The organism is Massilia sp. 05N420, assembly GCF_056397205.1.
The window spans coordinates 1-54,798 of sequence record NZ_JBFTMX010000027.1; the positions used below are offsets into that span (position 1 = coordinate 1).

At 66.7% G+C, this 54,798-nt stretch carries 53 protein-coding genes (1 of these 53 only partly in view); 36 read left to right on the top strand and 17 right to left on the bottom strand.

Annotation, left to right across the window (positions count from 1 at the left end; all coding sequences use genetic code 11):
* The first annotated feature begins 19 nt into the window (after positions 1–19).
* Positions 20–322: a 2Fe-2S iron-sulfur cluster-binding protein gene (locus AC1DIX_RS17705; RefSeq protein ID WP_477326222.1), complete on the top strand. Its 303-nt coding sequence runs from the start codon at positions 20–22 to the stop codon at positions 320–322.
* On the opposite strand, the gene AC1DIX_RS17710 is transcribed toward AC1DIX_RS17705, so the two are convergent.
* Positions 319–1,209: an alpha/beta hydrolase family protein gene (locus AC1DIX_RS17710; RefSeq protein WP_477326128.1), complete on the bottom strand. Its 891-nt coding sequence runs from the start codon at positions 1,207–1,209 to the stop codon at positions 319–321. The two genes, AC1DIX_RS17705 and AC1DIX_RS17710, sit on opposite strands and share 4 nt — an antisense overlap.
* Positions 1,210–1,350: 141 nt before the next feature.
* Here AC1DIX_RS17710 and AC1DIX_RS17715 point away from each other — a divergent pair, with 141 nt between their 5' ends.
* Together AC1DIX_RS17715 and AC1DIX_RS17720 are read left to right on the top strand one after the other, a co-directional pair.
* Positions 1,351–1,533 (top strand): hypothetical protein, encoded by a 183-nt coding sequence (locus AC1DIX_RS17715; protein ID WP_442123205.1) that lies wholly within the window; start codon positions 1,351–1,353, stop codon positions 1,531–1,533.
* The gene (locus AC1DIX_RS17720) at positions 1,530–1,769 is read left to right on the top strand and encodes a hypothetical protein (protein ID WP_477326130.1); all 240 of its coding nucleotides are present in this window, start codon (positions 1,530–1,532) and stop codon (positions 1,767–1,769) included. The genes AC1DIX_RS17715 and AC1DIX_RS17720 overlap by 4 nt, the downstream gene beginning before the upstream one ends.
* Here the strand turns inward: AC1DIX_RS17720 and AC1DIX_RS17725 are convergent.
* Positions 1,742–1,963, bottom strand: a complete 222-nt coding sequence (locus AC1DIX_RS17725) for a hypothetical protein (protein ID WP_477326132.1) — start codon at positions 1,961–1,963, stop codon at positions 1,742–1,744. The genes AC1DIX_RS17720 and AC1DIX_RS17725 overlap by 28 nt on opposite strands.
* A 195-nt stretch (positions 1,964–2,158) precedes the next feature.
* Between AC1DIX_RS17725 and AC1DIX_RS17730 the strand changes: the two genes are divergently transcribed.
* Complete coding sequence (locus AC1DIX_RS17730; RefSeq protein ID WP_442123202.1) at positions 2,159–2,296, top strand: hypothetical protein; 138 nt, start codon at positions 2,159–2,161, stop codon at positions 2,294–2,296.
* Positions 2,297–2,366: 70 nt separating this feature from the next.
* Positions 2,367–2,738 (top strand): hypothetical protein, encoded by a 372-nt coding sequence (locus tag AC1DIX_RS17735; protein WP_442123201.1) that lies wholly within the window; start codon positions 2,367–2,369, stop codon positions 2,736–2,738.
* Positions 2,739–2,761: 23 nt separating this feature from the next.
* On the opposite strand, the gene AC1DIX_RS17740 is transcribed toward AC1DIX_RS17735, so the two are convergent.
* The 3 genes from AC1DIX_RS17740 to AC1DIX_RS17750 all read right to left on the bottom strand — a co-directional run bounded on the left by AC1DIX_RS17740 (position 2,762) and on the right by AC1DIX_RS17750 (position 6,831).
* On the bottom strand, positions 2,762–2,977 hold the full coding sequence (locus AC1DIX_RS17740; protein ID WP_442123200.1) for a hypothetical protein: 216 nt from the start codon (positions 2,975–2,977) through the stop codon (positions 2,762–2,764).
* A 160-nt stretch (positions 2,978–3,137) separates the two neighbouring features.
* A complete protein-coding gene (locus AC1DIX_RS17745; RefSeq protein WP_477326134.1) occupies positions 3,138–5,981 on the bottom strand; it encodes a bifunctional diguanylate cyclase/phosphodiesterase in 2,844 nt (947 codons plus the stop codon).
* Between the two features lie 121 nt (positions 5,982–6,102).
* Complete coding sequence (locus AC1DIX_RS17750) at positions 6,103–6,831, bottom strand: spermine/spermidine synthase domain-containing protein (RefSeq protein WP_477326136.1); 729 nt, start codon at positions 6,829–6,831, stop codon at positions 6,103–6,105.
* 99 nt (positions 6,832–6,930) lie between these two features.
* Between AC1DIX_RS17750 and AC1DIX_RS17755 the strand changes: the two genes are divergently transcribed.
* The 7 genes from AC1DIX_RS17755 to AC1DIX_RS17785 all read left to right on the top strand — a co-directional run bounded on the left by AC1DIX_RS17755 (position 6,931) and on the right by AC1DIX_RS17785 (position 15,613).
* On the top strand, positions 6,931–7,206 hold the full coding sequence (locus AC1DIX_RS17755) for a hypothetical protein (protein ID WP_477326138.1): 276 nt from the start codon (positions 6,931–6,933) through the stop codon (positions 7,204–7,206).
* A gap of 7 nt (positions 7,207–7,213) precedes the next feature.
* Positions 7,214–8,386 carry a GGDEF domain-containing protein gene (locus AC1DIX_RS17760; protein ID WP_477326140.1) on the top strand — a complete coding sequence of 391 codons (1,173 nt, stop codon included), beginning with the start codon at positions 7,214–7,216 and terminating at the stop codon, positions 8,384–8,386.
* A 78-nt stretch (positions 8,387–8,464) separates the two neighbouring features.
* A complete protein-coding gene (locus AC1DIX_RS17765) occupies positions 8,465–9,424 on the top strand; it encodes a Ppx/GppA phosphatase family protein (protein WP_477326142.1) in 960 nt (319 codons plus the stop codon).
* Between the two features lie 19 nt (positions 9,425–9,443).
* A complete protein-coding gene (locus tag AC1DIX_RS17770; protein WP_477326144.1) occupies positions 9,444–10,229 on the top strand; it encodes a substrate-binding periplasmic protein in 786 nt (261 codons plus the stop codon).
* Positions 10,230–10,236: 7 nt separating this feature from the next.
* Positions 10,237–13,821, top strand: coding sequence for a hybrid sensor histidine kinase/response regulator (locus AC1DIX_RS17775; RefSeq protein WP_477326146.1), 3,585 nt, complete (start codon positions 10,237–10,239; stop codon positions 13,819–13,821).
* Positions 13,818–14,948, top strand: a complete 1,131-nt coding sequence (locus AC1DIX_RS17780; protein WP_477326148.1) for a response regulator — start codon at positions 13,818–13,820, stop codon at positions 14,946–14,948. Before AC1DIX_RS17775 ends, AC1DIX_RS17780 begins: the two co-directional genes overlap by 4 nt.
* Before the next feature lie 86 nt (positions 14,949–15,034).
* Positions 15,035–15,613 carry a hypothetical protein gene (locus AC1DIX_RS17785; RefSeq protein ID WP_477326150.1) on the top strand — a complete coding sequence of 193 codons (579 nt, stop codon included), beginning with the start codon at positions 15,035–15,037 and terminating at the stop codon, positions 15,611–15,613.
* 65 nt (positions 15,614–15,678) lie between these two features.
* Here the strand turns inward: AC1DIX_RS17785 and AC1DIX_RS17790 are convergent, their stop codons facing one another.
* The gene (locus AC1DIX_RS17790) at positions 15,679–16,002 is read right to left on the bottom strand and encodes a hypothetical protein (protein WP_477326151.1); all 324 of its coding nucleotides are present in this window, start codon (positions 16,000–16,002) and stop codon (positions 15,679–15,681) included.
* A gap of 275 nt (positions 16,003–16,277) precedes the next feature.
* Entirely contained in the window at positions 16,278–16,925 is a 648-nt protein-coding gene (locus AC1DIX_RS17795; RefSeq protein WP_477326152.1) for an ABC transporter ATP-binding protein, read from the bottom strand.
* A 79-nt stretch (positions 16,926–17,004) separates the two neighbouring features.
* On the opposite strand from AC1DIX_RS17795, the gene egtD reads away from it, so the two are divergent.
* The 3 genes from egtD to AC1DIX_RS17810 are packed head-to-tail and all read left to right on the top strand — an operon-like array spanning position 17,005 to position 20,216.
* Complete coding sequence (gene egtD / locus AC1DIX_RS17800; protein ID WP_477250655.1) at positions 17,005–18,024, top strand: L-histidine N(alpha)-methyltransferase; 1,020 nt, start codon at positions 17,005–17,007, stop codon at positions 18,022–18,024.
* Positions 18,025–18,045: 21 nt separating this feature from the next.
* On the top strand, positions 18,046–19,281 hold the full coding sequence (gene egtB / locus AC1DIX_RS17805) for an ergothioneine biosynthesis protein EgtB (protein WP_477326154.1): 1,236 nt from the start codon (positions 18,046–18,048) through the stop codon (positions 19,279–19,281).
* Positions 19,278–20,216, top strand: a complete 939-nt coding sequence (locus AC1DIX_RS17810; protein ID WP_477326156.1) for a YihY/virulence factor BrkB family protein — start codon at positions 19,278–19,280, stop codon at positions 20,214–20,216. Before egtB ends, AC1DIX_RS17810 begins: the two co-directional genes overlap by 4 nt.
* Positions 20,217–20,310: 94 nt before the next feature.
* Here the strand turns inward: AC1DIX_RS17810 and AC1DIX_RS17815 are convergent, their stop codons facing one another.
* Entirely contained in the window at positions 20,311–21,945 is a 1,635-nt protein-coding gene (locus AC1DIX_RS17815) for a DUF4214 domain-containing protein (protein ID WP_477326158.1), read from the bottom strand.
* Between the two features lie 180 nt (positions 21,946–22,125).
* On the opposite strand from AC1DIX_RS17815, the gene AC1DIX_RS17820 reads away from it, so the two are divergent.
* The gene (locus AC1DIX_RS17820; RefSeq protein ID WP_477326160.1) at positions 22,126–22,950 is read left to right on the top strand and encodes a YdcF family protein; all 825 of its coding nucleotides are present in this window, start codon (positions 22,126–22,128) and stop codon (positions 22,948–22,950) included.
* Here AC1DIX_RS17820 and AC1DIX_RS17825 read toward each other — a convergent pair.
* Complete coding sequence (locus AC1DIX_RS17825) at positions 22,934–23,800, bottom strand: cupin-like domain-containing protein (RefSeq protein ID WP_477250658.1); 867 nt, start codon at positions 23,798–23,800, stop codon at positions 22,934–22,936. The two genes, AC1DIX_RS17820 and AC1DIX_RS17825, sit on opposite strands and share 17 nt — an antisense overlap.
* A complete protein-coding gene (gene leuA / locus AC1DIX_RS17830; RefSeq protein WP_477326162.1) occupies positions 23,800–25,488 on the bottom strand; it encodes a 2-isopropylmalate synthase in 1,689 nt (562 codons plus the stop codon). Before leuA ends, AC1DIX_RS17825 begins: the two co-directional genes overlap by 1 nt.
* 506 nt (positions 25,489–25,994) lie before the next feature.
* On the opposite strand from leuA, the gene AC1DIX_RS17835 reads away from it, so the two are divergent.
* Complete coding sequence (locus AC1DIX_RS17835) at positions 25,995–26,207, top strand: hypothetical protein (RefSeq protein WP_477326164.1); 213 nt, start codon at positions 25,995–25,997, stop codon at positions 26,205–26,207.
* A 127-nt stretch (positions 26,208–26,334) separates the two neighbouring features.
* Here AC1DIX_RS17835 and selD read toward each other — a convergent pair whose 3' ends face one another.
* Positions 26,335–27,387: a selenide, water dikinase SelD gene (gene selD, locus AC1DIX_RS17840; protein ID WP_477326166.1), complete on the bottom strand. Its 1,053-nt coding sequence runs from the start codon at positions 27,385–27,387 to the stop codon at positions 26,335–26,337.
* A 10-nt stretch (positions 27,388–27,397) separates the two neighbouring features.
* Complete coding sequence (gene senB / locus AC1DIX_RS17845) at positions 27,398–28,366, bottom strand: selenoneine biosynthesis selenosugar synthase SenB (RefSeq protein ID WP_477326168.1); 969 nt, start codon at positions 28,364–28,366, stop codon at positions 27,398–27,400.
* Positions 28,367–28,407: 41 nt separating this feature from the next.
* Here senB and senA point away from each other — a divergent pair, with 41 nt between their 5' ends.
* A complete protein-coding gene (gene senA, locus AC1DIX_RS17850; RefSeq protein ID WP_477326170.1) occupies positions 28,408–29,610 on the top strand; it encodes a selenoneine synthase SenA in 1,203 nt (400 codons plus the stop codon).
* An 85-nt stretch (positions 29,611–29,695) separates the two neighbouring features.
* Here senA and AC1DIX_RS17855 read toward each other — a convergent pair whose 3' ends face one another.
* Together AC1DIX_RS17855 and AC1DIX_RS17860 are read right to left on the bottom strand one after the other, a co-directional pair.
* Positions 29,696–31,228 (bottom strand): DEAD/DEAH box helicase, encoded by a 1,533-nt coding sequence (locus AC1DIX_RS17855; protein ID WP_442123178.1) that lies wholly within the window; start codon positions 31,226–31,228, stop codon positions 29,696–29,698.
* 409 nt (positions 31,229–31,637) lie between these two features.
* Complete coding sequence (locus AC1DIX_RS17860) at positions 31,638–33,008, bottom strand: transglycosylase SLT domain-containing protein (RefSeq protein ID WP_477326172.1); 1,371 nt, start codon at positions 33,006–33,008, stop codon at positions 31,638–31,640.
* A 437-nt stretch (positions 33,009–33,445) separates the two neighbouring features.
* Between AC1DIX_RS17860 and AC1DIX_RS17865 the strand changes: the two genes are divergently transcribed.
* Both AC1DIX_RS17865 and AC1DIX_RS17870 read left to right on the top strand, forming a co-directional pair.
* Complete coding sequence (locus AC1DIX_RS17865; RefSeq protein ID WP_477326174.1) at positions 33,446–34,015, top strand: DUF1415 domain-containing protein; 570 nt, start codon at positions 33,446–33,448, stop codon at positions 34,013–34,015.
* The gene (locus tag AC1DIX_RS17870; protein ID WP_477326176.1) at positions 33,996–34,211 is read left to right on the top strand and encodes a DUF1289 domain-containing protein; all 216 of its coding nucleotides are present in this window, start codon (positions 33,996–33,998) and stop codon (positions 34,209–34,211) included. Before AC1DIX_RS17865 ends, AC1DIX_RS17870 begins: the two co-directional genes overlap by 20 nt.
* Positions 34,212–34,244: 33 nt before the next feature.
* Here AC1DIX_RS17870 and AC1DIX_RS17875 read toward each other — a convergent pair whose 3' ends face one another.
* The gene (locus AC1DIX_RS17875; RefSeq protein ID WP_442123174.1) at positions 34,245–34,754 is read right to left on the bottom strand and encodes a DUF1993 domain-containing protein; all 510 of its coding nucleotides are present in this window, start codon (positions 34,752–34,754) and stop codon (positions 34,245–34,247) included.
* A gap of 220 nt (positions 34,755–34,974) precedes the next feature.
* Here AC1DIX_RS17875 and AC1DIX_RS17880 point away from each other — a divergent pair, with 220 nt between their 5' ends.
* Positions 34,975–38,160, top strand: a complete 3,186-nt coding sequence (locus AC1DIX_RS17880; protein WP_477326178.1) for a sensor domain-containing protein — start codon at positions 34,975–34,977, stop codon at positions 38,158–38,160.
* Entirely contained in the window at positions 38,123–40,444 is a 2,322-nt protein-coding gene (locus AC1DIX_RS17885) for a xanthine dehydrogenase family protein molybdopterin-binding subunit (RefSeq protein ID WP_477326180.1), read from the top strand. The genes AC1DIX_RS17880 and AC1DIX_RS17885 overlap by 38 nt, the downstream gene beginning before the upstream one ends.
* On the opposite strand, the gene AC1DIX_RS17890 is transcribed toward AC1DIX_RS17885, so the two are convergent.
* Positions 40,445–40,870 carry a thioredoxin family protein gene (locus AC1DIX_RS17890; RefSeq protein ID WP_477326182.1) on the bottom strand — a complete coding sequence of 142 codons (426 nt, stop codon included), beginning with the start codon at positions 40,868–40,870 and terminating at the stop codon, positions 40,445–40,447. It lies immediately after the preceding gene.
* A 52-nt stretch (positions 40,871–40,922) separates the two neighbouring features.
* On the opposite strand from AC1DIX_RS17890, the gene tsaB reads away from it, so the two are divergent.
* The 4 genes from tsaB to AC1DIX_RS17910 are packed head-to-tail and all read left to right on the top strand — an operon-like array spanning position 40,923 to position 44,056.
* Positions 40,923–41,645, top strand: a complete 723-nt coding sequence (gene tsaB / locus AC1DIX_RS17895; RefSeq protein WP_477326184.1) for a tRNA (adenosine(37)-N6)-threonylcarbamoyltransferase complex dimerization subunit type 1 TsaB — start codon at positions 40,923–40,925, stop codon at positions 41,643–41,645.
* Positions 41,645–42,115, top strand: coding sequence for a ribosomal protein S18-alanine N-acetyltransferase (rimI, locus tag AC1DIX_RS17900; protein ID WP_477326186.1), 471 nt, complete (start codon positions 41,645–41,647; stop codon positions 42,113–42,115). Before tsaB ends, rimI begins: the two co-directional genes overlap by 1 nt.
* On the top strand, positions 42,112–43,092 hold the full coding sequence (locus tag AC1DIX_RS17905) for a uracil-DNA glycosylase (protein ID WP_477326188.1): 981 nt from the start codon (positions 42,112–42,114) through the stop codon (positions 43,090–43,092). Before rimI ends, AC1DIX_RS17905 begins: the two co-directional genes overlap by 4 nt.
* Positions 43,076–44,056 (top strand): DUF1853 family protein, encoded by a 981-nt coding sequence (locus AC1DIX_RS17910; protein WP_477326190.1) that lies wholly within the window; start codon positions 43,076–43,078, stop codon positions 44,054–44,056. The genes AC1DIX_RS17905 and AC1DIX_RS17910 overlap by 17 nt, the downstream gene beginning before the upstream one ends.
* A gap of 267 nt (positions 44,057–44,323) precedes the next feature.
* Here the strand turns inward: AC1DIX_RS17910 and lplT are convergent, their stop codons facing one another.
* On the bottom strand, positions 44,324–45,586 hold the full coding sequence (gene lplT, locus AC1DIX_RS17915) for a lysophospholipid transporter LplT (protein WP_477326224.1): 1,263 nt from the start codon (positions 45,584–45,586) through the stop codon (positions 44,324–44,326).
* A gap of 162 nt (positions 45,587–45,748) precedes the next feature.
* Here lplT and alr point away from each other — a divergent pair, with 162 nt between their 5' ends.
* From alr to phoR, 10 genes are all read left to right on the top strand, one after another.
* A complete protein-coding gene (alr, locus tag AC1DIX_RS17920) occupies positions 45,749–46,852 on the top strand; it encodes an alanine racemase (RefSeq protein ID WP_442123165.1) in 1,104 nt (367 codons plus the stop codon).
* 27 nt (positions 46,853–46,879) lie between these two features.
* Positions 46,880–48,259, top strand: a complete 1,380-nt coding sequence (radA, locus tag AC1DIX_RS17925) for a DNA repair protein RadA (RefSeq protein WP_442123164.1) — start codon at positions 46,880–46,882, stop codon at positions 48,257–48,259.
* A 49-nt stretch (positions 48,260–48,308) separates the two neighbouring features.
* The gene (locus tag AC1DIX_RS17930) at positions 48,309–48,626 is read left to right on the top strand and encodes a PilZ domain-containing protein (RefSeq protein ID WP_477326192.1); all 318 of its coding nucleotides are present in this window, start codon (positions 48,309–48,311) and stop codon (positions 48,624–48,626) included.
* A gap of 478 nt (positions 48,627–49,104) precedes the next feature.
* Positions 49,105–50,148 (top strand): phosphate ABC transporter substrate-binding protein PstS, encoded by a 1,044-nt coding sequence (gene pstS, locus AC1DIX_RS17935; protein ID WP_442123162.1) that lies wholly within the window; start codon positions 49,105–49,107, stop codon positions 50,146–50,148.
* A gap of 68 nt (positions 50,149–50,216) precedes the next feature.
* Positions 50,217–51,224: a phosphate ABC transporter permease subunit PstC gene (gene pstC, locus AC1DIX_RS17940; protein ID WP_477326194.1), complete on the top strand. Its 1,008-nt coding sequence runs from the start codon at positions 50,217–50,219 to the stop codon at positions 51,222–51,224.
* The gene (gene pstA, locus AC1DIX_RS17945) at positions 51,225–52,079 is read left to right on the top strand and encodes a phosphate ABC transporter permease PstA (RefSeq protein ID WP_477326196.1); all 855 of its coding nucleotides are present in this window, start codon (positions 51,225–51,227) and stop codon (positions 52,077–52,079) included.
* Between the two features lie 10 nt (positions 52,080–52,089).
* On the top strand, positions 52,090–52,899 hold the full coding sequence (gene pstB / locus AC1DIX_RS17950) for a phosphate ABC transporter ATP-binding protein PstB (protein WP_442123235.1): 810 nt from the start codon (positions 52,090–52,092) through the stop codon (positions 52,897–52,899).
* 175 nt (positions 52,900–53,074) lie between these two features.
* On the top strand, positions 53,075–53,776 hold the full coding sequence (gene phoU, locus AC1DIX_RS17955; RefSeq protein WP_442123159.1) for a phosphate signaling complex protein PhoU: 702 nt from the start codon (positions 53,075–53,077) through the stop codon (positions 53,774–53,776).
* A gap of 4 nt (positions 53,777–53,780) precedes the next feature.
* The gene (locus AC1DIX_RS17960) at positions 53,781–54,473 is read left to right on the top strand and encodes a response regulator (protein ID WP_442123158.1); all 693 of its coding nucleotides are present in this window, start codon (positions 53,781–53,783) and stop codon (positions 54,471–54,473) included.
* A 105-nt stretch (positions 54,474–54,578) separates the two neighbouring features.
* On the top strand, positions 54,579–54,798 hold the start of the coding sequence (phoR, locus tag AC1DIX_RS17965) for a phosphate regulon sensor histidine kinase PhoR (RefSeq protein WP_477326226.1). 1,073 nt of this gene lie beyond the right edge of the window; only the first 220 of its 1,293 coding nucleotides appear in the window; the start codon lies at positions 54,579–54,581; the stop codon falls past the right edge of the window.

Genomic DNA, 54,798 nt, shown 5'->3' on the forward strand with positions numbered 1-54,798 from the left:
AGGTACAATCGGCAGCATCATGAGCGACGCCACGATCACCTTCCAGCCCGCCGGCTGGACCGTCCACGCACCGGCGGACACGACCATCCTGCACGCCGCCGAACAGGCCGGCATCGACTTGCCGAGCTCCTGCCGCAACGGCACCTGCCGCACCTGCATCTGCCGCCTGGCGAGCGGCAGCGTGCGCTACCTGGTCGAGTGGCCGGGCCTGTCTTTCGACGAGAAGAGGGAAGGCTACATCCTGCCCTGCGTCGCCGTGCCGGTGGGCGACGTGGAAGTCGAGCAGCGCCTGGCGAAACGCCTGAACGCTCAGGTGGACTAGCGGGCCAGGGCCGACTCGATCGCCCGCAGCACCAGCGGCCAGGAATGCGAGCTGGCCGCGACCTCGTCGTAGTGACTGGCGCCGGGCAGGATCACGACCTCGGCGGCGTCGCCAGCGGCGCGGGCGCGGGCGGCGAAGTCCTTCGCCACGCGCGGCGGCGAGATGCGGTCCAGCTCGCCCGTCACGAGGATGGTGTGGCTGCCGTTGGGCAGCAGGTCACCGGCATTCGTGTCGGCGAAGACGTCGGGGCGCTTGTCGCTGGGCGCGCCGGTCAGCTGGCCGATCTCGCGGTCGCAGCTGGACTTGATCAGGGCCTGCTCGCGGCGCAGGTCGGCCAGGCCGCCCAGGCTCACCACCTTCTTCACTGGCAGCGGATCGGGCTGGTAGAGCGGGCTGGTGTCCGGGATGCGCGGCCGGCCCGCCATCCATTGCACCAGCTGGCCGCCGGCCGAGTGGCCGACCGCGACCAGGCGGTTCAGGTCGAGCGGATAGCGGCGCGCCTGCTGGGCCAGCATGGCCAGGGCCGCGTTCATGTCCTGGTAGGTGCCCGGATAGCCGCCGCCGGCCTCGTCGACGCGGCGGTATTCGACGTTCCAGGAAGCGATGCCGCGCTCGGCCAGCGCCGCCGCCAGGTTGCGCAGCTGAATGACGCCGCCGAATTCCTTGGTCCAGCAGCCGCCGTGCACCAGCACCGCCACCGGGAAGGGACCGGGGCCGCCCGGCACGTAGAGTTCCGCGTACTGCGAAGGCGCGCTGCCGTAGGCGAAGGTGGCGTTAGGAACCGGCCCCTTCAGGGCCATGTAGTCGGCCAGGGTCATCGGTTTTGGCGGCGCGGCGCCGGCGGCGGCGCAGACGAGGGCGAAGGCGGCGGGGAGCAGGCGCAGCATGGGGGCGATCATCCAGTGTAAAAACGGCAAGAACGCCATCATACCAACACCGCGCACGATTGAAAGCCGGCCCCGTTCCAACGTGCTAGGCTGCGCGAAAACGTCAACCGTTCATCACGTGTTCACTCGAGGAGAATTGCTATGACCCAATCGAAATCCAGCGGCAACCAGAACAAGCAGTCGGCCAACGATTCGGAAGAGGATCTGGCCAAGCGCCGTGCCGGCGTGAATCCGGACAAGAGCAGCCATAACGAGAAAACCACCGTCAAGGCCGGTAAAGGGAAGGGCGCCGGCGGCGGCGCGAAGCAAAAGGAATCGCGATGATGGGAGCGATTCCGGTAGCTACTAGCATGGTGGAACGCGAGCTGATGCCGGCCCTGCGCGCCCACACCACGCCGGATCCGACCGACCCGGACCAGCCGCCTCCGCAGCCGAGTCCGGATCCTGACGACGTGCCGGCGCCGTCCCGCGCGCCGGTCGAAGAACCCGGGATKCCCCAGCCGCCGATCAAGGCCGGCCAGGGCGCCCGGTATCAGGGCTTGCCCGGCTTGCCCTGCTGATTGCCGGCGTCGCCGGTATCCTGCTGGGCGCCGCCGAAAGGCGGCGCGGAACGCTGCGGCAGCGGCGGGATCTCCTTGATCATCTCATTGGTTTCGTGCTGGCCCGGCGTGATCTCGCCGCTGCCGATGTCGCCTTCGTGCATCATCGGCGGCCCTTTTGCGGCTGGGTCCGGCTTGGGGATGGAAGTGTTCATGGTGCTCTCCTTGTGTTGGCGGGTTGTCGCGTTGAGATCATCCTAGCAGCCAGCCGCACCCTCCGGCGCTCGATAGGCGCCCACGGCGTGTTGCTTTATCGATACAAAATCGACACTATGTATGCGGGCGCACATAGTGCCTCAAGGAAACTTTCTATAATGGTCCATCGGTCAATCACTCTCGGGGAGGACAGCATGGGCAGCACCTTATACAACAAGATCTATCTCGGAAGAAGCTCGCTGCTGGGCTCGCGACGCATGCAGGCGGCGCTGGCGCTGGGCGCGCTGGCCGGGGCCGGCCTGGTGTGGACGGCCGTGTGCGTGCTCAGGTAAATCAAGCGGAAGTTGCGGGAGAACCCGGGCCGCCTTACCATGGCGACCTTTGCTCCCAATGAAAGTCTGAATGAAGAATGAGAAACTGACGGGCGACGAATACGACGCCCTCGAATTCATCCGGCGCGGTGCCCGCAACGACCGGGTGAATGCCTGCGTCGGCCGCAACGCCAAACGCCTGTCCGGCCTGAAACTGGTGCAGTATGGGAAGAACGGCAGCCTTTCCTTGAGCCCGAAGGGGCAGGAAGTGCTATTTCTGAAGCGCTGTATCGAAGCGCTGCGCGCGCTGCAGCAGGATCCGGCGAGCGCACTGGATGAGGATGTGGTGCAGTTCCTGAGCCGCAAGTCGCACATCGCCGCACTGGAAGGCGGCGGCTACGAACTCACCGAACGCGGCCGCGAATCTTTGGCCGACATCAGCGCCCAGGATCCACGCAAATAAGCACGCAAATAAGCGCGGCGAAATCAGTTCGAACGGCGGCGGTGCGGATACACCAGGGTGCGCACCGCGATTTCGGCCGGCACGTTCATCGCCGCCAGGAATTCGGCGGCGCGCTGCAGGCCCAGGGTCGGGATCGATGCTACCGCCTGGTTGACCAGGTCGCGGGTACGCATGTCGGTACGCGGCCTGCGGTCGGCCACGCTCTCGATGGCGCCCAGTCCGCCAGTCTCGTAGTTCATATCATCCCTCGTTATTATGCGCACGGCATTATTGCCAAACGTTCACTACTATTGTATGGGAACGATATTATTTCTGCCACAAAAAATTTCAGATAAAACAAAGAATACAAGGCCTTAGCGGCCTTTGTTCATGCAGAACGATGCAATTGTGATGTAATCGTCAGGCCACCGCGGCTTGCGGCTCATCGTCGAAGGCCGCCAGGCCGCGGCGCTGGCGCAGCAGTTGTTCGAATTCGTGGGCCGGCAGCGGACGCGAGAAGTAATACCCCTGCATTTCGTCGCAGCCCTGGTGGCGCAGGTAGTCGAGCTGCTCGGCCGTCTCCACGCCCTCGGCGATCACCGACAGGCGCAGGTTGTGCGCCAGCGCGATGATGGAGGCGACGATCGCGGCATCGTTGGCATCGTGGCTGATGTCGTTCACGAAGGAACGGTCGATCTTCAGCACGTCGATCGGGAAGCGCGACAGGTAGGAGAAGCTCGAGTAGCCGGTGCCGAAATCGTCGATCGAGAGCTTCACGCCCAGCGCCTTCATGCGGTGCAGCAGCTCCACCGCCGGCGTGACGTCGCTCATGAACAGGCTTTCGGTCAGCTCCAGCTCCAGGCAGGCGGGATCGAGTCCGGTGTCGATCAGCACCTGTTCGATGCCCGGCACCAGGTCGGTCGCGCTGAACTGGCGCGCCGACAGGTTCACCGCCACCCTCAGCTTGCCCAGGCCCGCGTCCTGCCAGATCTTGTTCTGGGCGGCCGCGGTGCGCATCACCCAGGCGCCGATCGGCACGATCAGGCCGGTGTCCTCGGCCACGCCGACGAAGCGCGAGGGCGGCACCATGCCCAGCTCCGGATGCTTCCAGCGGATCAAGGCCTCCATGCCGACGATCTGACCGGTCTTCAGGTCCACCTGCGGCTGGTAGTGCAGCACGAATTCGTTGCGCTCCAGCGCATTGCGCAGCGCGCTCTCGATGCGCACCCGCTCCAGCGATTCCTCGTTCATCGCCGGCGTATAGAACTGGAAGTTGTTGCGGCCCAGCTTCTTGGCGCGGTACATCGCGATGTCGGCGTGCTCGATCAGGTTCTCGGCCGACGTGCCGTCGCTCGGATAGGCCGCCACCCCGATGCTGCAGGTGACGAAGAATTCCTTCGGCCCCAGCATGACCGGCTGGGCCACCGAATCCATCACCCGCTGCACGATGTCGCTGGTCAGCGGCTGGTCTTCGTGCTGCGACAGGATCACCACGAATTCGTCGCCCGACAGGCGGGCCACGGTGTCGGTGTCGCGCAGCGAGCCGCGCAGTCGCGCCGCCACCGTCATCAGGAGCACGTCGCCGGCCTTGTGGCCCATGCTGTCGTTGACGAACTTGAAGCGGTCCAGGTCGATCAGCATCACCCACACCGGATGGCCGCTGCGGGTCGCATAGGCCACCGCCTGGCCCAGGCGGTCCTGCAGCAGCGAACGGTTGGGCAGGCCGGTCAGCACGTCGTGCTGGGCCACGTGGTGCACGCGCTGCTCGGTGATCTTGCGCGCCGTGATGTCGCTGCCGGTGCCGCGGTAGCCCGTGAAGCGGCCGTTGTCGTCGAACATCGGCTGGCCGCTGACGCAGAACCAGCGCTCCTCGCCGTTGTCGTCGAGGGCGCGGTATTCCAGGTTCTTGAAGGGTTCGCGCGCCTGGATGGCGGCCAGGTGTTCGCGTCCCGATTCGTTGTCCGCCATGCCTGACACGAATTCCCAGCGCGTCTTGCCCAGGAGGCGCTCGACGGCGATGCCGGATTTTTCCGTGAAGTGGCCGGTCATGGCGACGAAGCGCAGCTGCTCGTCCTGTTCCCAGTACCAGTCGGAGGACATCGCCACCAGCTGGCGGAAGCGCTGCTCGCTTTCCTGCAGCGCCTTTTCGGTGCGCTTGCGGGCCAGTACGTCGTCGATCAGGCGCTGGTTGGTGAGTTTGAGGTCGGCGGTGCGCTCGCGCACCAGTTCCTGCACCTTGCGCGCGCGCTGGCCGGCGGCCTGCACGAAAGCGGTCAGCAGCAGGGTGGACAGCAGCCCGCCGGCCAGCAGCAGCGACGAGGCCAGGTGGTCGGCCAGATAGGGCTTGGGCGCGGCGGCGGCTTCCACGGTCCAGGTCTGGCCGGCGGCCACGAAATGGTCGAGCGAGCGCGCACCGGCGCGCGCCAGCCAGCGCATCGGCGGCAGCTCGGGCGCGGCGGCCTCGCGTTCGTCGTGGTTGGCGTAGACCATCGCGGCGGGGAGGGAGCGGGCGCCGATATAGAGCTTGAGCAGCATGCTGCGGTCTTCCAGCAGGCCGGCGCGCGCCAGGGTGGAGCGTGCCAGGGTCTGCACGTCGAGCACGGCGGCGGTGTCGCCCAGCAGGCGGCCGGCCGGGCCGTAGACCGGCATCACCACCTCGAAGCTGGGCCTGCCGCCCGGGTCCTGGGCCAGGTTCAGCAGGCCGGTGGCGGCCGCGTGTCCGCTGGCATGGGCGCGCGCCAGGGCCCGCGCCACTTCATTGTTCACGCCCACGTTCAGGCCGAAGGCCGGCTCGTTGCCTTGCATCGGCTCGAGGTAGTCGACCACGTTGTAGCGCGGCCGGCGCGGCGCCGGCACCAGGCGGCCGTCCTGCATCTCGTGCAGGACGGTGCCGGGGCGCACCCGCTGCAGCTCGGCTTCGAAGGCGGCGCGTTCGCTGTCCTCGACCGCGCGGTGGAAGTTGAAGGCCTTGATGTAGGGATTACGCAGCAGCAGCGGATTGGTGAAATCGCGGAACTGCGAGCGCGTCACCGGCTGCACGGTGGCGAACAGCTGGTTGGTGACGTTCAGGACTTCGACCGCCTCGTCCATGCCCTGGCGCAGGGCGGCCACGCGCACGGTCGCGCCCTGTTCGAAGGCGAGGGTCCGGTTGTCGATCTCGAGCTGGTTGACCGCTGCCGTCAGCACGGCGGTCGTGACGAGGCCGCCCCCAAGCGTGAGGGCCGCCGCAAGCGTAAGCGAAAGCTGCAGTCGTCGACGCGGCATCCAAAGTCCTATAGTGAAATTACTTGCTCAAAGGCATGTGGGCGGGGCCAAGTTTGTCACAGAAAGGCTTGTTTCCGCAAACAAATTGTCTCTCAGAAGCAAGTAGCGGACCCAGGTGTGGCTAGCCCAAAACACTGCGCCATGCCATCCGAATAAGGTTGAGGCGTATGCATAGACGGTTCAATAATGGCGGGCGCCGCAGCACACGCGCCGCGTGTCCAGCGTCGCTGGCGGCGGCAAACAGGATGTGGTTGTTGCCGGCCACCTTGTCGAGCCGGCAGGTGCGGTCGTCGAAGGCCCGGTCCAGGGCGTCCAGCACGTCGGCGCGGCGCGGGTCGTAGCTGAAGACATTTGCCACCAGCACCCCGTCCGGCCGCAGGAGGCGCCGGCAATCCTCATAGAAGCGGCGGCTGGACAGGGCCGGCGGCAGCCCGGCGGCGTCGAAGCCGTCGACCACGATCACGTCGGCGATCGCGCCGCCGGCGCGGGCCGCGGCGGCCATCCATTCGGCGGCATCGGCATGGATCACGCTGAAGCGCTCGTCGTCGGGCGGCACCAGGAAGTGCTCGCGCAGGGCGATCACGTCGGCGCGCAGTTCGAGCACGGTGATGCGGCAGTCCGGAAACCGGCGCCGGCAGTACGTGGCCATCGATCCGCCGCCCAGGCCGACCATCAGGATGTGGCCGGGGTGGGGCATGAACAGCGGAAAGCACATCATGGCGCGCGCATAGGAGAGCACCAGCGCGTGCGGGCGCGACAGCCGCATCGCGCTCTGGATGTCGCCCGGCGTGAACTCCAGTGTACGGCGGTCGCCCTCGGTGCGGACCAGCGGCTTCGAATGATTCGGCATGGCCGGCAGTATACGATGCGGATCGCGGCGAGTCCGGTCCGGCTTGTTGCAGAGGATAAGTTTCTGATAAGCTGGCCGCCGCAGCCTCACGGAGACCTCATGTTCCTGGACCATCCCACCATCACCGCCACCAACAGCCAGACCGAGCCCGACCGTATCGAGCGGCTCGACCGCGTCTATGGCTACGCGATGGCGCTGGCCGACGTGGATGGCGACGGCGGCTTCGTCGAGAAGCTGAACCAGCTGCACGACCACAAGGGCACCCTGATCGTGTTCTGGCACGAAGCCCCGAGCGAAACCCAGATGCAGTACTGGGCGCGGGCCTGGGCCAGCAAGGTCGGCGACGGCACCGCCGCCGTGGTCCACGAGATCTGAGGCGGCCATGGATTCGACCACCATCGTCCTCGCCCTGGCCCTCGGTAACCTGGCCATCTGCGCCGCACTGTTTTTCTTCGAACATGGAAATGGCCGTCCGGCGGCCCTGTCGACCTGGGGCTGGTCGCGCCAGATGCAGGCGGCCGGCTGGCTGCTGCTGGCGATCGGCGGCGCCAACGTGGTGCCCGAGCGGCTGGCCTTGCCGGTAGCCTACGCCCTGGTGATCGCCGGCGTGGCCTGGGAAGCGGGGGCGCTGTGGGAACGCGCCGGCGGACGGCGCTGGCGCAGCATCACCACCCCGGCGCTGGGGCTGGCGCTGGTGGTCTTCCTGTTGTGCTACTGGATCGACGAGATCGGCCTGCGTGCGCTGGCATCCTCGCTGATCCTCGGCGCCTTTTATCTGTCGGCCGCCGGCGCCCTGGCGCGCGGCTGGGCCGGGGCCTCGATGCTGCGCCGCTTCCTGGCGCTGGCGACCGCGCTGCTGGCCCTGGTGGTGGGCATGCGCGGCGCCCTGGTGCTGCTGGCGCCGTCCGGCTGGGGCTGGATGAGCAACGAGCTGCTGCGCCAGCTCTACTCGGCGGCGCTGTACCTGCTGATGCTCCTGGGCGGCTTCGGCTGGCTGCTGCTGGGCCGCGAAAGCCTGGAGGACCAGCTGGCGCGCCTGGAAGTGGTCGACCCCCTGACGGACGTCACCAACCGGCGCGGCTTCTTCAAGGTGCTGGCGCCGTGGATGTCGCTGGCGCGCCGGCCCGGCGCCCCGACCGCGCTGGTGCTGTTCGACTTCGACCAGTTCAAGCGCGTCAACGACAGCTACGGCCACCCGGCCGGCGACGTCGTCCTGCGCAGCCTGCTCGAAGTCTGCAAGCGCCAGCTGCGCGACAGCGACCAGCTGGCGCGCCTGGTCGGCGTCGAATTCGCGATCCTGCTGCCGCGCACCAGCGAGCAGGACGCCGCCATGGTCGCCGAGCGCATGCGCGCCGCGATCGCCGCCACCCCGGTCAAGACCGAGCGTGCGATGGTCACCCTGAGCGCGAGCTTCGGCGTGACCACGATCCGCGCGGACGACAGCAGCGTGACCCTGCTCGCGCGCGCCGACGAAGCCCTGCGCACCGCCAAGGCGGCGGGACGCAACCGCGTCGAGCTGGCGCCGCCGGCGCCCGCCGTTCCCGCCGAGGTCTGAGGCGATGCGGACCGGGCCTGTCATCGAACCGTCATCCGGGCCCGCTATCGTCTCGCCGAACAATTCGCCGGAGCAGCCATGAACGACCATTATCCCGACCCATCCGCGCCAAGCTATGCCGCCCTGGTGCTCGGTTCCGACAGTTTCCGCCTGCTGGTGGCCAGCTACCGCGACGGCGTCCCGCTGGAACTGGAGAGCGAGCACGTGCCGCTGCGCCTGGCCGCCGGCCTCGATGCCAGCGGCTGCCTGAGCCAGGAGGCGATGCGCGACGCCCTCGAGTGCGTGGCGCGCCTGCGCGAGCGCCTGCGCGCCCGCCAGCTGGAAGCCGTACGCGCGGTCGCCACCTCCACCTTGCGGATGGCGCGCAACGCCCATCTGTTCCTGCCCGCGGCCCAGCAGGCCCTCGGCCATGAAGTGCGGGTGCTGTCCGGCGAGGAAGAAGCCATCCTCACCTGGATGGGCGTGGCCGGCGCCGCCCCCGCCGGCGCACGCACGCTGGTGCTGGGCATCGGCGGCGGCTCGACCCAGTTCGCGCTGGGGCAGGGCATGCGCGTGCGGCGCGCCGGCTCGGTGGCGCTGGGCACGGTGCGCCAGGCCCTGACTTTCTTCGGCAACGGCCGCATCGACGCCGTGTCTGTCGCGGCCGCGGTGGCCTCGGCACGCGTGCGCATGGCCGACCATGCCGCCGACTACGCACCCGGCACGCGCGACTGCGTGTACGGCGCCTCCGGCACGGTCCGCACCCTGGCCCGGCTGGCGCGCGAAAACGGCACGCACGGCGGCGCGCCGGCCGGCGCCGACGGTGTCAGCCGCGCCGACCTCGAACAGCTCGGCGCACGGGTGCTCGAGCATGCCGGCGGCGGACGCCCGCTGGCCGGACTTGGCCGCCTGCTGCTGCGCGACGTCGCCGCCGCGCTGGCGATCCTGCTGGCGCTGATGGAGGAGCTGGAGATCCGGTCGCTGCTGGAAACCGATGCCGGCCTGCGCTGCGGGCTGCTGCATGAGCTGCACCGGCAGCGGCAGGTGCAGGCGGCCTGAGTCAAATCCGACCACCGCCATGCAGCGTTCGTTCACCACCGGCTTCCTCGTTTCCAGCCTGCTGGCCGGCGGCCCGGCCGCGGCTGCGGGCAAGCCAGGCATTCCGCTCTGCTTCGAGCGCCAGGAAGTACTGCCCTGGCGGACCCTCGACGGCGGCGGCCTGAACTTCGAACTGCTGAACGAGGTGGCGCGCCGCACCGGGGTCGAATTCGATTACCAGAGCATGCCGTGGAAGCGTTGCCTGGCCCAGCTCAAGGCCAACCAGGTCGGCGGCGCCTTCGCCGTCAGCTTCTCGCAGGAGCGGCTGGCGCTGGGCGCCTATCCGGGCGGGCAACAGGCCGACACGGAACGCCGCATGCATGTCGACCGCTACCTGCTGGTGCGGCGCAAGGGCAGCCGCGTCGACTGGGACGGCAAAAGCTTCCAGAACCTCGACGGGCGGATCGGCTTCCAGCTCGGCTATTCGGTGGGCGACTTCCTGCGCGCCCAGGGCGTGCAGGTGGACGAGGGCAGCCAGCGTGCCGACGAACTGCTGCAGAAGCTGGTCTCCGGCCGCATCCATGCGGCGGCGCTGGGCGGCGCCGATGCGGTGCGCCTGGTGCGCGGCCCGATGGCCGAACAGCTCGAGGTGAGGCCGGTGCCGCTGGTCGAGAAACCGTATTACCTGATGCTGTCGCACGATTTCGTGGCGCGCCAGCCGGCGCTCGCGGAGCGGATCTGGAAGGCCGTCGCCGAGGTCCGCAACAGCCCGGCTTACCGCAAGCGCGAGCGCGAGCTGAGCATCGTCCCGCAATCCGGAAGGTGACGTGCGCATGGCGGACCCCGGCATCGAGCGCAGCAACAACGCAGTAGACGTCCGCCGGCACCGCGCGCGCGGCCCTGGCGCGCTGGCGCGCCGGCTCGGCGAAGGCTGGCGCCAGAACGTCGTGTTCCGGCTGGGCGCCGGCATCGTGCTGGCGGTCGCGCTGTCGACCGGCGTCTATACCACCTATGTGATGCAGACCCAGCGCGAGGAAGCCAATGCGCGCCTGCAGGAGCGCGTCGAGCGCCAGGCCGCGGTGCTGTCGCAGGCGCTGGCGAGGCCGCTGTTCGACATCAACAGCGCGGCGATTTCCTCGGTCGTCGATTCGCTCGGCGCCACGCCCGAGATYGCGATGCTGCACGTGCTGGCGCCCAGCGGCGCCGTGCTGGCCGCCCTCGGCAGCGACGACGGGGCGCCGGGAACGATCCGCGTGGCCCGCAAGATCGTCTACCGCGACGGCGCCCGCGACTATCACGTCGGCAGCATCGCCCTGGCATTCTCGCGGCGCCAGATCGACGAGGACCTGCGCCGCCAGATGGTGCAGACCGTGACCGCCAACCTGCTGCTTACTCTCGCCATCGTCGTCTGCGTACTGCTGGTCGGACGGCGCATGACCCAGCCCTTCACCGACATCCAGGAAGCGCTGGAGAAGCTGGCGCGCGGCGAGACCGACATCTACCTGTCCGGCATCGGCCGGCGCGACCAGATCGGCCGCCTGTCGTCGGCGGTGCGCAGCTTCCGCGATACGCTCAACCGGCTGCGCCGCGCCGAGCAGGTCACCAACGGCCTGCTGCGCGAGAAGAGCACCATCGAGCAGCAGCTGCGCGAACTGAACGAAGACCTCGAGCAGAAGATCGCGGCGCGCACGCGCGAGCTGCTGAATTCGATCCGGATCGCGCGCGACAGCCAGGAAAAGCTGCAGGCCATCGTCGACACCGCCCTCGACGCGGTGGTGAGGATGGACCGCCAGGGCCGCATCGTCGGCTGGAACACCCAGGCCGAGAAGATCTTCGGCTGGCGGCGCGACGAGGTGCTGGGCCTGGACCTCGACCAGTGCATCGTGCCCGAGCGCCACCGAGAGGCCCACCGCAACGGCCTGGCGCGCTACGAGCGCAGCGGGGTCGGCGGCGTGCTCGACACCCGCATCGAGACCTATGCGCTGCGCCGCGACGGCAGGGAGTTCCCGATCGAGCTGGCGATCACGCGGGTGCAGCTGGCCGCCAGCGCCGACTACGAATTCTGCTCCTTCATCCGCGACATCTCGGAACGCCGCGAGCGCGAGCAGTCGCTGGTGGCGGCCAACGTGCGTGCCGAAGCGGCCAACGTGGCCAAGTCCGAGTTCCTGGCGAACATGAGCCACGAGATCCGCACCCCGATGAGCGCCATCATCGGCATGGCCTATCTGGCGCTGCGCACCGAGCTCTCGCCCAAGCAGCAGGATTACGTGGGCAAGATCCATCGCGCCGCGCTGTCGCTGCTGGGCATCATCAACGACATCCTCGACTTCTCCAAGATCGAGGCCGGCAAGCTGGACGTCGAGCAGATCCCCTTCTGCCTCGACGACGTGCTGGCCAACGTCGCCAGCGTGACCAGCCAGAAGGCCGCCGACAAGCAGCTCGAATACCTGTTCCACGTGCCGCACTCGATCCCGCGCATGCTGGTCGGCGATCCGCTGCGCCTGGGCCAGGTGCTGATCAACCTGGTCAACAACGCCGTCAAGTTCACCCCGGCCGGCGAGCTGGAGCTGTCCTGCATGCGGCTCGACCCGGTGTCGAACGCGATGCAGCCGATCGCGGCCCGGGCCGACCGGGTCAAGCTGCGCTTCGCGGTGCGCGATACCGGCATCGGCATGAGCGAGCAGCAGCAGGGCAAGCTGTTCCGCGCCTTCCACCAGGCCAACGGCTCGACCACCCGCGAATACGGCGGCACCGGCCTCGGGCTGTCGATCTCGCAGCAGCTGGTGGGGCTGATGGGCGGCCGGATCGTGGTCAGGAGCAGCCCGGGCAAGGGCGCGACCTTCCACTTCGACCTCGAATTCCCGCTGTCCGGCGAGCCCGAACGGGTGGCGGTGGCGCCGCCCGAGCTGGACGGCGCGCGCCTGCTGCTGGTGGACGACAGCGAAGTTGCGCGCGACATCATGTGCGAGGCCTTGCAGGCCCTGCCGCTGCGGGTCGATACCGCCGCCAGCGGCCTGGAAGCCGAGGCCGCGCTGCTGGCGGCCGACGCCGGCTGCGACCCTTACCGCGTGGTGCTGACCGACTGGCAGATGCCGGGCATGGACGGCATCACCCTGGCGCGCCGGATCGCCGGCAATCCGGCCTTGCGGCATCCTCCTTCGGTCGTTCTGGTAACCGCCTTCGGCCGCGAGGAGGTGCAGCACGAGGCGGAAAGCGCCGGCATCCGCGGCTTCCTGACCAAGCCGATCGGGCAGTCGGCGCTGGTCGATACCCTGTTGGCGCTGTTCGCGCCGCCGCGCGCGCCGAACGCGCGCGGCCGCTGTGAAGAGACGGGCGACTGCGTGGCGCGCGTGCTGCTGGTGGAGGACAACCTGGTCAACCAGCAGATCGCGCTGGAACTGCTGCAGGTCCAGAACATCGCGGTGGACGTCGCCTGCACCGGCCACGAGGCGCTCGAGCTCCTGATGAGGGGCGGTCCCGAGGCCTACGACCTGGTGCTGATGGACCTCGAGATGCCGCAGCTGGACGGCCATGCGGCCACCGTCGAACTGCGCAAGGATGCGCGCTTCGACAAGCTGCCCGTGATCGCGATGACCGCGCACGCGCTGGCCGAGATCCGCGAGCGCTGCCTGCGCGAAGGCATGCAGGATTATGTGTGCAAGCCGGTGGAGCCGGAGAAGCTGTACGCGACCCTGGCGCGCTGGATCGGTTCGCAGCTGCCGCCGCCGCTGCCGCGCGCGCTCGCGCCGGAGGCGGCCGACGGGCCCTCGCTGCCGGGCCTGTCCAGCCTGTCCGGGATCGACTCGGCCTTCGGCCTGCGCCACGTGGCCGGCAATGTCGCGCTCTACGTGCAGCTGCTGGACCGCTTCCGCGCCACCCAGCGCGACGCCGGCGCCGCGATCCGCGCCGATCATGACGCCGGACGCCGGATGGAAGCGGCCAGCCGCGCCCACACCTTGCGCGGGGTGGCCGGCAATGTCGGCGCGCGCGAGCTGCAGACCCTGGCCCAGGCGGTGGAGGAGGGCCTGTCCATGGCGTCCAGCGACCGCACCCGCCTGGCGGCCGGCGTGCGCGCCCTCGAGGCCGGCGTGGACGCCACCATGCACTCGCTCGACAGTTATTTTGCTTCCCACGGCGCGCACGTGCTCGACCCGCCGGTCCCGGATGCGCAGCAGGAGAACGGCGCGGCGCCGGCCGATGCCCAGGAAGCCGTGGCCCAGCTGGGCCAGCTGCTGGCCGAATTCTCGGGCGAAGCCACCGATTACTTCGAGTCTGTGCGCGCGCAACTGGCGGCCGTGCTCGATCCCCAGGTGCTGGCGCGCCTGGAGCAGCATCTGTCGCGTTACGAATTCGAGGAGGCGCGCCAGCTGCTGCCGCAGGCGGCGGCGCCGCGTCCCGACACAGCGGGAACTTCATGACCGACACCACCAGGCAGAACCACCAGGACCTGCGGCCGACCATCCTGATCGTCGACGACACGCCCGACAACATCATGCTCCTGTCGCGCCTTCTCAAGGACAGGTACAACACCAAGGTCGCCAACAACGGCAGCACGGCGCTGCAGATCGCCAATGCGGTCCCTGGCCTGGACCTGATCCTGCTCGACGTGATGATGCCAGGTCTGGACGGCTACGAGACCTGCCGCCAGCTGAAGGCGAACCCGGCGACCAGCGAGATCCCGGTGATCTTCCTGACCGCGAACAACCAGGTCGAGGACGAAGCCATGGGCCTGTCGCTGGGCGCGGTCGACTACATCGCCAAGCCGATCAGCCCGCCCGTCCTGTTCGCGCGCGTGGCCACCCAGCTCAACCTGCGCAGCGCGCGCCGCCAGCTGCAGGAGCACAACGAGAACCTGGAAAAGCTGGTGCGGGAGCGCACCGCCCAGCTCTACCTGATGCAGGAAGCGATCATCGTGGCGATGGCATCGATGGCCGAGACCCGCAACCACAGGACGGAGGACTTCGGGGGCAAGCACATCCGCCGCACCCAGCACTACGTGCGCGCGCTGGCCCGCCACCTGCAGAGCCACCCCCGGTTTGCCGCCGAGCTCAGCGACGAGGCCGTCGAACTGCTGTACCGCTCGGCGCCGCTGCACGACATCGGCAAGGTCGGGATCCCGGACCGCATCCTGCTCAAGCCGGGCAACCTGGACCGCGAGGAATTCGAGCTCATGAAGCTGCACGCCGTGTACGGGCGCGACACCGTCATGCTGGTCGAGAAGCACATCGGCGGCAGCAACAGCTTCCTGATGTTCGCGCGCGAGATCGCCCACTCGCACCAGGAGAAGTGGGACGGCTCCGGCTATCCGCAGAACCTGGCGGGCGAGCAGATCCCGTTGTCGGCGCGCCTGATGGCGGTGGCCGACGTCTACGACGCCCTGATCAGCAAGCGCGTCTACAAGCCGGCCTTCACCCACCAGCAGGCGCTGGATGTGATGCGCAAGGGACGCGGCACCCATTTCGACCCGGACGTGCTGGACGCCTTCTTCGAGATCGAAGCGGAATTCGCCGCGATATCCGACGCCTTCGCCGACGAAGCGCATTGAGCGGGCACGGGCCGCTTGCGTGCCGCCCTTCCGGATCGGCTGCAAATCGACTATATTGTTTGGTTTGTTTGACGATGGAGTAGGGGATGGCGAGGACAACAGCCGCCGGCGCCGCCGCGAAAACGGCGCGCGCGACAGCATCGAAGGCTTCCGTGTCGCCAGCCAGGTCGGCTGCGAAGACTACCGCGAAGACCGCCGGCACCGCCAAGGCCGCGGCGGTGAAATCCGCCGCGAGCGCGCGCAAACCGGCGGCCAAGAAGCCGGCGGCCGCAAAGGGCGCCGCCACGCCGGCCGCAAAGGCAGCCAGGGCAGCGGCGAAAGCCGTCGCAAAACCGGCTGCAAAGGCGGCCGCAAAGCCCGCAGTGAAGCCGGCCGCAAAGCCGGCCGCGAAGGCGCGCGCCGGCCGCGACGTCGGGATCGTCCGGCCCGAAGCGGCCACGCAGGCGCGCCCGACCCTGGTGCGCGACAGCTTCACCATGCCCGAGCAGGAATACGCCGTCCTCGGCGCCGTCAAGCAGGCCTGCCTGAAGGCCGGCTTCGAGGTCAAGAAGAGCGAACTGCTGCGCATCGGCGTGGCCCTGCTGGGCCAGCTCGACGTGACGAGCCTGCGCGCCGTACTCTCCGGCCTGCCTCAGCTCAAGACCGGACGCCCGCCTGGAGAATGAGAGCGCGCCGCGCCGGCCCGGCAGCGTCCTGCCGCATGGACCGGCCCCGCCGCGCCCGCATCCGCTCAGTGCGTCGTCCGCCCCAAGGCCTGCGCCTCCGCCTGCGCCCGCGCCTCGGCCGTGAGCTCCTTCAGCTCACGGATCGGGATATTCGACTTCTCGTGCATCCTCAGCAGGATGGTGGCACCGACGTTCAGCTTGCGGTGCCTGATCTTGCTGATGATGGGCGGCTGCACTTCGAGCACGCGGCACAGCTCCGCGTCGTTCTTCAGCTGCATGCGTTGAATCAGGGTGTCGAGCAGGGGATTCGGAACGAAACTCGACGGCTCCAGCGCCCGGGCGCGGTGCATCGCCTCGAGCAGCTCCTGTTTTTTCTGTCGTACGCTCATGAACTCCTCCGTGATGGATGAAAATTCAAGACAGACCGACTGTTTTGGAGTGGAGAGTGAACCAAGGACGCATGGCGGCGTTGCCCTGTCTCGCCGTACCGACGTACTGTCTTCGACAGTGCGCCTTGCCCTGAGCCCTGTGTTCGACGCTCCTGCCCGACCGTATTGTGCTGACTTATGCTGGGTGGGTTTGTTGGAATGCTACTACGATTTTGTCAATCTTGACGCACTGTTCATGAATAAAAGCCCATAACTTCTGGCTTTCTGCGTGGAACTTACATTAATTTCAGCCCAGAACGTGTCAAGACGAGGACCCGATCGGCCATCGCCGCGGCGGCGTGCGAGTGGGTGACCATGATGGCGCCGGCGCCGCTTTCGCGGATCTCGGCACGCAGCAGGTGCAGGATGCCGTCCGCCGTTTCCGGGTCGAGGTTCCCGGTCGGTTCGTCGGCCAGCAGCAGGGCCGGACGGTGCACAAGGGCGCGCGCGATCGCCACCCGCTGGAGCTCGCCGCCGGACAGCTGGCGCGGGAAATCGGCGCCGCGCCCCTTCAGGCCGACGGCGTCCAGCATGGCCCGCGCGCGGGCGGTGTCGGCGCTGCCGTTCAGCAGCAGCGGCAGGGCGACGTTCTGTTCCAGGGTCAGGTGCGGCAGCACGTGGAAGGCCTGGAAGATGAAGCCCATGCGGCTGCGGCGCAACCTGGTGGCGGCATCGTCGTCGAGCGCGGACATCGGCACGCCGTCGACCACGACCTGGCCGCTGTCGGGCGCATCCAGGCCGGCGATCAGGTTCAGCAGGGTGGACTTGCCGACTCCGGATTCCCCCATCACGGCGACGAATTCGCCGGCTGCGAAGCGGTAGGAGAGATTGGCCAGCACGGTGCGGCCGCCGTAGGATTTGGTGAGGTCGACGAGTTCGAGCATAGACTGCTACTGTAGCATGCGCAGGGAATGACGTAATTCGCGTATGATGGAAAATCGTCAACATTCCAGGGGCTCACCGATGTCGAACCACCCGACGCAGGACCAAGCCGACGGCGCGCCGATGCCGGCCGCCGATACCGCTGTCGACACCTCGGCCGGGGCCCTGCGCCTGCGCGCCGAACTGGACGCCGGGCTGCGCGCCCGCGAAGCCTGCATCTCGCCCAAGTTCCTGTACGACGCACTCGGTTCCAAGCTGTTCGAGGCGATCTGCGAACTGCCCGAGTACTATCCGACCCGCACCGAGGCCCTGATCTTCGAGCGCCACGGCGCCGAGATCGCGCGCGCGGTCGGCCAGGGCAGCACCCTGATCGACCTCGGCGCCGGTAACTGCGCCAAGGCCGCGCGCCTGTTCCCGCTGCTGCACCCGGCCCAGTACGTGCCGGTCGATATCTCGGCCAACTTCCTGCAGGACGCCGTCGAGCGCCTGCGCCAGCGCTTCCGCCACATCGAGATGAACGCCCTCGGCATGGACTTCTCGGGCGGCGACTGGCAGCTGCCGGACATCGTGCGCCGCGAGCGCCGCCTGTTCTTCTATCCCGGTTCCTCGATCGGCAACTTCACGCCGGACGAGGCGCTGGCCTTCCTGCGCCGCGTGCGCGCCCAGTGCGGCCCGGACGGCGGCATCCTGATCGGCATCGACCTCGCCAAGGACCGCGCGGTGCTGAACGCCGCCTACGACGACGCCCTCGGCGTGACGGCCGCCTTCAACCTGAACGTGCTGCGCCACGCGAACCGACTGCTGGGCGCCGACTTCGACATCCGCGCCTGGCGCCACCGGGGCTTCTACAATGAACGCATGGGCAGGGTCGAGATGCACCTGGAAGCCAGGACCACCCAGCTGGTGAGCTGGCAGGGCGCCTGCCGCCGCTTCGAAGCCGGCGAATGCATCCACACCGAGAACAGCTACAAGTACCGCCCGGCCGCCGCGGTCGAACTGCTGGAGCAGGCCGGCTTTGCCGCCTCCGGCATCTGGACCGATGCGCGCGCCTGGTTCGCCGTGATCCACGCGCGGGCGATCCGCCCGGGCGCCATGCACTGATCCCCCGAGACGGAGGAAATCATGGGAGCGAACGAACACCGCCAGGCCCGCCAATTCGAACAGGTGCGCCAACGCTCGCTGCACCTGGCCGAACCCTTGTCGAGCGAAGACTGCTGCGCGCAGTCGATGCCGGACGCCAGCCCGATCAAATGGCAYCTGGCCCACACCACCTGGTTCTTCGAGACTTTCATCCTGGAGCCGCACGAGCCGGGCTTCCGGCCCTTTCATCCGGCTTTCCGGGTGCTGTTCAATTCGTATTACAACGGCGTCGGCGCCCGGCACCCGCGGCCTCAGCGCGGCCTGCTGACGCGTCCCGCCTACGACGAGGTGCTGGCCTGGAGGCATGACGTCGACGCCCGCATCGCCTGCCTGCTGCAGGCCGCGCCGCAGGACGGCGAACTGGCCCGCGAGCTCGCGGCGCTGGTGGAACTGGGCATGCAGCACGAGCAGCAGCACCAGGAACTGATGCTCACCGACGTCAAGCACCTGCTGGCGCAGAACCCGCTGGCGCCGGCCTACCTGGCCTCGCCGCTGCCGGAATCCTGTCCGGCGGGACAGCTCTCCTGGCTGGACTTCGACGGCGGCCTGGCCGAGATCGGCCACCGCGGCGCCGGCTTCAGCTTCGACAACGAACTGCCGCGCCACCGCCAGTACCTGGCGCCCTTCCAGCTGGCCTCGCGCCTGGCGACCAACGGCGAATACCTCGAGTTCGTCGAGGCCGGCGGCTACCGCGACCCGGCCCTGTGGCTGTCGGATGGCTGGGATCGGGTCTGCGGCGGCGAGATCGAACAGCCGCTCTACTGGCGCCGGGAAGAGGGAGGCTGGATGGAGTTTACGCTGCATGGCATGCAACCGCTCGATCTGGCGCGTCCGGTCACCCACGTCTCGCTGTACGAGGCCGACGCCTACGCGCGCTGGCGCGGCGCCCGCCTGCCGCTTGAGGCCGAATGGGAATTCGCGGCGCGCGACGTCGCCATCGCCTGCGGCGACCTGCATCCGCGCGCGGCCGGCAGCGATGGCCTGGCGCAGATGTTCGGCGAATGCTGGCAGTGGACCGCCAGCAGCTACGCGCCGTATCCGGGCTATGCGCCGGCGGCCGGCGCGCTGGGCGAGTACAACGGCAAGTTCATGGTCAACCAGTACGTGCTGCGCGGTTCGTCCTGCGCCACCCCGCACGGCCACGCGCGCGCCAGCTACCGCAACTTCTTCCCGGCGGGCGCGCGCTGGCAGTTCACCGGGATCAGGCTGGCCCGATGAAGGTGACGCGCGGCCTGCGCCTGCGGCTCCTGAACCGGCGCGCGAACCTCTACATCCTGGGCCATCCGCTGGAATTCGCCCTCGGTGTCCTGAAATGCTTCCGCGCCAACCAGGGCCTGCTGCTGGCCGGCGCCGTCGCCTATTACGCGCTGCTGTCGATCGTGCCCTTCCTGATGCTGGTGGTGGTGGTGCTCTCGCACTTCCTGAACGAGGCCGAACTGCTGCTGACCATGCGCCGCTACCTCGAGCTGCTGCTTCCCGGCCAGTCGGGCGCCATCGTCACCGAGGTCGCCCACTTCCTCGACGAGCGCGACCTGATCACCTGGGTGCTGGTCGCCACCATGCTGTTCTTCAGCTCCTTCGCCTTCACGGTGCTGGAAAACGCCATGAGCGTGATCTTCGTGCACCGCGTGGCGGTGCGGCGCCGCCACTTCCTGGTGTCGGCGCTGCTCCCTTACTGCTACATCCTGGCGCTGGGCTTCGGCGTGATGATCGTGACCCTGGTGGCCGGCACCCTGCAGGTGATCGGCACCGAGAGCGTCAACCTGTTCGGCTACAGCTGGTCGCTGCACGGCGTGTCGGGCGCCTTGCTCTACCTGCTGGGACTTGCCGGCGAAATCCTCGTGCTGACCTCGATCTACATGGTGATGCCGGTGGGACGGCTGTCGCTGTCGCACGCGCTGGTGGGCGGCGTGACCGCGGCCCTGCTGTGGGAGATCGCGCGCCATGTGCTGGTCTGGTACTTCACCACGCTGTCGAAGGTGAACGTGGTGTACGGCTCGATGAGCACCGCCATCGTGGTCATGTTCAGCCTCGAGATCGGGGCCGCGCTGCTGCTGTTCGGGGCCCAGGTGATTGCCGAGTACGAGCGGGTCGGACAGCAGGGAGGGGCGAGGGGCGAGCCGAAAAAGATGGAGACGCGGCCGCAGGAATGAACGGCGGCCGATGCACCGCCACGCCGACGACCTTGCTGGCCTTGTTTGGCTTGCGAGGCTCCAGCAGTGGAGCCTCGTGCTACTCAGCCGCGAATCAGAAATTGCAAGTCAGGTCGCCGGCAACCGGCAGTGCCGAACTGCCATTCGACGTGTTGCCAATGATTGTGGTGTTTTGTATGTTGTCTGTCACAATTGCCGATCTGGTTGGGCACTTGGCCAGGGGATCCTGGGCGACAGTCTTTGTATAGGGCGAGTAGTTCAGGCTGTTGTTGGTGACAGATGTATTCTTTGCGTACCCCACACCTATGCCAACTTGCATGGTCGTTGGAATGCCTGCATTGGTGTTGTTGCTAACCTCGCCTCCGTTAATATACGAGGTAAGGTTGTTCCATGGACGCCGTCCCGCTGAAATTCCGATTTCGAAGCGAGTGCCTTCGGCGGCAAAGAAAGTGTTTCCAGAGAATGAAGCTCCGGTAAAGTCGCGCACGATCGGTGTCGAGCCCGCATAATAAAACGGCTCGTACATCATTGCGGCAAATGTGGAGACGCCGGTCGAGATGATGAGATTGCCGGTTGCTTTGCTGGCTTGGACATTCTGAAGCCCCGCAGTATAGAATTGAATGATCGCTACGTCGCTGGCATCCATTACCGTATTGTTCGCGATCGTGGTGTCGGCACATTTGGACGTAATGCCGTCGCTAAACGGATAATAATTCTGACCGCCATAATGAGTGTTCGAGTAAGCAGTTAGGATATTGCCGCTGACGCTGACGTGGTTGCATGCGACCCCTGTCGGCTCCGATCCGTCGATGCCGATATTCGTTCCCCCAACCGGCGTGTCGAATCGGCTGTTGATGACGCTGGCGTTATTCCCGCTGGAAATCAGAACGCTATAGCCCACCTTTGTGTAGTTGATGGTGGTGCCGTTGACGATTTGGTTGCGCTGCCCTGCCACCCAAATGCGATCCAGTACTGCGCCTGGCTGTGTACCAGTGGATCCATACATCACAATGGTGGAGTCTGAGAAATTGGCTGACCGCACAATTCGCGCCATTTTTGCGTATTGGCCACGTACGATATTCCCGGCAGTTGTTAAGGTGACGCCAGCCGGGATAAAGATCGTTTGATCCGCATAAACGACCGTACCTTGCGGCAGGCTCACAACCTTGTTCGCACCGTTATTTGCCGTATTGATCAATCCTTGCAGCGTGGCGGCAGACATGGAACTGGCGCCGGCGTCAAGTGGAATCGCTGGTTGCTGTCCCCAGGTATACAACGTGTCTTGTCCAATCGGAATCGGTGCGCAAATTTTGTTATTGCGTAGATTCGCAAATTCGCTGCTGCTAACGAATTCGTTAATGAGCGACGTGATCGGGGAGCCGGAATCCAGCAAGGAAGCATAGTATTGGATGGCGCTCGCGCTTTCCGGTTCGCGGTTCAGGATGCCCCGGTACAATGTGAGTATCTTCTCCTTGTTGGTGTACGCGAGGTTATTGTACTCAGAAGAAGTGTAGACGTTGATCGCGAGACTGGCGAAGTCGAGTGAAGTGCAGTTGGATGGGGTCGCGAGAAACAGAGGATTCGCCTTCCACGTTCCAGGGTCGGGAGCCCGGCCCAGACCCTCGGTATATAGTCGGGAAAGGAACTGTGCCGTCGTCGCCCCTGCCGGTGCGGCGAAGGAACAAATTCCTACGAATATGAAGCCGGCTTTAAGTACTTTTGCAAACATTGGTGAACTCCTTTTCTGATATCGACGTTTGGACGTTATCGCTTCTGCGCGGTGTGAAGCGCAGGAAGCTCTATATTTCCACAAGGAAATAGAAACGAGCTCTCCAAATGTAACAAACGTCAAATAATTTAAAGATTTATTTCCATCCAAGGCTCGCCACTGGCCAAAAATTGCCATTCCATGACCCTCACGCCATTGCTCGACCTGCTCAACGCCATCCCGCGCGACCTGATCCTGCCGCCCGCCAACCTGTTCCTGCTGATCCTGATCGGACTGGCGATCTGGCACCGCTGGCCGCGCGCCGGACGCATCGTCGCCGGCACCGGCCTGGCGCTGCTGGCCTTCCTGTCGACCACCGCCGGCGCTTCGCTCCTGGTCAGGCCGCTGGAAGGGATGACGGCGCCGCTGCTGGCGCCGGAGCGCGCCGGCGCCCAGGCGATCGTCGTGCTGGCGGCCGGCCGCCTGCAGGATGCGCCCGAATACGGCGGCCGCGACATCCCCGACTACCTGGCCCTGGCCCGCCTGCGCTATGCGGCCCACCTGCAGCGGCGTACCGGATTGCCGGTGCTCGTCAGCGGCGGCCTTGGCGCCAAGGCGGTCCAGTCCGAAGGCAAGGCCGGCGCGGAGGCCCTGGCGGACGCCATGGCGATCGCGCTGCGCGAGGATTTCGGCGTGCCGGTCAGGTGGATCGAGCCGCGCTCGCGCGACACCTTCGAGAACGCGGCCTACAGCGCCGCGATGCTGCGCCAGGATGGCGTCAGGCGCATCCTGCTCGTGACCGATGCGATGCACATGCCGCGCTCCCGCAGCGCCTTCGAGCGCGAAGGCCTGGAGGTGGTCAGTGCGCCCACCATGTTCTTCGGCGACCAGGCGCGCTCCCTCGGTTCCTGGGTGCCGAGCGCCGAGGGAATGCGGCGCTCCTGGTATGCGGCGTATGAACTGCTCGGCATCGCCTGGTACCGGCTGCGTTTCGCCGGCGGCCCTGTACTCAGGCGCCTTCCTTGAGAGCCAGCGGCACCCCGCGCGCCCAGCGGTTCGAAGATAAGGAGAAGCTCAGCGCCCGGACCTGGTGATACCAGCCGGCCGGCACGTACAGCATGTCGCCCGGCTCGACCACCACCTCGACGATGGCGGCCTGGCGCGCCAGCGGGAAGGCGACGAAGTCAGGCGCTTCCGGATCGAAGGGGGAGCCGAACAGCACCGGGTTGGCTTCGCGGGTGTAGAGGAAGGCGTCGTGGTGGGGCGGCGCCAGGAAGATGCGCTTGCTGCCCCAGATCTGGGCAAAGATATTGTCGTCGTAGTCGCAGTGCAGCGGCGTGACGGTGCGCGCCGGGCCGAGCCAGAAGCGCGGCGGTCCCATGCGCTCGAACCAGGACGGCCAGTGGCACATGGCGTTCAGTTCGCGCAGTTCCAGGTTGCCGACGTAGGGCGGCAGCTCGCTGTCGGGCGCCGTGCCGAGCTCGAGGTAGTCGCGCAAGGACATGTCCCGCATTGCCCGGTCGGGGGCGAAGGCGGTGGCCACGTAGTCGCCGACGCGTGCACGCACGGGCACGTCGCCGAAGCGCTCGCGCAGTGCATCCGGGGTCAGTGCGCGCAGGGGCCAGCGCTTGACCGCGCCGGCGATCAGGAAAGGCAGGCCCTCGGCGGCGCGGGCGCGGAAGCCCGCGTTATCGAGCCGGCCGACGCGCGGTACTTCACGGATGAGCGGCAGGGCGCGCGAGGCCTCGCGGATCGCTTCGCGCATCGCCTGGATCGACGATACGCCGCGCACCTGCGCGGCCTTCCGCTCGCGCACCGCCGCCGGCTGCAAATCCAGCCGCGGCGGCAAGCGCCTGGCAGTCGCCTCCGAACCCATCAGGCCGCGCGGGCCACCGGCTGCTCGCTGGCCATGGCGATGTGGCGGTTCACGGCCGACAGCACGGCCTTGAAGGAAGCGGTCACGATATTGCTGTCGATGGCGGCGCCGAACAGGGTCGGGCCGTTCCCGAGGCGCAGTTCGACGTAGCAGGCCGCCCTGGCGTCGGCGCCCGAGCCGATCGCGTGCTCGTGGTAGTCCATCAGGCGGATGTCGAGGCCGAGTGCGCTGACGAAGGCGTCGATCGGGCCGTTGCCCTGGCCGTGATGGCTGGCGGTCACGCGGTCGTGCTCGACCGAGACATCGATGTCGACGCGGTGTTCGCCTTCGCTGTCCTCGGCCATGCGGTGCGAGACGTAGCGGTAGGCCGGGTTCTCCTGGTCGAAATATTCGCGTGCGAACAGGGCGTGGATGCTCGATGCCGCGACTTCGGTGCCGGTGGCGTCGGCATGGCGCTGGACCACGCGCGAGAATTCGATCTGCAGGCGGCGCGGCAGCTCGAGGCCGTATTCCTGCTCGAGCAGGTAGGCCATGCCGCCCTTGCCGGACTGGCTGTTGACGCGGATGACGGCGTCGTAGCTGCGGCCGAGATCCGCCGGGTCGATCGGCAGGTAGGGCACTTCCCAGATCGCGTCGCTCTTCTGCACCGCGAAGCCCTTCTTGATCGCGTCCTGGTGCGAGCCGGAGAAGGCGGTGAACACGAGGTCGCCCACATACGGATGGCGCGGGTGAACAGGGAGCTGGTTGCATTCCTCGACCAGTTGGCGCACCGAGTCGATGTCCGAGAAGTCCAGGCCCGGGTGCACGCCCTGGGTGTAGAGGTTCAGCGCCAGGGTCACCAGGTCGACGTTGCCGGTGCGCTCGCCGTTGCCGAACAGGCAGCCTTCGACGCGGTCGGCACCGGCCATCACGGCCAGCTCGGCGGCGGCGACGGCGGTGCCGCGGTCGTTATGCGGGTGTACGCTGATGACCAGGCTGTCGCGGCGCTCGAGGTGGCGCGACATCCATTCGATCTGGTCGGCGTAGACGTTCGGGGTGCTGGCCTCGACGGTCGAGGGCAGGTTGACGATCATGGGGGCGTCCGGGGTCGGCTGCCAGGTTGCGCTGACGGCGTCGACGATGCGCTTGGCGAAATCCAGCTCGGTGGTCGAGAAGGATTCCGGCGAATACTCGAAGCCCCACCGGGTTTCCGGATGTTTGGAGACCAGTTCCTTGATCAGGCGGGTGCCGTTGACGGCGATCCGCACGATCTCGTCCTGGTCCATGCCGAACACCACGCGGCGGAACACCGGCGCCACCGAGTTGTAGACGTGGACGATGGCGCGCTTGGCGCCGATGCAGGATTCGACGGTGCGGCGGATCAGTTCATCGCGGGCCTGGGTCAGCACGATGATGCTGACGTCGTCGGGGATGCGGTTCTCTTCGACCAGCATGCGTACGAAGTCGAAATCGGTCTGGGACGCCGAGGGGAAGCCGACTTCGATCTCCTTGATCCCGATCGCCACCAGTTTTTCGAAGAAACGCAGCTTCTTCTCGGGGCTCATGGGCTCGATCAGCGCCTGGTTGCCGTCGCGCAGGTCGGTGCTCATCCAGATCGGCGGCTGGGTGATGACGCGGCTCGGCCACTGGCGGTCGGCCAACTGGACGGCGGGGAAGGGACGGTATTTGGCGGCGGGATTGGTCAACATGGTCATACTCCTGGATCTATCGCGAATTGTTCAGCTGAAGCGGGGTGCCTGGATCGGCGGTGTGGCGTTGGCTGCCGGACGGGCCACATGACGCGAGGCCCGGCAACCGATCGCTAGCTTTAGCGCCGCTCTACGCTTCGAGCGCGAGCGGAACGGCACACGGCTGGTGCGGATCGGGTGAGAGGTGAACGTGGTTTCGGAGTGCATCGGTACGACTTCCTTGGGGCTACGGGTTCCGGCGGAGGGTGGCCGGGTACGGGTACGGCGGCTTTTCAGGCGCGTAGTAGCAGGCCGGCCGGCAGTAGGGCGCCGGTCAGCGGTAGGAGGGTCGACAGAGGCAGTTGGGAGAACATTTCTTCACTCTATGTGAATATTGTTTGGTCTGTCAAGCGTTTATTGGCTTGTCGTTTGGTTGCCACGCAAAAGTTTCTCAAAAGATTGTTGAGATCACTCAAAGCCTTTGGACGCCAAGGTGGCACATTACACGCTCCTTACCGGGAGTTACCATGGATGACATCCTGTTCCTCGGCCTTCCGCTTGCCGTCGCGCTGGCGCTCGCCGCCTTCGTGCTGGGCCTGCTGGGCCTGGCTTGTGTGCTGGTATCGCTGGGCCGGCCGGCGCCGCTGCGCATCCGTGGCGACAGCGAATTCCTCCATCCCGCCGAGCTCGACGCCCGGCCGAGCCGAAACGCATCCGGGAAGGCATCATGCCAGTCCTGAACGGAAACTGTTACTGGGAGGGGAGGCGCAGGCGCCGTCGGCGCCGGCCTGAAAGATCCGAAGGCATTGATCCCGGCGCCGCTCATCGGAACGCGACGCCGGGCTGTTCAGCGTCTAGCGGCCCTGCTCAGGCAACCTTTACACGCGCGGCACCCGCCTCCATGCGGCCGATGACGGCTGCATGGCCGAAGCCTTCGCGCGCAAACAGGGCCAGCACCTCGTCGACGGTTCCCGGGTCGCAGGACACCAGCAGGCCGCCGGAGGTCTGCGGGTCGGTCAGCAGCACGCGCTGGGTATCGCCGACGCCGGCGCCGAGCTCGACGTCCATGCCGTAGGCGTCCCAGTTGCGGCCGGAGGCGCCCGTGAAGTAGCCCTCGTGGGCCAGCTGCTCGACGCCCGGCAGCAGCGGGATCTTCGCCATGTCCAGCTGTGCGCTCAAGCCGGCGCCGCGCGCCAGTTCCAGCAGGTGGCCCAGCAGGCCGAAGCCGGTGACGTCCGTCAGCGCGTGCACACCCGCCAGTTCCGCCAGCGCCTTGCCCGGCTTGTTGAGCTTCGTGGTGTTGGCGATCATGGCCGCATAGCCTTCGGCATCCAGCTTGTCCTTCTTCAGCGCCGCCGACAGCACGCCCACGCCCAGCGGCTTGCCGAGCACGAGGACGTCGCCCGCGCGGGCATCGGCATTGCGCTTGACCTTCGAGGGATGCACCAGGCCCATCACCACCAGGCCGTAGATCGGCTCGACCGAGTCGATCGTGTGGCCGCCGGCGATCGGGATGCCGGCTTCGGCGCAGATCGATTCGCCGCCCTGGATGATCTTGCCGATCGTCTCCAGCGGCAGCTTGTTGACCGGCATGCCGACCAGGGCCAGGGCCATGATCGGCGTGCCGCCCATCGCGTACACGTCGGAGATCGCATTGGTGGCGGCGATGCGGCCGAAGTCGAAGGGATCGTCGACGATCGGCATGAAGAAGTCGGTGGTGGCGATCAGGGCCTGCTCGTCGTTGAGCTTGTAGACGGCGGCGTCGTCGGCCGTCTCGATCCCGACCATCAGTTCTTTCGGCACCGGGAAGCCGTTCGACTTCTTCAGGATCTCGGACAGCACGCCGGGCGCGATCTTGCAGCCGCAGCCGCCGCCGTGCGAGAAGGAGGTCAGTTTGATGGCTTGGTCAGGAGTAGTCATGGATGGCTCGTCAAGGATTGCGTAAAAGGAGATTATCCACCAGGTCGAGCAGTGCCGCTCGTTCCCTGGCAGGGGCAAACAGCCGGCGCCGCGCCGCGCACTGGCGCAGCAGTTTCGCATGGAAGCGCTCGTCCATGCTGATGCGGTCGATCAGGCCGGCCAGCGCGGCGGCGTCCCCGAGCGGAAAGAAGCCGGCGTAGTCTTCGCCAAGCATGCCGCGGTTGCCCGGGATATCGGAGGCCAGCACCGGCACGCCGCTGGTCACCGCCTCGATGATCACGTTGGCGCCGCCCTCCATGCGCGAGCAGATCGCCATCGCGCGGCAGCGGGCCAGCCGTCGCCGTGCGGGCATGTGGGGCAGGGCGCCCAGCCAGCGGTAGCGCGGCGTGTTCGCCTGCGCCGCAAGCGCGGCGTCGGCAAGTTGCGGATCGAGGGCGCCGCCCACGTGCAGCAGGCGCACGCCGGGACTGCGCACCAGGGCGGCCGCGCGCATGAAGGTGAGGGGGTCTTTTTCTGCGCGCAGGTGGCCGATCATGGCGATGTCGCGCGTGCCCGCGTGCGGGCGTGCCGGGTGCAGCATCGGCGCCGACTGGCAGATCACATGGGCCTTGGCGCGCGAGGACGCGTCCAGTTCGTCCAGACCGCGCGGCTGCAGCACCACCAGCGCGCCGGCGTGCGCGAGCGAGGCGCGCGCGACGGCGTCTTCGTGGATGTCGCGATAGAGGTCGGTGCCGGTCAGGACCAGCAGGCTGGGGCGGTCCGGGTGCGCCGCGGCGAACGCGGCCAGGGCGCCGGCGGAGCGGCGCGCGTGCAGGGCCACCAGCAGGTCGGGGGTGGGCTGGCCGCTGTCCCAGCCGCGCGCCACCGTCACCTTGCCGCGTGCGCCGAGGAAGCGCATCCAGCGGCTGGCGGTTTGCCAGTTGCCGTTGTTCTCGCGGGCGGAGGCGGGGCTGACGATCAGGATGTGGGGACGCGCCATCGGCTCAGGATAAATTCTGCAAAACGATCGTAGAATGCCGCATGGACCAACACGACCCATCGTTCCGGCACGCCGGACCCGGCCGGCTGGCCGGCATGCTGCGGGATGCCCGGCATTATACGCTCGCGCTGTTCGATACCCTGGCGGAGGCGGGCTATGCCGACAGCGCCCGCGTGCCGCGCCTGGGCATCATCAATCCACCGCTGTGGGAACTGGGCCATACGGCCTGGTTTGCCGAATGGTTCGTGGTGCGCCGGGCCGCCAGCAGCCGTCCGGGCGACGCCTTCGGCCACAGCCTGCTGGCGCGCGGCGACGACTGGTTCGATTCGAACCTGGTGGCCCACCGCACGCGCTGGGCGCTCGACCTGCCGGGCACGGGCGCGATCCGGACCTATTGCGCCGAAGTGCTGGAGCGGATCCAGGAAGGCCTGGCCGGCGAGCCGGTCGACGATGCCGCCCTCTATCCCTACCGGCTGGCGCTGGCGCACGAGGACATGCATGGCGAAGCCCTGCTGTACACGATGCAGACCCTCGGCCTGGGCCTGCGCAGCGAGATGAGCGGAACCATGCCGGCGCCGCCGCCACAGGCCGGCGAGATCGGCTTCGGGGGCGGTGTTTTCCTTCGTGGCGGCGACCAGTCGCGCGGCTTCGTGTTCGACAACGAGAAGGCGGCCGCGCGGTGCCGCGTGGCCCCGTTCGCGATCGATGCCGCGCCGGTGACGAATGCCCGCTACCTGGCTTTCGTCGAGGATGGCGGCTACCGGGATGCGGGGCACTGGAGCGAGGCGGGCCGCGCGTGGCTGAAGGAGTCGGCGCGTTCGGCGCCGCGCTACTGGCGGCGCGGCGGCGACGACGGCTGGCAGCAGTTGCGCTTCGGCCGCCGCGTGGCGCTCGCCCCGGACGCCGCGGTACGCCACCTGAACCTGCACGAAGCCCAGGCCTTTTGCCGCTGGAGCGGGCGGCGCCTGCCGACCGAGGACGAATGGGAGTTCGCGGCGCTGTCCGGCCATCCGGATTTCGCCTGGGGCAGCGTGTGGGAATGGACGGCTTCGCCCTTCCTGCCTTTCCCCGGCTTCGCGCCGGACCGCTACCTCGAATATTCCGCGCCCTGGTTCGGCAGCCGCCAGGTGCTGCGCGGCGCATCCTTCGCTACCCCGGCGCGCCTGCGCAGTCCGCATTTCCGCAATTTCTACACGCCGGAGCGCGACGACATCTTTGCCGGTTTCCGTACCTGCGCGCCCTGAGTACGGACGAAAAAAAAGCTGCCGAAGCAGCTTTTTCTTGAAGGGCTGCCGAAGCAGCCTTTTTGACACTCACACGATCCGGAGATCAGCGATCGCCGAAGGTGCGGCGGGCGTTGTCCGCCGAACGCGGGTGCGAGGAGCGGAAGCCGCCTTCGCGCGGGGCGCTGGCGCTGTCGCGGCGCGGGCCGCCTTCGCGGTTGTATGCGCCGGCCGGACGGGTTTCGCGGTTGTAGCCGCCTTCGCGGCGCTGGCCTTCGCCATCGGCGCGGTAGCCACTGCCTTCGCTGCGGAAGCCGCCTTCACGCGGACCGGAGCCCGGCTTGTGGAAGCTGCGCTGGCCCGGCTTGCCCGAACTGTTGCGGCCGTCGCCCGGCTTCCAGCCCGGACGGTTGCCCGAACGCGCCGGTGCCGAACGCTTCGGCTCGAAGCCTGCGACCACGTCGACCGGGATGGTCTGCTTGGTGAAGCGTTCGATGCGTTTGACGTTGATGCCTTCCGCATGGTTCACCAGCGAAACGGCGATACCGTTGCGGCCAGCGCGGCCGGTACGGCCGATGCGGTGCACATAGTCTTCCGGGAACTTCGGCAGGTCGTAATTCACCACGTGGGTGATGGTCGGCACGTCGATGCCGCGGGCGGCGACGTCGGTGGCGACCAGCACCTTCACCTGGCCGCGGCGCATGCTGTCCAGGGTGCGGTTGCGTGCACCCTGGTGCATGTCGCCGTGCAGGGCGGCGGCCGCGAAGCCCGCGATGTTCAGGCGGTCGGCGATCATGTCGGCGTCACGCTTGGTGGCGGTGAACACCACGGCCTGGTCCAGCGTTTCGTCGCGCAGCAGGTGGTCGAGCAGGCGGTTCTTGTGCGACAGGTCGTCGACGAAGTGCACCTTCTGCACGATGTTCTCGTGGCGCTTGGTGCCGCTGGCGATCTGGATCACCATCGGGTCCTTGGTGATGCGGCGGGCCATGTTGCCGACCACGCCGTCCAGGGTGGCCGAGAACAGCATGGTCTGGCGCGAATCGGGGGTCGCGGCGACGATCTTCTCGATGTCTTCGATGAAACCCATGTCGAGCATGCGGTCGGCTTCGTCCAGCACCAGGATCTCGAGCTGGGAGAAGTCGATCTTGCCGGACTCCATGTGGTCGATCAGGCGGCCCGGGGTCGCCACCAGGATTTCAGGATTCTTCGCCAGCAGCTGCATCTGTTTCGGGTAGGGCATGCCGCCCAGGATCGAGACGGCGCGGATGCGGCGCATGAAGGCCGTGTACTGCTCGGTGGCGCTGGTGACCTGCAGGGCCAGCTCGCGGGTCGGGGTCAGGACCAGCATTTTCGGCTGGGCCGGCTTGAAACGGACGCGCTCGCCACGCGCTTTGGCGGCTTGCGCTTCCTGGGCCGGGGTACGGCCGATCGGGGCCGCTTCCTGGTTGGCGAATTTGTTCAGGGCCGGCAGCATGAATGCCGCGGTCTTGCCCGAACCGGTTTGCGACGAGACCAGCAGGTCGCGGCCGGCGATGCCGGCGGGCACAGCCTGCTCCTGCACCGGGGTCGGCTTTTCATAGCCGGCAACCGACACTGCTTTGACGATGGACGTGTGTAAGCCTAGTGCTTCAAAACTCATTGTGTTCTTTACTCTCGGTATAAATCGGTGAGCGCTACGCTATTCAACAGCGGAACGCGAAATAGCAACGCGAGCCAACAATACGAAATGACTCAGAAACGAAAGAAATTTCGGCACAAAAGCTTTGCGCCGGGATGGTGCCTTTTAACAAACGGCACACAGGGCGGGGGGGCTTTATGGAAAGGTATCTTTCTACGATACCTGGGCTTGCGAAGCTTGCTAATTGTCTTGCTACGGTATTACCGGTGCATTGCCGCGACGACGTGTACGCGAACGCGTTTTGCAACGCACAAACGACACTATACCGTATTTTCGCAAAGCGTGCACGGCCTGCGCGTATCGTGCAGGCCGGCTTGCGGGGAGGTTCATGCCGCAGTGCAGCGACGCAGTGGAAGGCTGCCCGGGGCGCTTAGCGGTGCTTGCGGCCGTGCGAGTTCAGCGCCGGCTTGTTGCCGCGCGAAACGCGGGCCTTGATCTCGGCCACGGCGTTCGCCGCGCTGGCCTTGATGCGCTGGGCGCCGCTGAGCTTCTGGCCCTTGCGCTTGCTGTCGCCGCGGTCCGCTTCGAGGGCGATCTGGGCGTTGTCGATGATGTTCTCGGCGATGTCCGAGGCGGTCGAGGTACTGGTCTTCGGCACCAGGATGGTCGAACCGGCCTTCAGGCGCATCTGCGGCGGGATGTTGTTGGCCTGGCGGATGACTTCCGGCGTGGTGCCGAACTTCGAGGCCAGCGAGGCGATCGTTTCGCGGGCGCCGGTGATCTTGTGGGTGGTCCAGGACGACAGCGCGTGACCCCACTGGGCCAGGTTCAGGTGAAACTTCTCGGCGTTTTCCTTCGGCAGCAGGATCTTGGTCGATTCGCCGGTGATGACAGGCTTCTTGAACTGCGGATTCAGGGCCTTGAACTCGTCGATCGACATCTCGGCCAGCTGGGCGGCCACGGCCAGGTCGATGTCCGAGGTCTTGTCGACGGTGGTGAAATAGGGCTGGTTGTCGATCACCGGCAGGCTCACGCCGTACTGGCCGGGATTCGCGATGATGTTCTTGACCGCCTGCAGCTTCGGCACGTAGTTGCGGGTCTCGGCCGGCATCAGCTCGGCCAGGCTCTCGAAGTCGGTCGGCTTGCCGGCCGCGCGGTTCTTCTGGATCGCCTTCTGGACATTGCCTTCGCCCCAGTTATACGCAGCCAGGGCCAGCTGCCAGTCGCCGAACATGGTGTACAGGCGCTGCAGATAGGTGAGGGCGGCGTCGGTCGAGGCCAGCACGCCGCGGCGCTCGTCCTTGAACATGTTCTGCTTGAGGTTGAAATCCTTGCCCGTGCCCGGCACGAACTGCCACAGGCCGGACGCGTCGGCGGTCGACAGGGCTTGTGGATTGAAGGCGGATTCGATCACCGGCAGCAGCGCCAGTTCGGTTGGCATGCCGCGCTTTTCCAGCTCCTGCACCACGTGATAGAGGTAGAGCGAGGCGCGGCCCGAGGTGCGCGCCAGGTAGTCCGGACGGCTGGCGTACCACTGGATGTGCTTGGCGACCAGGGCGTTGTCGACGTCCGGGATCGCGTAGCCGCTGCGGATGCGCGCCCACAGGTCGGGGTCTTTGTAGTCGTCGGCCTTGACCGCCGTCAGGGAGGCGGGCAGGGCCGGCCTGGCGATCGCGGCGCTGCTGATGCCGGAGGAACTTTGCGTGATCGTGCTCGGGGCACTGTCGGCGGCGTGGCTGATCGCGGGAGCCAGCAGGATCGCGAAGGCCAGGGCTTGGGTGGTGCGAGTCGTTTCGTACATAGCTTTCCAGTGTTGCGTCCAGGAACGGTTAGGACTGACGAGTAAACGGGGAGTGTACGGACCGGTCGGCGCGCCAGTCAAGAATTAAGTCCTCTCGGTTACAAAATTTTTTGACTATCAAACTTGATAACGCTTACTTGTATTTTGACAACTTACTCAGGGGTATGTGCTTGTTTGGAAGTGTTTTCGTAGGAAAATTTCCAAGGATAATCAAATACACCGGGGTGTATATTGGAAATATGGAAGCAAATAAATTTCCTGTCGAGAGTTTCTGTAGTCATAAAGGCAAGGAAAAAACCGGTGCCGGAGGCTAATACCAGAGCCGTTTGCGGTGCCTGCCAAGTTACCCCGGCTTGCCAGTCCATCTATGAGGGCACGCAAAGTGCGCGTACAATGCGGTCTCTGCGCGCCGCGCTTTTTGCAATTTGAGAAAGATCATGAGTACTGCCAACCTCAACGCGGACGATGACGAAATCATCGCCGCCACCCGCCGCTGGCTGGAACGCGCCGTCATCGGCCTGAACCTGTGTCCCTTCGCCAAGGCGGTGTACGTGAAGGAGCAGGTGCGCTACGTGGTGTCGCCGGCGCGCACGCCGGAAGAGCTGCTCGAAACCCTGATGAACGAGCTGCAGGAGCTGTCCGATACCGATCCGGAAAAGATCGACACGACCCTGCTGATCCATCCCTTCGTGCTGAACGACTTCCTGGACTTCAACGAATTCCTGGACGTGGCCGATGCCGCGGTCGAGGACATGCACCTGGACGGAGAGCTGCAGGTCGCGAGCTTCCACCCGGACTACCAGTTCGCGGACGCCGACCAGAACGACATCTCGAACTACACCAACCGCGCGCCTTATCCGATCCTGCAGCTGCTGCGCGAGGAAAGCATCGACCGCGCGGTGGACGCCTTCCCGGAGGCCGAAGCGATCTTCGAGAAGAATATCGAGACCATGGAAGCGCTCGGCCACGAAGGCTGGGACAAGCTCGATGTCGGCCCGGCCCGCTGACCGGATGGGCGCCGCACTGCCGGAACGTCCGGACACACCTTGCGTCGCGGTCTGCTCGACCACCTTCGACGAAATCTGCCGCGGCTGCGGCCGCACCGTGGTCGAGGTGGCGCACTGGGTGTCGATGACGTCCGAGGAGAAGGAAGTCGTGTGGCAGCGGATTCTGTCGCAGGGTTATCCGCGCCGCAACACCTAAGTTACTTCGTTCCCGCTTTCGCGGGAACGGCGTTCAGAAGCTCCCGATAAAATCGCGCTTTCCGATCTCCAGCCCGTTATGGCGCAGGATGTCGTACGCGGTCGTCGCGTGGAAGTAGAAGTTCGGCAGGGCGTAGTGCAGCAGGTAGGGCTGGCCGCTGCTGAACTGGCGCTGGTTGGCGCCCGTGCCCACCGTGATCTCGCGGCCGGCGCCGGCCTCGATCGCGTCGCGCGGCACGCTGTCGATGAAGGCCAGGGTCTTCCCGATGCGCTCGCGCAGGCCGGCGAAGTCGGTTTCGACGTCTTCGTAGCGCGGCACCTCGACGCCGCCCAGGCGCGCCACCGTGCCTTTGGCGAAATCGGCCGCCACCTGTACCTGGCGCAGCAGCGGGAACATGTCCGGGAACAGGCGCGCCTGCAACAGGGCCTGCGGCTCGATCTTCTTCAGGTCGGCATGGGACTCGGCCTTGTCCAGGATCGCCGACAGGCTGCCCAGCACCTGCCGGAACACCGGCACCGATGCGGAATACATCGACAAGCTCATCGTTCATCTCCTTCTATATAGTAGTGGTGACGCATCATAGCAATACCGAAACGTGGCTGCACGGTCACGCTTCGCGTCCATACGCCTTCCGGTCGTGACAATTTGCTGACTTGTGGCAACTTTGTGTGCATAATCTGCCAACACTAAACAAGCAATCCACACCTATCCGCTGGCGCTTCCGGGCGCTGGCGTCCTGTCTGCCATGTTTGCTTCCAGGTTCATGTCCAGAGTCGCCAAGCGCGTGCTGCCCCTGCGGCCGCTGCACCTGTATGGGCGTTCGCTGTACGGCGCGCTGCTGCTGATGGTGCTCGGCGGGCTGGTGGTGCCAGCCCTGGTGGGCAGCTATTTCCTGGTCGTGGTGCAGGAGCGCCAGGCCGCGCGCACCATGCTGGACGAGACCCTGCAGCGCAATGCCGACATCCTCGCACTCGGCATGCAGGAATCGCTGTGGAACATGAACGCCGACGCCGCCGGTTCGCTGGTCGAATCGGTGATGCGCGACCCGGCCGTGCTGCACGTGCAGGTGCGGGCCCAGACCGACGAGGATTTCATCGACCAGCGCGCCCCCGCCGCCGCCGAGGGCCAGGTGTTCCGCACCGAGCGGACCGTGATCGTGCACGGCCAGCCGATCGGCCACGTGCTGGTCGAGATGGACGACAGCCGCAGCCAGCACGACCTGCGCCTCAAGCAGTGGCGCTATGCCGGCGTACTGGCGGTGCAGTTGGCGGTCTCGCTGCTGCTGATCGTCATGCTGCTCAAGCGCCGCCTGCTGGCGCCGCTGCGCAGCCTGACCGGCTTTTCCGACCGCCTCGCGCGCGGCGACTTCGACACCCCGCTGGTGCCGGCCTCGCGCGACGAGCTGGGACGCCTGGGCGCGCAGATGGACACCATGCGGCTCGCGATCCGCGAACTGTTCGCCGACATCGGCCGCCGCGAGGAGCGTTTCCGCACCATCGTGACCCAGGTGCCGGGGGCCGTGTTCCGCGCCCGCCCGGGCGGCAGCATCGACTTCGTCAGCGACGCCATCAAGGACATCTCCGGCTATCCGGCGCGTCTGTTCATGAGCGCCAACACCGACCGCTGGTCCGACATCGTCGCGCCCGAAGACCGGCGCATGCGGCGGCGCCTGGCCAAGGAAGCGGTGCTGGCGGCGCTGCCCTACGAGATCGAATACCGGATCGTCGATGCCCACGGCGTCGAGCGCTGGGTGCTGGAGAGCGGCCAGCCGGTGGGCCAGAACGGCGACGCCGCCTTCTGGATCGACGGCATCATCTCCGACATCAGCGAGCGCAAGCACAACGAGATGCGCATCGAAGCCCTGCTGGCGGAGCAGGAGGCGGTGCTCGACAATGTCATGTTCGGCATCGTCCAGGAGCGCGACCTGCGCATCGTCTCGACCAACCGCCGCTTCGACGAGCTGTTCGGCTACGAGGAGGGAGAGCTGGTCGGCGAATCGATCGCGGTGCTGTTCGAGGACATCGAGGCCTACGAGCGCGGCATCGCCGCCAGCGAGGCCGTCCTCGCCGGCGGCAAGGAGTTCAGCACCGAGCACCTTTACCGCCGCCGCGACGGCAGCCTGTTCATGTGCCAGGTGAGCGGCCGCGCGGTCGATCCGGAGCGCCCGCATGGCGACAGCATCTGGGTCTACGCGGACGTCACCGGGCGCCGCCAAGCCGAGGAAAAACTGCGCCTGGCCGCCACCGTGCTCGAGCACATCGCCGACGGCGTGATGGTGATCGACGTGCATGGCCGGATCGTCGCCGTCAACCCGGCCTACACCCAGATCACCGGCTATACCGAGAGCGAGGCGCTGGGCAGGGAATCGGGCCTGACCCGCGCCAGCATGGCCAGCAGCGCCGGCCATGCGCCGGAATTCTACGACGCCCTGTGGCGCGCCCTCGCCGAGACCGGCTTCTGGCGCGGCGAGATCTGGAGCACCCGCAAGAGCGGCGAGGTCTATCTCGAGTGGCTGACGGTGTCGGCGGTGCGTAACGACTGCGATACGGTGACCCATTACGTCTGCGTGTTCAGCGACATCACCAAGCTGAAGGAATCGCAGGAAAAGCTCGACCACCTGGCCCACCACGATCCGCTCACGGGCCTGCCGAACCGCCTGCTGTTCCACGACCGCCTGCAGCATGCGATGACGCGCGCGGCGCGCGGGGACGAGCAGCTGGCCGTGATCTTCATCGACCTGGACCGCTTCAAGAACGTCAACGACACCCTCGGCCACCACATCGGCGACGAGCTGCTCAAGCAGGTCGCGGCCACCCTGTCCGGCTGCCTGCGCGACGGCGACACCCTGGCGCGCCTGGGCGGCGACGAGTTCATCGTGCTGCTCGAGGATGTCGACGGCGAGCGCGGCGCGCGCATGGTGGCGGAAAAGCTGATGCGCCTGTTCGAGCAGCCGGCGCTGGTGTCGGATTACGAGCTGTTCGTCACCGGCAGCGTCGGCATCAGCCTCTTTCCCCAGGATGCCTCCGACCTGAACGTCCTGATCCGCAATGCCGACGTCGCCATGTACCAGGCCAAGGCGCGCGGCCGCAACGGCTATGCCTTCTACGCGCCGTCGATGGACGGCGAGGGCGTCGAGCGCCTGCGCCTGGAAGCCCTGCTGCGCCGCGCGATCGAGAAGGACGAGATCTGGCTGGCCTACCAGCCCCAGGTCGAGATCGACAGCGGGTGCCTGATCGGGGTCGAGGCGCTGGTGCGCTGGAACAGCCCGGAGCTGGGCCAGCTGGGGCCGGACCGCTTCATTCCGCTGGCCGAGGACATCGGCTTCATCAACCAGCTCGGCGGCTGGGTGCTGGAACAGGCCTGCCGCCAGATGAGGTGCTGGGACGAGGCCGGCCTGGTGGTGCCGAAGATCGCGGTCAACCTGTCGGCGCGCCAGTTCGACCGCGGCGGCCTGGCCGCCGGTGTCGAGCGGGTGCTGCGCGAGACCGGCCTGCCAGCGCACCGCCTGCAGCTGGAGGTGACCGAGTCGGTGATCATGAACACCGGCGACGCGATGCAGTATATTAATGAGCTGCACGCGATCGGCGTCGAACTGGCGATCGACGATTTCGGCACCGGCTACTCCTCGCTGGCCTACCTGAAGCAGCTGCCGGTGCAGACCCTGAAGATCGATCGCAGCTTCATCCGGGACATCTCGACCGACGCGACCAATAAGGAAAACGAGGAGGCGATCGCGATCGCCATCATCCAGCTCGGCAAGAGCATGAACCTGGCGGTGATCGCCGAGGGCGTCGAGACCGGCGAGCAGGCCGCCTTCCTGCTGCGGCACGGCTGCCGGCGCGCGCAAGGATACCTGTATGCCCGGCCCATGCCGCCGGAGCAGCTGCTGGCACAATGGGGACAGAACACGAATGCGAGACTCGAATACGCAGGAGCAGGACCGGACTGAGGCAGGCAAGCCTGCGCGCGGCAGGCGCCGTTTCCTGCTGGGTGGACTGGCCGCCGGCGGCGCGCTGCTGGTCGGCTGGGGCTGCGCGCCGCCGCGCCAGCGCCTGCGCAGCGCCAGCCCGCTGGCCGTGGAGGCCGGCGCCGTCGCCCTCAACGGCTGGGTCGCGATCGCGGCCGACGGCACCGTCTCGGTGGTCGTCCCGCGCAGCGAGATGGGGCAGGGCGTGAACACCGCGCTGCCGATGCTGCTGGCCGAGGAACTCGATGCGCCGCTGGTCAATGTGCGGATTTCGCAGGCGCCGATCGACAAGATCTTCGGCAACCTCACCGTCCTGCGCGAGAACCTGCCTTTCCACCCCGACGACCGCGGCAGCGTCAGGCAGGGCGTGCAGTGGGTGATGGGGAAGGTCGGGCGCGAGCTGGGCCTGATGTTCACCGGCGGTTCGACCAGCGTGAAGGATGCCTGGGGGCCGATGCGCGAGGCCGGCGCCGTGGCGCGCGCGATGCTGGTGCGGGCGGCGGCCGAGCAATGGAAGCTCGATGCGGCGCGCCTGTCCACCCGCGACGGCTACGTCCTGCACCCGGACGGGCGGCGTCTCGGCTACGGCGAACTGGCGGCACGTGCCGCGGTGGTCGGTGCCGACATCGAAGCGGGCGACGTGCGCCTGAAGACCCCGGCCGAGTTCCGCCTGATCGGCCAGCCCGTGCCGCGCCGCGACAGCCCGGCCAAGGTGAACGGCAGCGCGCTGTTCGGCATCGACGCCCGCGTGCCCGGCATGCTGTATGCGGCAGTGAAGATGGCGCCGGTGGTCGGCGCCGGCGTCGCTTCCTTCGATGCCGCCAGGGCGATGGCGATGCCGGGCGTCGTGAAAGTGGTCGAGGTCTCGTCCGCGCTGCCGGAGTTCTCCGGCGCCGGCGCCGGCGTGGCGGTGGTGGCGAAGACCTGGTGGCAGGCCAGGCAGGCCGCGGCAAGCCTGCCGGTGGAATGGAGCGCCAGCCCGCACACGGGCCTGTCCAGCGAGGCGATCTTCGCGGACTTCGCGAAGCTGCTCGACAGCGAAACCGGCTTCACCTATTTCGAGAGCGGCAGCCAGGACGTGCAGGGTTCGGCGCAGACGATCCAGGCCGAATACCGCGCGCCCTTCCTGGCCCACGCCACCATGGAGCCGATCAACTGCACGGCCCAGCTCAAGGACGGCAAGCTCAAACTGTGGAGCTCGACCCAGGTGCCGAGCGTGGCGGTCGAGGTCGCGGCCAGGGTGGCCGGCGTCGACCGCGCCGACGTCTCGCTCGACCTGATGCTGCTGGGCGGCGGTTTCGGCCGGCGCCTGGAAACCGATATGGTGGCGCAGGCGGTGGCGATCGCAAAAGCGCTCAGCGGCCAACTGAGCGGCCAGCCGGTGCAGCTGATCTGGACCCGCGAGGACGACATCACCCATGACGTCTACCGCCCGCAGGCGCTGGCGCGCTTCACGGCCAGGCTGGACGCGGAGGGCAGGGTGCTGGCCTGGGATAACAAATCCGTCAGCGGCGCGATCGGCCACCAGTACTTCCCGCGCAACCTCGGTTTGCCGGGCATCGGCCCGGACAAGACCACGGCCGAGGGCGAGTACGACATGCAGTACGCGATCCCGAACCGCCGCATCGCCCACGTGATCGCCGACAGCGCGGTGCCGATCGGTTACTGGCGCTCGGTCGGCCACTCGCACAACGCCTTCTTCAAGGAGGGCTTCCTCGACGAAGTCGCGCACGCGGCCGGCAAGGACCCGGTGCAGCTGCGGCGCGAACTGCTGCGCGGGCATCCGCGCCACCTGGCGGTGCTGGAGGCGGCGCTGGCGAAGGCCGGCACCGCGCCGGACGGGCGCGCGCACGGCGTGGCGGTGCACCAGTCCTTCGGCAGCATCGTGGCGCAGGTGGCCGAGGTCTCGGTCAACGGGAAGCAGATCCGCGTGCACCGCGTGGTGTGCGCGGTCGATTGCGGCATCGTCGTGAATCCGAACATTGTGGCCCAGCAGGTCGAGTCGGCGGTGGTGTTCGGCCTGTCGGCGGCGCTCGGCGGCGAGATCACGCTGAAGGACGGCCGCGTCCAGCAGGGCAACTTCGGCGATTATCCGGTGCTGAGGATGAGCGAGGCGCCGCTGGTCGAGACCGTGATCGTGCCGAGCATGGAAGCGCCCGAGGGGATGGGCGAGCCGGCCACGCCGCCGGTGGCGCCGGCGGTGGCGAGCGCGCTGTTCAAATTGACCGGGCAGCGTTTGCGGAGTTTGCCCTTGCGTCTGGCGTGATTATTCGGCGTTGTTCAATAACACGCGCAAATTGGCATCCCGCTGCCACACGCGCCGCTCCTCGCTCGACGTCGCCAGGCGCGCCAGTTCCTCGTCCGCCAGCGCCGCCTGGGACTGCACCAGGCGGTCGGCCAGGTTCGCATCCGGCAGCATGGTACCGAAGAAGGCGACCATGTCGCGGCGTTGCAGCAGCAGGGTAGGGAAGTTCTCGACGTCGAGGTCGCCGACCACGTCGGCCTGGTCTTCGATGTCGATCCAGACGAAGGTCTTGTCCGGGTGGCGCGCGGCCAGGCCGTCGAAGGCGGCGCGGTAGGACGAGCAGGTGCCGCACCAGGCGGCGCACAAGCAGGCGACGACCCAGCCTTCGCCGTCCAGGGCGGCGGCGAGCTGGTCGCGATTGTCGGGCTCGAGAGTCAGGCTTTGCATGGGCCGGATTTTACGGCTTTTGGCCGACAGGCGCCACGGGTTAAAATACGGCATGCCTATCATCCTTGCCATCGAAACCTCGTCCGAACTGGCTTCCTGCGCGCTGTTCAATAGCGACGCGCTGCCGCACACCGTCCTCGCCCGCGAATCCTCCGGGGTCCGCACCCACTCGCAATCCGTGCTGCCGATGGTGCAGGACCTGCTGCGCGAAGCCGGCGTCGCGCTGGCTGACTGCGACGCCGTCGCTTTCGGCGCCGGTCCCGGTTCCTTCACCGGCGTGCGCACCGCCTGCGGCGTGGCCCAGGGCCTGGCCTTCGGCGCCGGCCTGCCGGTGCTGCCGCTGGTGACCCTGGAGGCGATGGCCGAAGCCTGCCGCGCCCGCACCGGGGCGACCGAGGTACTGGCGGTGCTGGATGCGCGCATGGGCGAAGTCTACTGGGCCCAGTATCGTTATCGGGATGGCGGCTGGAGCGAAGTGTCGGCGCCCGCCCTGTGCGCGCCCCAGGACGTCGCGCCGCTGCCGGCCGCCGGCCTGGCCGCCTGCGGCAACGGCTTCGCGGCCTATCCGGACGCTTTCGCCGGCAAGGACTTCGCCGCGAACGCCATCGGCGACATGCTGCCGCACGCGCGCGAGATGGCCGTGCTGGGCGTGGGCGCGCTGGCCGCCGGCCTGGCGGTGCCGGCCGACCAGGCCCAGCCCCTCTACCTGCGCAACAAGGTCGCCTATACCAGCGCCGAGCGCCAGGCGATCAACGCGGCCAAGGCGGGCGGCTGATGGACGTTCGCGCGCAGCAGTCCCTGGCATTGCGGCCGATGACGGCGGCGGACATCGACGAGGTCCATGCCCTCGAACAGAGCGTGTTCCCGCATCCCTGGAGCCGCGGCAATTTCGTCGATTCGCTGGCCAGCGGCTACGATGCCTGGGTGCTGCGCGAACCGGACGAAGGTCCGCTGGCCGGCTACTTCCTGCTGATGTATGCGGTGGACGAAGCCCACCTGCTGGACGTCGCCGTGTGCGGCGCGCGCCATGGCACCGGCCTGGGACGTCACCTGCTGGACCGGATCGCGGCGCGTTCGCGGGCGATGGGCATGGCCTCGATCCTGCTCGAGGTGAGGCCGTCGAACGAACGCGCGCTGAAGGTCTACGAGCGCTACGGCTACACGCAGATCGGGCGCCGCAAGGGGTATTATCCCGCCCATGAGGGACGCCGCGAGGATGCGATCGTGATGAGGTATGTACTATGAACGGATTGGCCGACCGCGACGCCGTCTTCCTGGCGGAGATGGGGATCACGCCGCTGTGGCATTTGCGGGATGCGCCGGTGGCGCCGGCCGTCGAGGCTGCGGCGCCGCTGGAGGAGGCGRCTGCCCTGGAGCGGGCCGTGGAGGCGGTGGTGGCGGAAGCCGCGCCGCTTGCACCGGCTGCGCCGCCGGATGCGGCCGAGGATGCGTTCGCCGCGCCCGCACCTGTAGCGGTGCCTGCACCTTCACGCGCGCCTGCGCCGCGTCCGGCGGAGCAGGGGCCGCGTCCGCTGCAGCCGGTCGCCCAGTCGGTATCGGCCCTGGCACCGGTGGCGCCCGAAGACCTCGCCTGGGACGATGCCGCGCTGCCGCTCGATGCCACGCCGGAAGAAATCGCGCAGATGGACTGGGACCGGCTGCAGCTGGCGATCGCCGCCTGCCGCCGCTGCAGCGCCTGCCGCGACGGCCGTGCGCCGGTGCCGGGCACGGGGTCGAAGAAGGCGCGCTGGCTGGTGGCGGCCGGGGCGACCACGGCGGCCGACGAAAAGGCTCGCATCCCGCTGGCCGGCGATCCGGGCAAGCTGCTTGACAATATGCTGGCCGCGGTCGAGCTGTCGCGCGAGCGCGATGTCTACATCACCAACCTGATCAAGTGCCGCCCGACCACGTCCGCCGGCGGCGATCGCGCGCCGACGTCCGAGGAGGCGGCGGCCTGCCGTCCCTACCTGGAGCGCGAGCTGGCCTTGACCGGTGCCGGCACCGTGCTGACCCTGGGCCAGATCGCCGCCAATACCCTGCTGGGGCGTCCGCTGGCGGAGCCGCTGGCCGGCGTGCGCGGCAAGCCGTATCCGCTGCGGGACGGCGAGGCGACCCTGGTCGCGACCCTGCATCCGGGCGAGCTGCTGCGGCGCGGCGGCGACAAGGCGCTGGCCTGGGCCGACCTGTGCGCGGCAAGGGCAAGCCGTGCGCGGCGCGGCTGACAACTACCAGGCGCATTTCGAGCGCCGCTGGAGCCACCTGCGGCGCGCCAGGGTAAGGGCCCTGGCCTGGCTGCTGGACGCGCCCGACCTGCTCGACATCCACGACCCGCACTGGGAAGGCCGGATCGCCACCCTCGGGCCGATGACGCTGGAAACCGAGCGCTGGCTGGTCGCCCTGGACCAGGATCCGTCCGCGCTCGACGAAGCGCTCGGCGCCAAGATGACCACGCGCCTCGGCCTGTACGCCGAAAAGCTGATGGCCTTCTATTTCGCGCAGCAGGGCAGGCTGGTGGCCCATGGCTTGCAAGTGCGCGCCGGGCGCGACGCCACCATCGGCGAATTCGACTTCCTGCTCGATGCCGGCCCGGATGGCCTCGAGCACATCGAGTTCGCCACCAAGTTCTACCTGCTGCAGGGCGAGGCGCACGAAGGCCTCGCGGCCAGCTTCGACAACTTCGTCGGCCCCAACCTGGCCGACAGCCTGGGCCGCAAGATGCGCAAGGTGTTCGATCGCCAGCTGCAGCTCGGAAGCCATCCGGCCGCCCGGGAAGTGCTGCCGCGCCCGGTGACCAGTGCCAAGGCCCTGGTGAAAGGCTGGCTGTTCTATCCGGCCGGGACTTATTTCGCCATGAACGGCATCAGCGCCGGCCACTGCCGCGGCTTCTGGTGCGCGCTGTCCGAGCTGGAGCAGATGGACGCCGACCGCTTCCTGATCCTGCCGCGCCTGCAATGGCTGCCGCCTTTCCGCGCCTCGTCCGCGACCTGGATGCTGGACCGCGCCCAGCTGGTGGCCGAACTCGCCGACCATTTCGCCAGCTCGGGCACGCCGGTGCTGGTGGCGCTGGTCCGCGATGGTCGGGCCAACGGCGGCATCAACGGCCAGGGCGCCATCATCGAAACCGAGCGCGGCTTCATCGTCCCCGACGACTGGCGCGAACGCGCCATCACCCGCCCCCACCCCTAAAATTCGGGGTCAGAGCACATTTCCCCTTCAATTCGGGGTCAGAGCGATTTTTGGGAACATGGCCGTGCGGAAGGCGCACTCAAGAGATTCGGCAAATGGATGAAATATTCTTTCATTTTTAGAAAAATATTGAAAGAATATTTCATGAGCCTCGGGGCCTCACTCTTCGGAGCAATTGCCCAAAAAAGTGCTCTGACCCCGAATTAAAGCGGCAAAAAAGTGCTCTGACCCCGAATTAAAGCGGAAAAGTGCTCTGACCCCGAATTTTTAGTGCTTGTGCTCGCCGATCAGCGCCAGCGAGTCGTGCTCGCGCTGGTTGGCGGCGTGGCGGCGGCCGATCATGTGCATCAGGCCGGCGAGCATGCAGCCGAACAGGACGATGATGATGTTGAGGTCCAGGTTCAGCGTGAGCATGATGGCGTATACCGCCAGCATGGTCAGGATCGACAGGTTCTCGTTGAAGTTCTGTACCGCGATCGAGTGGCCGGCGCTCATCAGCACGTGGCCGCGGTGCTGCAGCAGGGCGTTCATCGGCACCACGAAGAAGCCGGACAGCAGGCCGATGATCATCAGCAGGGGCACGGCGACCGTCACCGAATGCACCAGGGTCATGCTGGTCACGACCAGGCCCATGACGACGCCCAGCGGAATCACGGTCAGCGATTTCTTCAACGGGATGATCTTGGCCGCGGCGGCGGCGCCTGCGGCGACGCCCAGTGCGAAGGTGCCGATCAGGAAACTCGACTTATCCAGCGGCATTTTCAGCGAACGCTCGGCCCACTTGATGACGATCAGTTGCAGCGTCGCGCCGGCACCCCAGAACAGCGTGGTGACGGCCAGCGAGATCTGGCCTAGCTTGTCCTTCCACAGCGTGGCCGAGCAGTTGGCGAAGTCTGCAATCAGCCTGGTCGGGTTGCGCTCCTGGTGATCATAGCGGGCGCCCGTGTCTGGAACGCCAAGGTTGAAAATGGCCGCCAGGATGTACACGCCGATCAGCACGGCCAGCGAGGCCTGGCTCGGTGTCGCGATGATGTCCTGGATGACGGGCAGGTGCAGACCCACAAGCCAGGCGCCGCCCATCGGGCTGACGAGGGCGCCGCCAAACGCGGTGCCCAGGATAATCGACAGCACCGTCAAGCCTTCGATCCAGCCGTTGGCGACGACGAGCTTTTCCGGCGGCAGCAGTTCGGTCAGGATGCCGTATTTGGCAGGCGAGTACACGGCCGCGCCGAAGCCGACCACGGCATAAGCGAGCAGCGGATGAATGCCGGTGAACACGAGCCCGCAGCCGAAAATCTTGATGAGATTGGCAATGAACATCACCCGGCCCTTGAGCATCGAATCGGCAAATGCGCCGACGAAAGGAGCCAGGAGGACGTAGAACAGGACGAATGAGAGTTTTAACAGAGGAATCAGCGACGGTGGCGCATGCATCGCTGCAAGCAGATCGATGGCGACGAACAACAGCGCACTATCTGCGAGCGACGAAAAAAACTGCGCCGCCATGATGGTATAAAAACCACGGATCATTCGAAACGTTCTAAAAGCTAGTGTGGGTTGCTTTATACCATGAAAGCCCGCCGCGCCAAAGAAATCGACAACACGCCATTTCAACAGCAGCGGCCCCGGTTGGCGCCGAGTTGGCGCTAAAATAGCACTTACTTTCGCCAGTTTCGACCCCATCTTCGCCCTATGCCACGCCCGATCCACGCCCTCATCCATCTCGATTCCATGCAGCACAACCTGGCCCGCGCCCGCGCCTGCGCGCCGACCGCCAGGGTGTGGGCGGTGGTCAAGGCGAATGCCTACGGTCACGGCCTGGAGCGCGGCATGCGCGGTTTCGCCCAGGCCGACGGCCTGGCCCTGATCGAGACCGAGAACGCCCTGCGCCTGCGCGAAATGGGCTGGGTCAAGCCGATCCTGCTGCTGGAGGGTATTTTCGACGCCTCCGACGTGCCGCTGCTGGCCGAGCACAATATCAATAGCGCGGTGCACTGCCTGGAGCAGATCCAGATGCTGGAATATACCCAGCTCTACCGCCCGATCGACGTCCATCTGAAGATGAACACGGGGATGAACCGGCTCGGCTTCCGTCCCGGCGAGTACGCGGCCGCCTACAAGCGCCTGCGCGCCATTCCCGGCATCCGCAACATCACCCTGATGACCCATTTCGCCAACGCCGACGAGCTGGAGCACCCGCGCCTGTCGATTACCGAGCAGGTGCGCCGTTTCCGCGAAGGGGCGGCCGGCCTGGAAGGGCAGCGCAGCCTGTCGAATTCCGGCGGCGTGCTGCACCAGGCGGAACTCGCCAAGGAATTGCACAACGATTGGGTCCGTCCCGGCGTGATGCTGTACGGCGGCACCCCGGGCGGCGCTTCGGCGCGCGATTACGGCCTGCTGCCGACCATGACCCTGAAATCGGAGCTGATCGGGATCCAGCGGATCGAGGCCGGCGACACGGTCGGCTACGGCAGCCGCTTCGTGGCGGAAGCGCCGATGACGATCGGGGTGGTCGCCTGCGGCTACGCGGACGGCTATCCGCGCCACGCCGAGCACGGCACGCCGGTGCTGGTGGACGGTGTCCGGACCCGTCTCGTGGGCCGGGTGTCGATGGACATGATGACGGTCGACCTGACCCCGGTCGCCAACGCGCGGGTCGGCAGCAAGGTCGTCCTGTGGGGCGACGGCTTGCCCGTGGACGAAGTCGCGGCCAGCGCCGGGACGATCGGCTATGAATTGATGTGCGCCCTGGCGCCGCGCGTGCGCGTTGCCGAAGGCCGCCTCGGAACCGACTGAGAGCGCTCTAATATAAGAGAACAAGCAATGGCAAAATCCCGTACCAGTTTCGTCTGCAGCGATTGCGGCTCCGTGGCGAGCCGCTGGACCGGCCAGTGCACGGACTGCAAGGCCTGGAATACCATGACCGAGCAGGTCGAGACCGCCGGCCTGAACCGCATGTCGCAGACGCCCCAGATGCACAAGAGCCTGGCGCAGACCGCGCCGGTGCTGTCGCTGAAGGACATTGAGGCGCTCGACGTGCCGCGCTTCGGCACCGGCATCGAGGAATTCGACCGCGTGCTGGGCGGCGGCCTGGTGGCCGGCGGCGTGGTGCTGATCGGCGGCGACCCCGGCATCGGCAAGTCGACCCTGCTGCTGCAGGCGCTGTCCAACCTGGCCGCGAGCCGCAACACCCTGTATGTATCGGGCGAGGAATCGGGCGCCCAGATCGCCCTGCGCGCCAAGCGCCTGCAGGTCGAGGCCAAGGACCTGAAGCTGCAGGCCGAGATCCAGCTCGAGAAGATCCTCGGCACCCTGGCCGACCTCAAGCCGGAGGTGGCCGTGATCGACTCGATCCAGACCCTGTACTCGGACGCGCTGACCTCGGCGCCGGGCTCGGTCTCCCAGGTGCGCGAATGCGCGGCCCAGCTGACCCGGGTGGCCAAGCAGACCGGCATCACCATCATCCTGGTCGGCCACGTCACGAAAGAGGGCGCGCTGGCCGGCCCGCGCGTGCTCGAGCACATCGTCGACACCGTGCTGTACTTCGAGGGCGACACGCAAAGCAGCTTCCGCCTGGTGCGGGCGATCAAGAACCGCTTCGGCGCCGTCAACGAGCTGGGCGTGTTCGCGATGACGGAAAAGGGCCTGAAGGGTGTGTCGAATCCCTCGGCGCTGTTCCTGTCCCAGCACGACAGCCAGGTGCCGGGATCCTGCGTGATGGTGACCCAGGAGGGCACGCGGCCGCTGCTGGTCGAGATCCAGGCGCTGGTGGACGCCAGCCACCTGCCGAATGCGCGCCGGCTGTCGGTCGGCCTCGAACAGAACCGCCTGGCGATGCTGCTGGCGGTGCTGCACCGCCACGCCGGCATCGCCGCCTTCGACCAGGACGTGTTCATCAACGCGGTCGGCGGCGTGAAGATCGCGGAACCGGCGGCCGACCTCGCGGTGCTGCTTGCCATTAATTCATCGATGCGTAACAAACCGCTGCCGCGCGGGCTGGTGGTGTTCGGCGAAGTCGGCCTGGCCGGCGAGATCCGTCCGGCCCCGCGCGGCCAGGAACGCCTGCGCGAAGCCGCCAAGCTGGGCTTCTCGATTGCCGTGATCCCGAAATCGAATGTGCCGAAGCAGAAGATCGAAGGCATGACCATCGTCGCGGTCGAACGCATCGACGAAGCCTTCAGCAAGCTGCGGGAGCTCGACTGAACCTTTATAATCCCTGGCTCGTTTGATGAGTGGTCAAGGTAAAAAGGTAATGAAAGATCAAAGGCAGTCGGGACGCAAGATCGTGAAGGTGAAGGCGGTTGTCGCGATGGAGGGCATGGGGCCGATCCCGGGACGGACCTCGGACGTCGGCTCCAACGGCGTCAGCATCGCGGTGGACCATCCGCTGCAGGTGGGGCAGGCGGGGCAGCTCAGCTTCGACCTGCTGGTCGACGGCAAGCTGGCGCCGATCGCGGCGCGCGCCAAAGTCATCTATTGCATCTTCAGCGGCGGCGATTTCAAGGTCGGGTTCCAGTTCCTGAACCTGGATTTGAACGCCATGACCCAGCTTTCGCGCTTCCTGCGCTGAGTTTTCCTCGATAAAAAATGAAAGCGGCGAGCGCCCATTGGGCCTCGCCGCTTCGGTTTTCAGGCTATCAAGCCTTCGCTGCTATTCGTGATAGCGGTCCGTCAACTTCTCCGAGCCTCCATGGCCCTCGCTGATGGCTTCGAAGATCACCAGTCCGGCGATCCCTGCCAATACTGCTCCGACTGCAATCAAGGCCAACATCGACATAAACGCCGTTTGGCGAGTCCTCCCCGATGATTCCGCACGCTCGGCTGGCGTGGCGTGCGCACGCTGATCAAACCCTCCATACAGTCCCTACACCTTCACGGTAGCAGAGAATAAGGCATTTACAAGGATCGATTTCCGCTGTTCCGCATAGTGCCGTCCGCCCTATATGACATCCATGACGGCCATGTCATAAAGCCGTCATATTCGCCTACTACACTGCGCAGCATTAGCACGGCGTCACCACCCTTAACCAAGTAACCAAGGACCTGATATGCGCATGAAGCAACTGCTGGCAACCCTGATCATCGGCACCTCGGCCGCCTTCGCGAGCACCGCGACCCTGGCAGCGGACATCACCGGTGCGGGCGCTACCTTCCCGTACCCGATCTACGCCAAGTGGGCGGAGATGTACAAGAAGGCCTCCGGCAACGGCCTCAACTACCAGTCGGTCGGCTCGGGCGCCGGCATCAAGCAGATCAAGGCCAAGACCGTCGATTTCGGCGCCTCCGACATGCCGCTGGCAGCCGACGAGCTGAACCAGGCCGGCCTGTTCCAGTTCCCGGCCATCATGGGCGGCGTGGTGACCGTGGTGAACCTGGATGGCATCGCTCCCGGCCAGCTGAAGCTGACCGGTCCGGTCGTCGCCGACATCTTCCTCGGCAAGATCACCAAGTGGAACGACCAGGCCATCGCCGCCCTGAACCCGGGCGTCAAGCTGCCGGCCGAAGACATCACCGTCGTGCACCGCGCCGACAGCTCGGGCACCTCCTTCCTGTTCACCGACTACCTGTCGAAGACCAACCCGGAATTCAAGGCCAAGATCGGCGCCGGCACCGCGGTGAAGTGGGCCACCGGCGTGGGCGGCAAGGGCAATGACGGCGTCGCCGCCAACGTCCAGCGCATCAAGGGCTCGATCGGCTACGTCGAGTGGGCTTACTCGAAGAAGAACAAGATGAGCCACACCCAGCTGAAGAACCGCGACGGCGTCTTCCTGCAGCCGGACGACGACGCCTTCAAGGCCGCCGCCGCCAACGCCGAATGGGCCAAGACCCCGGGCTTCTCGGTGGTCCTGACCGACCAGCCGGGCAAGGCCGCCTGGCCGATCACCGGCGTGTCCTACATCCTGGTGCACAAGACCCAGGAAGACGCCGCCAAGGGCAAGGAAGTGCTGAAGTTCTTCGACTACGCCTTCAAGCACGGCGGCGCCGCAGCGGCCGACCTGGACTACGTGCCGATGCCGGACAGCGTGAACAAGCTGGTGCAGGACGCCTGGAAGGCCAATCTGAAGGATGCTTCGGGTAAGGCGATCTGGTAAGGATTGACCACGTGGTTCCCGCGTAGGCGGGAACCACGTGCAAACGGTTCAAAAAATTGAATAAACACATGAGCGCACAAACCGCGATCGCAGCAGATCAGGCAGCCCTGGACGACGCCAGCGCTGCCCGCCTGCGCAACACCATGCGCAAGCAGCGCATCCAGGACTTCTTCTTCCATAAAGTCACCCTGCTGTTCGCGGCTTCCGTGCTGCTGGTGCTGGTCGGGATCATCGTCTCGCTGGCGATCGGCGCGGCGCCGGCCTTCCGTGAATTCGGCGCGCGTTTCATCGTCACCAACGAATGGGACCCGGTCAACGACCAGTTCGGCGCCCTGATCGCCATCACCGGCACCCTGGCCACCTCGGTCATCGCGCTGCTGGTGGCCGTGCCGATCAGCTTCGGCATCGCCCTGTTCCTGACCGAGATCTGCCCGGCCTGGCTGCGGCGCCCGATGGGCACCGCGGTCGAGCTGCTGGCCGGCGTCCCTTCCATCATCTATGGCATGTGGGGCCTGTTCGTGTTCGCGCCTTTCTTCGGCGACCACATCCAGCCGCTGCTGAAAAAGACCCTCGGCCTGCTGCCCTTCGTCGGCAAGATGTTCCAGGGCCCGACCATGGGCCTGGGCATCCTCACCGCCGGCATCATCCTGGCCGTCATGATCATCCCCTTCATCGCTTCCGTGATGCGCGACGTGTTCGAGATCGTCCCCGCGGTGCTGAAGGAATCGGCGTACGGCCTCGGCTGCACCAAGTGGGAAGTGGTGCGCAAGATCGTGCTGCCCTATACCCGTAACGGCGTGGTCGGCGGCGTCATGCTGGGTCTCGGCCGCGCGCTCGGCGAGACCATGGCCGTCACCTTCGTGATCGGCAACGCCAACGAGATCTCCTGGTCGCTGTTTGCCGCCGGCAACTCGATTTCGTCGACCCTGGCCAACGAATTCGCCGAGGCCAGCTCGCCGCTGCACGTGTCTTCGCTGTTCGCGCTGGGCCTGATCCTGTTCGCGATCACCTTCATCGTGCTGTCGGCCGCCAAACTGATGTTGCTGGGTATGTCCCGCAAAGAAGGAGCAAAATAAATGGAAGGCGTCATGAATCCGGTCTACCGCCGCCGCCTGCTGGGCCACCGCATCGGCATCGCACTGTCGGTGCTGGCGATGGCCGTCGGCCTGGGCTTCCTGGCCTGGATCCTGTTCACCCTGCTGGTGCACGGTTTCGGTGCGCTTTCGCATACCCTGTTCTCGCTGGACACGCCGGCGCCGGGCAGCGAGGGCGGCATCCGCAACGCCATCGTCGGCAGTCTGCTGATGGTCGGCCTGTCCGCCCTGGTCAGCACCCCGGTCGGCATCCTGGCCGGCATCTACCTGGCGGAGTTCGGCCAGAACAACAAGTTCGCCGCCGTCACCCGCTTCGTCACCGACATCATGCTGTCGGCGCCCTCGATCGTGGTCGGCCTGTTCGTCTACGCGCTGCTGGTGCCGCGCATGGGCCACTTCTCGGGCTATGCCGGCACCCTGGCGCTGTCGCTGATCGCGATTCCGGTGGTGGTGCGCACCACCGACAACATGCTGCACCTGGTGCCGAACAGCCTGCTCGAAGCGGCCTTCGCCCTCGGCGCGCCGCGCTGGAAGGTGGCGACCACGGTGCGCCTGCGCGCGGTGAAGGCGGGCGTCGTGACCGGCGTGCTGCTGGCCGTGGCCCGCATCTCCGGCGAAACCGCGCCGCTGCTGTTCACCGCCCTGAACAACCAGTTCTTCACGGCCGACATGAACCAGCCGATGGCCAACCTGCCGGTGGTCATCTACCGCTTCGCCATGAGCCCCTACGAAGACTGGCAGTCGATCGCCTGGGGCGCGGCCCTGCTGGTGACCTTCAGCGTGCTGCTCCTGAATATCCTGTCGCGGACCCTGTTCCGCCAAAAGAACCCGCAATAACATGATCATGATGACCCAAGCCGCCATCTCCACCGCGAACGCCAAAGCGACCGTGAACAAGCCGAAAGCCAAGACCATCGAAGTCCAGGGCCTGGACTTCTACTACGGGAAGACCAAGAGCCTGAAGAACGTCAGCCTCGACATCCACGACAAACAGGTCACGGCCTTCATCGGTCCCTCGGGCTGCGGCAAGTCGACCCTGCTGCGGACCCTGAACCGCATGTACGATTTGTATCCAGGGCAGCGCGCAGAGGGATCGATCCTCTACCGCGGACGCAATATTTTGGAGCCGGGCGTGGACGTCAACATGCTGCGCGCGAAAGTCGGCATGGTGTTCCAGAAGCCGACCCCGTTCCCGATGTCGGTCTACGACAACATCGCCTTCGGGGTTCGCTTATATGAAAACCTGTCGAAGGGCGAGATGGACGAGCGCGTGGAATGGGCGCTGAAGAAGGCGGCGCTGTGGGCCGAGGTCAAGGACAAGCTGAACAAGAGCGGCCTGTCGCTGTCGGGCGGCCAGCAGCAGCGCCTGTGCATCGCGCGCGGCGTGGCTGTCAAGCCGGACGTGCTGCTGCTGGATGAACCGACCTCGGCGCTGGACCCGATCTCGACCGCGAAGATCGAGGAACTGATCAGCGAGCTGAAGGGAGACTACACGATCGCCATCGTGACCCACAACATGCAGCAGGCGGCGCGCTGCTCGGACTACACCGCCTATATGTACCTGGGCGAGCTGGTCGAGTTCGGCGAGACGGACCAGCTGTTCATGAATCCGTCCAAAAAAGAGACGCAAGACTACATCACCGGCCGCTTTGGATAAGGGACTCTACAACCTACTGCGCGGCGGCAGGGGCGGCCTGCGATGCTCGCCGTACCGGATGTACGGCTGCGCTTCTCGGCCACCCCTGCGGCCGCTCGCTACGGTTGTAGAGCCCCTCGTTAGGCTAGCAGCGTGCTGACAAGTTAATATAACGATATTCGACAGGAACAATGACATGGTAGGCGAACATTCATCAAAGCAGTACGACCAGGAACTGGAAGCCATCCGTTCCAAGGTGCTGCTCATGGGCGGCATGGTGGAAACCCAGTTCGACGAGGCGATCGAGGCCTTCCGCGTCGGTAACGCCGACCAGGCCGACAAGGTGATCGGCGACGACCAGGCCGTGAACCAGCTCGAAGTGCAGCTGGACGACGCCTGYAGCCACCTGATCGTTCGCCGCCAGCCGGCCGCGAACGACCTGCGCACCGTGATGGCGACGATCAAGGTGATCACCGACCTCGAGCGCATCGGCGACGAGGCCAGCAAGATCGCGCGCACCGCCAAGAGCCTGCACGAGCGCGGCATGATCGGTTTCAACCACTACGACATCGTGCGCACCATCTCGCGCAACACCGCCGACATGCTGCACGACGCCCTGGACGCCTTCGCCCGCCTCGACGGCAAGCAGGCATTGCAGATCATCGCCCAGGACGACGAGATCGACTATGAATTCCGCACCATCCTGCGCAACATGATCACCTTCATGATGGAAGACCCGCGCACCATCTCCTCGGCCCTCGACACCCTGTGGGTGGCGAAAGCGATCGAGCGCATCGGCGACCACGCCAAGAACATCGCGGAATACGTGATCTACGTGGTCGAGGGACGCGATATCCGCCACTCGAAACCGGCCCTGGTCAGCCAGGCGGAAAGCTGAGCGGATGGCGGCCAACACGAGTGTCCTGATCGTCGAGGATGAACCGGCGATCGTCGAGCTGGTGAGCTACTCGCTGCGCGAGACCGGCTGGGAGATCCGCACGGCGTCCAACGTGGCGGCGGCCTGGGATTCGATCGTGCATGGACGTCCCGACCTCTTGCTGCTGGACTGGATGCTGCCCGACCAGAGCGGGCTGCGGCTGCTGTCGCGCCTGCGCGGCGACCGCGATTTCCAGGACATCCCGGTGATCATGCTGACCGCGAAGAGCATGGAAGAGGACAAGATCGCCGGCCTGAACACGGGCGCCGACGACTACGTCACCAAACCCTTCTCGCCGCGCGAGCTGCTGGCGCGGGTCAAGGCCCTGTTGCGGCGCAAGAGCCCGCACCTGGCCGAGGCGCCGCTGTCGGCCGGCCGGGTGACCCTGGATCCGGGCAGCTGCACCGTCACCCTGGACGGGCGCCAGCTCGAGATGGGCAATGCGGAGTACCGCCTGCTGAAGTTCCTGATGGCCCACCGCGAGCGCGTGTTCTCGCGCAGCCAACTGCTGGACAAGGTCTGGGGCGATGCCTCGGCGGTCGAGGAACGCACCGTCGACGTCCACGTGCTGCGCCTGCGCAAGGCCCTGAAGGAAGCCGAAAAGCTGATCAAGACCGTCCGCAGCGTCGGCTACATGCTGACCGAGAAAGAACTGTAAGTCGTGCAAGCCGCTCCAGAATCCTCTCCCGAATCCGCTCAGGAGCCCGCGCCGGACGCCAGCGTCGCCGCGCCCACGCCGTCGTCCGCGCCGGCAGCCGCCGGCATGCATCCGCGCCTGCTGTTCTGGGTGCCCGCGCTGCTGCGCCTGGGCCTCGTGTTCCTGGCCGCCGGCGTCGCCTGGTGGCTGTTCGGCATGGTGGCCGGGCTGTCGCTGGCGCTGCTCATCACCATGACCCTGCTGGTGGTGCAACTGGCCTACCTGCACCAGCTGGGCGAATGGCTGGACCATCCGCACAGCAGCCGCCTGCCCGACGGCTGGGGTT

What these genes read in the sequence shown, in the direction of transcription:
- lplT (WP_477326224.1), bottom strand. Translation starts at nt 45,586, where the DNA reads ATGATCCGTGGTTTTTATACCATCATGGCGGCGCAGTTTTTTTCGTCG.
- AC1DIX_RS17820 (WP_477326160.1), top strand. Translation starts at nt 22,126, where the DNA reads ATGACCCTCACGCCATTGCTCGACCTGCTCAACGCCATCCCGCGCGAC.
- AC1DIX_RS17755 (WP_477326138.1), top strand. Translation starts at nt 6,931, where the DNA reads ATGTTCCTGGACCATCCCACCATCACCGCCACCAACAGCCAGACCGAG.
- tsaB (WP_477326184.1), top strand. Translation starts at nt 40,923, where the DNA reads ATGCCTATCATCCTTGCCATCGAAACCTCGTCCGAACTGGCTTCCTGC.
- AC1DIX_RS17740 (WP_442123200.1), bottom strand. Translation starts at nt 2,977, where the DNA reads ATGAACTACGAGACTGGCGGACTGGGCGCCATCGAGAGCGTGGCCGAC.
- AC1DIX_RS17795 (WP_477326152.1), bottom strand. Translation starts at nt 16,925, where the DNA reads ATGCTCGAACTCGTCGACCTCACCAAATCCTACGGCGGCCGCACCGTG.
- AC1DIX_RS17790 (WP_477326151.1), bottom strand. Translation starts at nt 16,002, where the DNA reads ATGAGCGTACGACAGAAAAAACAGGAGCTGCTCGAGGCGATGCACCGC.
- alr (WP_442123165.1), top strand. Translation starts at nt 45,749, where the DNA reads ATGCCACGCCCGATCCACGCCCTCATCCATCTCGATTCCATGCAGCAC.
- egtD (WP_477250655.1), top strand. Translation starts at nt 17,005, where the DNA reads ATGTCGAACCACCCGACGCAGGACCAAGCCGACGGCGCGCCGATGCCG.
- AC1DIX_RS17885 (WP_477326180.1), top strand. Translation starts at nt 38,123, where the DNA reads ATGCGAGACTCGAATACGCAGGAGCAGGACCGGACTGAGGCAGGCAAG.
- pstB (WP_442123235.1), top strand. Translation starts at nt 52,090, where the DNA reads ATGACCCAAGCCGCCATCTCCACCGCGAACGCCAAAGCGACCGTGAAC.
- pstS (WP_442123162.1), top strand. Translation starts at nt 49,105, where the DNA reads ATGCGCATGAAGCAACTGCTGGCAACCCTGATCATCGGCACCTCGGCC.
- AC1DIX_RS17860 (WP_477326172.1), bottom strand. Translation starts at nt 33,008, where the DNA reads ATGTACGAAACGACTCGCACCACCCAAGCCCTGGCCTTCGCGATCCTG.
- pstC (WP_477326194.1), top strand. Translation starts at nt 50,217, where the DNA reads ATGAGCGCACAAACCGCGATCGCAGCAGATCAGGCAGCCCTGGACGAC.
- pstA (WP_477326196.1), top strand. Translation starts at nt 51,225, where the DNA reads ATGGAAGGCGTCATGAATCCGGTCTACCGCCGCCGCCTGCTGGGCCAC.
- AC1DIX_RS17710 (WP_477326128.1), bottom strand. Translation starts at nt 1,209, where the DNA reads ATGCTGCGCCTGCTCCCCGCCGCCTTCGCCCTCGTCTGCGCCGCCGCC.
- AC1DIX_RS17825 (WP_477250658.1), bottom strand. Translation starts at nt 23,800, where the DNA reads ATGGGTTCGGAGGCGACTGCCAGGCGCTTGCCGCCGCGGCTGGATTTG.
- AC1DIX_RS17810 (WP_477326156.1), top strand. Translation starts at nt 19,278, where the DNA reads ATGAAGGTGACGCGCGGCCTGCGCCTGCGGCTCCTGAACCGGCGCGCG.
- AC1DIX_RS17780 (WP_477326148.1), top strand. Translation starts at nt 13,818, where the DNA reads ATGACCGACACCACCAGGCAGAACCACCAGGACCTGCGGCCGACCATC.
- selD (WP_477326166.1), bottom strand. Translation starts at nt 27,387, where the DNA reads ATGACTACTCCTGACCAAGCCATCAAACTGACCTCCTTCTCGCACGGC.
- AC1DIX_RS17750 (WP_477326136.1), bottom strand. Translation starts at nt 6,831, where the DNA reads ATGCCGAATCATTCGAAGCCGCTGGTCCGCACCGAGGGCGACCGCCGT.
- senB (WP_477326168.1), bottom strand. Translation starts at nt 28,366, where the DNA reads ATGGCGCGTCCCCACATCCTGATCGTCAGCCCCGCCTCCGCCCGCGAG.
- AC1DIX_RS17890 (WP_477326182.1), bottom strand. Translation starts at nt 40,870, where the DNA reads ATGCAAAGCCTGACTCTCGAGCCCGACAATCGCGACCAGCTCGCCGCC.
- AC1DIX_RS17930 (WP_477326192.1), top strand. Translation starts at nt 48,309, where the DNA reads ATGAAAGATCAAAGGCAGTCGGGACGCAAGATCGTGAAGGTGAAGGCG.
- AC1DIX_RS17760 (WP_477326140.1), top strand. Translation starts at nt 7,214, where the DNA reads ATGGATTCGACCACCATCGTCCTCGCCCTGGCCCTCGGTAACCTGGCC.
- AC1DIX_RS17765 (WP_477326142.1), top strand. Translation starts at nt 8,465, where the DNA reads ATGAACGACCATTATCCCGACCCATCCGCGCCAAGCTATGCCGCCCTG.
- AC1DIX_RS17870 (WP_477326176.1), top strand. Translation starts at nt 33,996, where the DNA reads ATGTCGGCCCGGCCCGCTGACCGGATGGGCGCCGCACTGCCGGAACGT.
- AC1DIX_RS17785 (WP_477326150.1), top strand. Translation starts at nt 15,035, where the DNA reads ATGGCGAGGACAACAGCCGCCGGCGCCGCCGCGAAAACGGCGCGCGCG.
- AC1DIX_RS17855 (WP_442123178.1), bottom strand. Translation starts at nt 31,228, where the DNA reads ATGAGTTTTGAAGCACTAGGCTTACACACGTCCATCGTCAAAGCAGTG.
- AC1DIX_RS17770 (WP_477326144.1), top strand. Translation starts at nt 9,444, where the DNA reads ATGCAGCGTTCGTTCACCACCGGCTTCCTCGTTTCCAGCCTGCTGGCC.
- AC1DIX_RS17835 (WP_477326164.1), top strand. Translation starts at nt 25,995, where the DNA reads ATGGATGACATCCTGTTCCTCGGCCTTCCGCTTGCCGTCGCGCTGGCG.
- AC1DIX_RS17815 (WP_477326158.1), bottom strand. Translation starts at nt 21,945, where the DNA reads ATGTTTGCAAAAGTACTTAAAGCCGGCTTCATATTCGTAGGAATTTGT.
- rimI (WP_477326186.1), top strand. Translation starts at nt 41,645, where the DNA reads ATGGACGTTCGCGCGCAGCAGTCCCTGGCATTGCGGCCGATGACGGCG.
- AC1DIX_RS17705 (WP_477326222.1), top strand. Translation starts at nt 20, where the DNA reads ATGAGCGACGCCACGATCACCTTCCAGCCCGCCGGCTGGACCGTCCAC.
- leuA (WP_477326162.1), bottom strand. Translation starts at nt 25,488, where the DNA reads ATGTTGACCAATCCCGCCGCCAAATACCGTCCCTTCCCCGCCGTCCAG.
- AC1DIX_RS17960 (WP_442123158.1), top strand. Translation starts at nt 53,781, where the DNA reads ATGGCGGCCAACACGAGTGTCCTGATCGTCGAGGATGAACCGGCGATC.
- AC1DIX_RS17865 (WP_477326174.1), top strand. Translation starts at nt 33,446, where the DNA reads ATGAGTACTGCCAACCTCAACGCGGACGATGACGAAATCATCGCCGCC.
- senA (WP_477326170.1), top strand. Translation starts at nt 28,408, where the DNA reads ATGGACCAACACGACCCATCGTTCCGGCACGCCGGACCCGGCCGGCTG.
- AC1DIX_RS17725 (WP_477326132.1), bottom strand. Translation starts at nt 1,963, where the DNA reads ATGAACACTTCCATCCCCAAGCCGGACCCAGCCGCAAAAGGGCCGCCG.
- radA (WP_442123164.1), top strand. Translation starts at nt 46,880, where the DNA reads ATGGCAAAATCCCGTACCAGTTTCGTCTGCAGCGATTGCGGCTCCGTG.
- AC1DIX_RS17735 (WP_442123201.1), top strand. Translation starts at nt 2,367, where the DNA reads ATGAAGAATGAGAAACTGACGGGCGACGAATACGACGCCCTCGAATTC.
- AC1DIX_RS17875 (WP_442123174.1), bottom strand. Translation starts at nt 34,754, where the DNA reads ATGAGCTTGTCGATGTATTCCGCATCGGTGCCGGTGTTCCGGCAGGTG.
- AC1DIX_RS17715 (WP_442123205.1), top strand. Translation starts at nt 1,351, where the DNA reads ATGACCCAATCGAAATCCAGCGGCAACCAGAACAAGCAGTCGGCCAAC.
- AC1DIX_RS17880 (WP_477326178.1), top strand. Translation starts at nt 34,975, where the DNA reads ATGTCCAGAGTCGCCAAGCGCGTGCTGCCCCTGCGGCCGCTGCACCTG.
- AC1DIX_RS17745 (WP_477326134.1), bottom strand. Translation starts at nt 5,981, where the DNA reads ATGCCGCGTCGACGACTGCAGCTTTCGCTTACGCTTGCGGCGGCCCTC.
- AC1DIX_RS17730 (WP_442123202.1), top strand. Translation starts at nt 2,159, where the DNA reads ATGGGCAGCACCTTATACAACAAGATCTATCTCGGAAGAAGCTCGCTG.